The organism is Dactylosporangium sp. NPDC051541 (assembly GCF_044454505.1).
Classification (GTDB): domain Bacteria; phylum Actinomycetota; class Actinomycetes; order Mycobacteriales; family Micromonosporaceae; genus Dactylosporangium.
Window position 1 is genome coordinate 85,243 of the sequence record NZ_JBITDU010000020.1, and the last position, 57,671, is coordinate 142,913.

At 69.6% G+C, this 57,671-nt stretch carries 52 protein-coding genes and 1 pseudogene (1 of these 53 running past the window's edge); 35 read left to right on the top strand and 18 right to left on the bottom strand.

Translation table 11 applies throughout. The features are described 5' to 3' along the window. Positions 1–258: 258 nt before the first annotated feature. From ACIA8L_RS48895 to ACIA8L_RS48915, 5 genes are all read right to left on the bottom strand, one after another. Positions 259–1,209, bottom strand: a complete 951-nt coding sequence (locus ACIA8L_RS48895) for an SCO2522 family protein (RefSeq protein WP_395915978.1) — start codon at positions 1,207–1,209, stop codon at positions 259–261. Further along, a complete protein-coding gene (locus tag ACIA8L_RS48900) occupies positions 1,206–2,123 on the bottom strand; it encodes an SCO2523 family variant P-loop protein (protein WP_395915980.1) in 918 nt (305 codons plus the stop codon). Before ACIA8L_RS48900 ends, ACIA8L_RS48895 begins: the two co-directional genes overlap by 4 nt. A 2-nt stretch (positions 2,124–2,125) precedes the next feature. Further along, entirely contained in the window at positions 2,126–3,955 is a 1,830-nt protein-coding gene (locus ACIA8L_RS48905) for an SCO2524 family protein (RefSeq protein ID WP_395915981.1), read from the bottom strand. An 18-nt stretch (positions 3,956–3,973) separates the two neighbouring features. Continuing rightward, complete coding sequence (locus tag ACIA8L_RS48910) at positions 3,974–4,765, bottom strand: SCO2525 family SAM-dependent methyltransferase (RefSeq protein WP_395915983.1); 792 nt, start codon at positions 4,763–4,765, stop codon at positions 3,974–3,976. A 404-nt stretch (positions 4,766–5,169) separates the two neighbouring features. Beyond that, positions 5,170–6,111 (bottom strand): hypothetical protein, encoded by a 942-nt coding sequence (locus ACIA8L_RS48915; RefSeq protein ID WP_395915984.1) that lies wholly within the window; start codon positions 6,109–6,111, stop codon positions 5,170–5,172. A 94-nt stretch (positions 6,112–6,205) separates the two neighbouring features. On the opposite strand from ACIA8L_RS48915, the gene ACIA8L_RS48920 reads away from it, so the two are divergent. Both ACIA8L_RS48920 and ACIA8L_RS48925 read left to right on the top strand, forming a co-directional pair. Continuing rightward, positions 6,206–6,487: a DUF4229 domain-containing protein gene (locus ACIA8L_RS48920; protein ID WP_395915986.1), complete on the top strand. Its 282-nt coding sequence runs from the start codon at positions 6,206–6,208 to the stop codon at positions 6,485–6,487. Positions 6,488–6,534: 47 nt separating this feature from the next. Beyond that, entirely contained in the window at positions 6,535–7,824 is a 1,290-nt protein-coding gene (locus ACIA8L_RS48925; RefSeq protein WP_395915988.1) for a M14 family metallopeptidase, read from the top strand. Here the strand turns inward: ACIA8L_RS48925 and ACIA8L_RS48930 are convergent. The 6 genes from ACIA8L_RS48930 to ACIA8L_RS48955 form a co-directional block, all read right to left on the bottom strand. Then, the gene (locus ACIA8L_RS48930; protein WP_395915990.1) at positions 7,802–8,554 is read right to left on the bottom strand and encodes a VOC family protein; all 753 of its coding nucleotides are present in this window, start codon (positions 8,552–8,554) and stop codon (positions 7,802–7,804) included. The two genes, ACIA8L_RS48925 and ACIA8L_RS48930, sit on opposite strands and share 23 nt — an antisense overlap. A 106-nt stretch (positions 8,555–8,660) precedes the next feature. Continuing rightward, positions 8,661–10,625 carry a HelD family protein gene (locus tag ACIA8L_RS48935; protein WP_395916103.1) on the bottom strand — a complete coding sequence of 655 codons (1,965 nt, stop codon included), beginning with the start codon at positions 10,623–10,625 and terminating at the stop codon, positions 8,661–8,663. 163 nt (positions 10,626–10,788) lie between these two features. Beyond that, positions 10,789–11,958 carry a TIGR02679 domain-containing protein gene (locus ACIA8L_RS48940; RefSeq protein WP_395915992.1) on the bottom strand — a complete coding sequence of 390 codons (1,170 nt, stop codon included), beginning with the start codon at positions 11,956–11,958 and terminating at the stop codon, positions 10,789–10,791. Then, the gene (locus ACIA8L_RS48945) at positions 11,951–15,997 is read right to left on the bottom strand and encodes a TIGR02680 family protein (RefSeq protein ID WP_395915994.1); all 4,047 of its coding nucleotides are present in this window, start codon (positions 15,995–15,997) and stop codon (positions 11,951–11,953) included. The genes ACIA8L_RS48940 and ACIA8L_RS48945 overlap by 8 nt, the downstream gene beginning before the upstream one ends. A gap of 10 nt (positions 15,998–16,007) precedes the next feature. Beyond that, positions 16,008–17,336: a DUF2398 family protein gene (locus tag ACIA8L_RS48950; protein WP_395915996.1), complete on the bottom strand. Its 1,329-nt coding sequence runs from the start codon at positions 17,334–17,336 to the stop codon at positions 16,008–16,010. Next, positions 17,333–18,907 (bottom strand): TIGR02677 family protein, encoded by a 1,575-nt coding sequence (locus ACIA8L_RS48955; RefSeq protein ID WP_395915998.1) that lies wholly within the window; start codon positions 18,905–18,907, stop codon positions 17,333–17,335. Before ACIA8L_RS48955 ends, ACIA8L_RS48950 begins: the two co-directional genes overlap by 4 nt. A 266-nt stretch (positions 18,908–19,173) precedes the next feature. Here ACIA8L_RS48955 and ACIA8L_RS48960 point away from each other — a divergent pair, with 266 nt between their 5' ends. Next, positions 19,174–19,734, top strand: a complete 561-nt coding sequence (locus ACIA8L_RS48960; RefSeq protein ID WP_395916105.1) for a Uma2 family endonuclease — start codon at positions 19,174–19,176, stop codon at positions 19,732–19,734. A gap of 12 nt (positions 19,735–19,746) precedes the next feature. Here ACIA8L_RS48960 and ACIA8L_RS48965 read toward each other — a convergent pair whose 3' ends face one another. After that, entirely contained in the window at positions 19,747–20,514 is a 768-nt protein-coding gene (locus tag ACIA8L_RS48965) for a VOC family protein (RefSeq protein WP_395916000.1), read from the bottom strand. 55 nt (positions 20,515–20,569) lie between these two features. On the opposite strand from ACIA8L_RS48965, the gene ACIA8L_RS48970 reads away from it, so the two are divergent. After that, positions 20,570–21,142, top strand: coding sequence for an ArsR/SmtB family transcription factor (locus ACIA8L_RS48970; RefSeq protein WP_395916002.1), 573 nt, complete (start codon positions 20,570–20,572; stop codon positions 21,140–21,142). A gap of 59 nt (positions 21,143–21,201) precedes the next feature. Beyond that, entirely contained in the window at positions 21,202–22,425 is a 1,224-nt protein-coding gene (locus ACIA8L_RS48975) for an MFS transporter (RefSeq protein WP_395916003.1), read from the top strand. On the opposite strand, the gene ACIA8L_RS48980 is transcribed toward ACIA8L_RS48975, so the two are convergent. Further along, complete coding sequence (locus ACIA8L_RS48980) at positions 22,337–23,194, bottom strand: hypothetical protein (protein WP_395916005.1); 858 nt, start codon at positions 23,192–23,194, stop codon at positions 22,337–22,339. The two genes, ACIA8L_RS48975 and ACIA8L_RS48980, sit on opposite strands and share 89 nt — an antisense overlap. A 65-nt stretch (positions 23,195–23,259) precedes the next feature. Between ACIA8L_RS48980 and ACIA8L_RS48985 the strand changes: the two genes are divergently transcribed. Together ACIA8L_RS48985 and ACIA8L_RS48990 are read left to right on the top strand one after the other, a co-directional pair. Continuing rightward, the gene (locus ACIA8L_RS48985; protein ID WP_395916006.1) at positions 23,260–24,117 is read left to right on the top strand and encodes a menaquinone biosynthetic enzyme MqnA/MqnD family protein; all 858 of its coding nucleotides are present in this window, start codon (positions 23,260–23,262) and stop codon (positions 24,115–24,117) included. A gap of 82 nt (positions 24,118–24,199) precedes the next feature. Next, complete coding sequence (locus ACIA8L_RS48990) at positions 24,200–25,594, top strand: ATP-binding protein (protein WP_395916008.1); 1,395 nt, start codon at positions 24,200–24,202, stop codon at positions 25,592–25,594. Here ACIA8L_RS48990 and ACIA8L_RS48995 read toward each other — a convergent pair. Further along, complete coding sequence (locus ACIA8L_RS48995; protein ID WP_395916010.1) at positions 25,583–26,461, bottom strand: hypothetical protein; 879 nt, start codon at positions 26,459–26,461, stop codon at positions 25,583–25,585. The two genes, ACIA8L_RS48990 and ACIA8L_RS48995, sit on opposite strands and share 12 nt — an antisense overlap. 247 nt (positions 26,462–26,708) lie before the next feature. On the opposite strand from ACIA8L_RS48995, the gene paaA reads away from it, so the two are divergent. Genes paaA through ACIA8L_RS49030 form a run of 7 tightly spaced genes read left to right on the top strand, consistent with a single transcriptional unit; the run spans position 26,709 to position 31,614 of the window. Further along, complete coding sequence (paaA, locus tag ACIA8L_RS49000; RefSeq protein ID WP_395916012.1) at positions 26,709–27,716, top strand: 1,2-phenylacetyl-CoA epoxidase subunit PaaA; 1,008 nt, start codon at positions 26,709–26,711, stop codon at positions 27,714–27,716. Then, positions 27,709–27,987, top strand: a complete 279-nt coding sequence (gene paaB / locus ACIA8L_RS49005) for a 1,2-phenylacetyl-CoA epoxidase subunit PaaB (RefSeq protein WP_395916014.1) — start codon at positions 27,709–27,711, stop codon at positions 27,985–27,987. Before paaA ends, paaB begins: the two co-directional genes overlap by 8 nt. Continuing rightward, a complete protein-coding gene (paaC, locus tag ACIA8L_RS49010) occupies positions 27,984–28,673 on the top strand; it encodes a 1,2-phenylacetyl-CoA epoxidase subunit PaaC (protein WP_395916016.1) in 690 nt (229 codons plus the stop codon). The genes paaB and paaC overlap by 4 nt, the downstream gene beginning before the upstream one ends. After that, on the top strand, positions 28,667–29,122 hold the full coding sequence (gene paaD, locus ACIA8L_RS49015; RefSeq protein ID WP_395916018.1) for a 1,2-phenylacetyl-CoA epoxidase subunit PaaD: 456 nt from the start codon (positions 28,667–28,669) through the stop codon (positions 29,120–29,122). The genes paaC and paaD overlap by 7 nt, the downstream gene beginning before the upstream one ends. Further along, complete coding sequence (gene paaE / locus ACIA8L_RS49020; protein ID WP_395916020.1) at positions 29,119–30,234, top strand: 1,2-phenylacetyl-CoA epoxidase subunit PaaE; 1,116 nt, start codon at positions 29,119–29,121, stop codon at positions 30,232–30,234. Before paaD ends, paaE begins: the two co-directional genes overlap by 4 nt. A gap of 58 nt (positions 30,235–30,292) precedes the next feature. After that, the gene (sigK, locus tag ACIA8L_RS49025) at positions 30,293–30,901 is read left to right on the top strand and encodes an ECF RNA polymerase sigma factor SigK (RefSeq protein WP_395916022.1); all 609 of its coding nucleotides are present in this window, start codon (positions 30,293–30,295) and stop codon (positions 30,899–30,901) included. After that, complete coding sequence (locus tag ACIA8L_RS49030) at positions 30,901–31,614, top strand: anti-sigma factor domain-containing protein (RefSeq protein WP_395916023.1); 714 nt, start codon at positions 30,901–30,903, stop codon at positions 31,612–31,614. Before sigK ends, ACIA8L_RS49030 begins: the two co-directional genes overlap by 1 nt. On the opposite strand, the gene ACIA8L_RS49035 is transcribed toward ACIA8L_RS49030, so the two are convergent. Next, complete coding sequence (locus ACIA8L_RS49035) at positions 31,600–32,553, bottom strand: aldo/keto reductase (protein ID WP_395916107.1); 954 nt, start codon at positions 32,551–32,553, stop codon at positions 31,600–31,602. The genes ACIA8L_RS49030 and ACIA8L_RS49035 overlap by 15 nt on opposite strands. 50 nt (positions 32,554–32,603) lie before the next feature. On the opposite strand from ACIA8L_RS49035, the gene mqnC reads away from it, so the two are divergent. Together mqnC and ACIA8L_RS49045 are read left to right on the top strand one after the other, a co-directional pair. Further along, entirely contained in the window at positions 32,604–33,845 is a 1,242-nt protein-coding gene (mqnC, locus tag ACIA8L_RS49040; protein ID WP_395916025.1) for a cyclic dehypoxanthinyl futalosine synthase, read from the top strand. Between the two features lie 121 nt (positions 33,846–33,966). After that, positions 33,967–34,659, top strand: a complete 693-nt coding sequence (locus ACIA8L_RS49045; RefSeq protein ID WP_395916026.1) for a demethylmenaquinone methyltransferase — start codon at positions 33,967–33,969, stop codon at positions 34,657–34,659. Positions 34,660–34,744: 85 nt separating this feature from the next. On the opposite strand, the gene ACIA8L_RS49050 is transcribed toward ACIA8L_RS49045, so the two are convergent. Both ACIA8L_RS49050 and ACIA8L_RS49055 read right to left on the bottom strand, forming a co-directional pair. Next, positions 34,745–35,065, bottom strand: a complete 321-nt coding sequence (locus ACIA8L_RS49050) for a helix-turn-helix domain-containing protein (protein WP_395916028.1) — start codon at positions 35,063–35,065, stop codon at positions 34,745–34,747. Continuing rightward, a pseudogene (locus tag ACIA8L_RS49055) lies at positions 35,058–35,460 on the bottom strand (type II toxin-antitoxin system RelE/ParE family toxin). The gene ACIA8L_RS49050 and the pseudogene ACIA8L_RS49055 overlap by 8 nt, the downstream one beginning before the upstream one ends. A 316-nt stretch (positions 35,461–35,776) precedes the next feature. Between ACIA8L_RS49055 and ACIA8L_RS49060 the strand changes: the two are divergent. The 19 genes from ACIA8L_RS49060 (at position 35,777) to ACIA8L_RS49150 (ending at position 56,798) form a co-directional block, all read left to right on the top strand. After that, complete coding sequence (locus ACIA8L_RS49060) at positions 35,777–37,048, top strand: geranylgeranyl reductase family protein (RefSeq protein WP_395916109.1); 1,272 nt, start codon at positions 35,777–35,779, stop codon at positions 37,046–37,048. A gap of 196 nt (positions 37,049–37,244) precedes the next feature. Next, complete coding sequence (locus tag ACIA8L_RS49065) at positions 37,245–37,610, top strand: NADH-quinone oxidoreductase subunit A (RefSeq protein ID WP_223100475.1); 366 nt, start codon at positions 37,245–37,247, stop codon at positions 37,608–37,610. 3 nt (positions 37,611–37,613) lie between these two features. Further along, the gene (locus tag ACIA8L_RS49070) at positions 37,614–38,297 is read left to right on the top strand and encodes a NuoB/complex I 20 kDa subunit family protein (RefSeq protein ID WP_395916031.1); all 684 of its coding nucleotides are present in this window, start codon (positions 37,614–37,616) and stop codon (positions 38,295–38,297) included. After that, entirely contained in the window at positions 38,294–38,998 is a 705-nt protein-coding gene (locus tag ACIA8L_RS49075; protein WP_395916032.1) for an NADH-quinone oxidoreductase subunit C, read from the top strand. The genes ACIA8L_RS49070 and ACIA8L_RS49075 overlap by 4 nt, the downstream gene beginning before the upstream one ends. Further along, positions 38,995–40,311: an NADH-quinone oxidoreductase subunit D gene (locus ACIA8L_RS49080; protein ID WP_395916034.1), complete on the top strand. Its 1,317-nt coding sequence runs from the start codon at positions 38,995–38,997 to the stop codon at positions 40,309–40,311. Before ACIA8L_RS49075 ends, ACIA8L_RS49080 begins: the two co-directional genes overlap by 4 nt. Continuing rightward, entirely contained in the window at positions 40,311–41,102 is a 792-nt protein-coding gene (gene nuoE / locus ACIA8L_RS49085) for an NADH-quinone oxidoreductase subunit NuoE (RefSeq protein WP_395916037.1), read from the top strand. The genes ACIA8L_RS49080 and nuoE overlap by 1 nt, the downstream gene beginning before the upstream one ends. Then, the gene (gene nuoF / locus ACIA8L_RS49090; protein WP_395916039.1) at positions 41,102–42,427 is read left to right on the top strand and encodes an NADH-quinone oxidoreductase subunit NuoF; all 1,326 of its coding nucleotides are present in this window, start codon (positions 41,102–41,104) and stop codon (positions 42,425–42,427) included. Before nuoE ends, nuoF begins: the two co-directional genes overlap by 1 nt. A gap of 1 nt (position 42,428) precedes the next feature. Beyond that, positions 42,429–44,909: an NADH-quinone oxidoreductase subunit G gene (locus ACIA8L_RS49095; RefSeq protein WP_395916041.1), complete on the top strand. Its 2,481-nt coding sequence runs from the start codon at positions 42,429–42,431 to the stop codon at positions 44,907–44,909. Then, a complete protein-coding gene (gene nuoH / locus ACIA8L_RS49100) occupies positions 44,906–46,249 on the top strand; it encodes an NADH-quinone oxidoreductase subunit NuoH (protein WP_395916043.1) in 1,344 nt (447 codons plus the stop codon). The genes ACIA8L_RS49095 and nuoH overlap by 4 nt, the downstream gene beginning before the upstream one ends. Position 46,250: 1 nt before the next feature. After that, positions 46,251–46,799 (top strand): NADH-quinone oxidoreductase subunit NuoI, encoded by a 549-nt coding sequence (gene nuoI, locus ACIA8L_RS49105; RefSeq protein WP_223100483.1) that lies wholly within the window; start codon positions 46,251–46,253, stop codon positions 46,797–46,799. Next, positions 46,796–47,575 (top strand): NADH-quinone oxidoreductase subunit J, encoded by a 780-nt coding sequence (locus ACIA8L_RS49110; RefSeq protein WP_395916045.1) that lies wholly within the window; start codon positions 46,796–46,798, stop codon positions 47,573–47,575. Before nuoI ends, ACIA8L_RS49110 begins: the two co-directional genes overlap by 4 nt. Further along, on the top strand, positions 47,572–47,871 hold the full coding sequence (gene nuoK / locus ACIA8L_RS49115; protein WP_190254991.1) for an NADH-quinone oxidoreductase subunit NuoK: 300 nt from the start codon (positions 47,572–47,574) through the stop codon (positions 47,869–47,871). The genes ACIA8L_RS49110 and nuoK overlap by 4 nt, the downstream gene beginning before the upstream one ends. Positions 47,872–47,881: 10 nt before the next feature. Then, positions 47,882–49,792, top strand: a complete 1,911-nt coding sequence (gene nuoL / locus ACIA8L_RS49120) for an NADH-quinone oxidoreductase subunit L (protein WP_395916047.1) — start codon at positions 47,882–47,884, stop codon at positions 49,790–49,792. Beyond that, positions 49,789–51,324, top strand: coding sequence for an NADH-quinone oxidoreductase subunit M (locus ACIA8L_RS49125; protein ID WP_395916049.1), 1,536 nt, complete (start codon positions 49,789–49,791; stop codon positions 51,322–51,324). Before nuoL ends, ACIA8L_RS49125 begins: the two co-directional genes overlap by 4 nt. After that, positions 51,321–52,856: an NADH-quinone oxidoreductase subunit NuoN gene (gene nuoN, locus ACIA8L_RS49130; protein ID WP_395916051.1), complete on the top strand. Its 1,536-nt coding sequence runs from the start codon at positions 51,321–51,323 to the stop codon at positions 52,854–52,856. Before ACIA8L_RS49125 ends, nuoN begins: the two co-directional genes overlap by 4 nt. Positions 52,857–52,963: 107 nt before the next feature. Beyond that, positions 52,964–53,986: a polyprenyl synthetase family protein gene (locus tag ACIA8L_RS49135; protein ID WP_395916053.1), complete on the top strand. Its 1,023-nt coding sequence runs from the start codon at positions 52,964–52,966 to the stop codon at positions 53,984–53,986. Between the two features lie 449 nt (positions 53,987–54,435). Then, positions 54,436–55,212, top strand: coding sequence for an IclR family transcriptional regulator (locus ACIA8L_RS49140; protein WP_395916054.1), 777 nt, complete (start codon positions 54,436–54,438; stop codon positions 55,210–55,212). 216 nt (positions 55,213–55,428) lie between these two features. Beyond that, on the top strand, positions 55,429–55,923 hold the full coding sequence (locus ACIA8L_RS49145) for a sigma-70 family RNA polymerase sigma factor (protein WP_395916110.1): 495 nt from the start codon (positions 55,429–55,431) through the stop codon (positions 55,921–55,923). After that, on the top strand, positions 55,920–56,798 hold the full coding sequence (locus ACIA8L_RS49150) for an anti-sigma factor family protein (protein ID WP_395916056.1): 879 nt from the start codon (positions 55,920–55,922) through the stop codon (positions 56,796–56,798). The genes ACIA8L_RS49145 and ACIA8L_RS49150 overlap by 4 nt, the downstream gene beginning before the upstream one ends. Positions 56,799–56,992: 194 nt before the next feature. On the opposite strand, the gene rarD is transcribed toward ACIA8L_RS49150, so the two are convergent. After that, a protein-coding gene (gene rarD / locus ACIA8L_RS49155; protein WP_395916057.1) for an EamA family transporter RarD crosses the window boundary here: on the bottom strand, positions 56,993–57,671 show its 3' portion. 266 nt of this gene lie beyond the right edge of the window; only the last 679 of its 945 coding nucleotides appear in the window; its start codon lies beyond the right edge, outside the window — the gene reads right to left on this strand; it ends in the stop codon at positions 56,993–56,995.

Consider the following 57,671-nt stretch of genomic DNA (forward strand, 5'->3'; position numbering starts at 1 on the left):
AATTCGGGCACTCGACCTTGTCAAACGGCGTTCGAACGTTTGATGGCAGGAGGCCGTCGTTACCGAACGAATACACAGGTCAGACGGCTCAATAACGGTCCTGATCGCGATTGGCGCCGCCTCTTATACACCATGAGCCACCCGACTCAGTATTGCGGCGAGCGGGAGTCAAATATGCCTATAATTACCAATAAATTGTCATGAATAGGACGAACATATAAGTTGGAGCTGTCTAGATGAGGCGCGCTGTGCCGACGTTCAGACGAACAGGTAGCGGATCCGGTCGCGAATCTCGATCGGCAGGTCCAGCTTCTCGGCCGCGGCGCGCTTGATGATCGTCTCGTTGACGAGCGGGTCGACCACGATCTGGCCGAGGATCGTGCGGACGGCGTGCTCGGTGGGCAGGAACCGCCCGCCGAGCACTGACATCGTCCGGTAGGCGCTGAACGGCTGAGCCCGGGGGTTGAGCCGCATGACCGTCGGCAGCTCGGCCCAGTCCTCGGGCCACGGACCCTCCCAGTCCCGCGGCTGAGCGACGGCGGCACCGTCGTGGCGAAGGGCGCCCAGGCGCAGCAGCTGCCAGATCGAGGCCAGGTAGGCGCACGACCACTTGCCCTTGCCGCGCAGCTCGACGTCGACGAAGACTGAGTGCCGCAGCGTCCCGTTCTCGATCGGCGGTTCCCATTGCCGCAGCGAGGCCATCGCCGCCCCCGGCTGCGCCGCGGTGACGCCACTGCGCTGGCCGTTGCTCAGCCAGCCGCTCTCCTTGGCCGGTGGGCGCGAGCCGTTTGTGTCGGGCGGCGGGTCGGCCACGATCCGTTCGTTGACCAGCTCGGCCAGCGCGATGCCGTCCGCCTCCGCGCAGCCCGACTCCCGCGCGAGGTAGTCGATTTCCAGGCCGGCCTCCTCGGCCGCGACCAGCACCGGCGGCAGTACGTCGCGCGGGGAGAGCGTCGGGCCGAAGTAGTCGTCCATGAGGAAGCACGTGCTGATCCGTGGCCGCCGCTCGCCCAGCTCCTCGAGCAGTGCGGCGCGGATCGCCGAAATCCAAGGGGCGATCTGGCGGAAGTACCGCGCGAGCCGTCCCTCGTCACCCTGAAAGTCCTCGAAGTACAGGTGGCCAAGCTCGATGCTCACGTGGGAGAGCGCCACCGAGGCCGGTCGGGGCTCCGCGCTCGCCTCCCGGAACGCCGTGCCGGCGCGGGTCACAGAGCCTCCCAGGCCCGATCATCGTGGAGCTTCGCGGCGAGGTCCTTGAACGCGTCGATGGTCTCCTGGTTGGCGGTGCGGCGCTGCCGGACGTCGTAGTCCGAGATCAGCTGCTCGCGGAACTGCAGCAGCGGCTCCAGCGGCACGCTGCCGAGCAGCGAGGTGCGGCCGAGGCCGAGCCGTCCGGCCAGAGTCTGCAGCGAGTTGTTGCAGTTCTCCAGCCATGCGAGCTGCTCCGGCCGCAGCCCGGACAGCGACGCCGAGCTGGGCTGCACCACGGCGGTGCGGATGAACCGGATCGAGCGGCGCAGCTCGCTCTCATCGTGGTCCTGGGCCTTGCCGGCGGACAGGATGCCCCGGTCACCGAAGACAAGGTTGTGCGCCGCCCGGATGTGCTGGTGGGTCCAGCGATGAAAGACGAGCCAGCGATAGGTGACGTGCTGCAGCTGCTGGGCGGCGGTGGCGGCCAGGACCGTCTCGACCGCGTACGACCGGCCGGCGCTCAGATCGACGAGTACCACATCGAACTGCTCCTCCAACGAGAGGAACAGATCGGCGCAGCGGTCGACGGTGTCGTCCGATGTGGAGAACTCGCCGCCGTCCCGGTCGCCGGGGTAGAGCTCCAGCCGCCCCGACCCGGGTGGCTGCCGGCGCAGCGTGTCACCCTCGGACTCGGCCCACACGTCGACCGAGAAGGGGTTGTCGGTGCGGCCTTGCAGGTAGGAGTGCAGTCCGGTGCCGGGCAGGCCGGTGACCAGCTTCTCGATCTGGAACACGGTGCCGGCGGTCGGCGACCCGAAGTCGAAGTCCAGGTAGCAGACATCACGGCCGTTGAGCGCGGTCCGGTAGACAATATTGCTGCTGGTCACCGAGCGCCCGGTGCCACCTTTGTCGGAGACGGCGAAGACCAGCATGCTCAGAACACCTCGGCGCCATCGAGGCGGGCGGCCGAGATGCGATCGAGCGTCACCAGGACCTGCTCGGCCAACGACTTCGCAGTGCCGGGCCGCCGTGCGACCAGCTCATTGGCCCGCCGCAGTGTCTCCTCGACGTCCTGCAACTCCAGGTGCATCGACGGACCCGCGTCGACAACCCGGATCAGCTCGCGGTCGAAGACGTGGTCGGCCTCGGCCAACAGGTGCTTGGCCTGCTCGATGAGCTCCGGGCTGGGCAGCGGATCGCTGCGGATCAGGGCGATGGCGGAGACCACGCAGTTGACCACGCGTTCGGTGTAGTACCAGGACGGACGCGGATCCGACGCGGACAGGCCGGGGAAGATCGCCTCCGGTCGATCCCACAGGCCGCCCAGGCGCCGCGGGCGCAGATGCTGCTCCCAAACGTTGTCGGCCAGCTCCGTGAGGTCCGCGCGGGTCTGGACGGTGCCGGCGAGCAGGGCCGTGCGCAGGATCTGCCGCAGCAGCTGGGTGGAGAAGTCCGTCAGCAGCCACTGCAGCCGGGGCCCAGCCCCGACCAGCTCGCTGCCCTCGAGCTGGAACGCGTAGCCGGGGCTGTGCAGCCGGATCGCCGGGTCCTGGGCGGTGGTCGGGCGCCGGGTGATCCGGGCCCGCTGGGCCAGCTCCTGCAGCACCGCCGCGACCCGGGCGGTGTCGCCCTCGGACGTCGGGTTATTGGTCAGGTCGAGCGCCACGATCGAGGCGACGAGCAGGCTCAGGTAGTCCGAGGAACTGCCGTCGGTGGTGGTCCAGGGAATGTCCTCCAACGGCCAGCGGCCGTCGCCGAAGCGGGCCAGCCGCGACCAGTACGAAAGCGTCAGGTCGAAACGCACCTGCAGCGCCCGGGCGAGGCGGTTCTGCTCCTCGTCGAGGAGCGTGAGCATGCGGGTGCGGCGGGAGAACAGATGCTGGATGGCGTCCAGGGCCACGACCGTGAAGTACAGGTAGGGGGCCTGCTGCGCGTGTCCCGGCGGCTGCAGGATGGTCGAGTGGACCGGAGTCTCAACCGGCGGCGACTCCACGGTGACACCCCATGACCAGCCACACTCGAAGAGCTTGTTGGTGTTGGCCAACTCGTTGGAGATGGCGATGCCGATGGTCATGTCGCGCAGACCGGCCCGGATGTCCGCGAGGCCGGTGCGGAACGCCTCCCGGATCCGGCTCGGCGGCTGGCTGCCCTGGTTGATGGTCAAGATCAGCAGCTTGCCCTCGTCGACGTCGGCGTCCACGACGTTGATGGCGAAGCCGCGCAGGAGGCCAACCATCGCTGCGGTGAGCCGCCGGTTGGCCTGGGTCTCGACGAACTCGATCTCCTTGAGCACCTCGGCCCGGCCGATCGACCGGCGATAGACCCGGACGAAACCGATGATGGCCAAACTCAACCGGATGGAGATCGCGTAGGAGTCGACCACGTCGATCAGCCGCTGGTCCTCAACGGGCTGCAGGCCATCGACCGCCGTGAAGTAGGAACCGCCGCTGAATGTCGGCCGGCCTTCCTCATCGGAGTAGGTCGTCAGATAGTCCCGCATGATGCGCAGCAGCTTCAGCGGGATCTCGATGTTGTCGCCCAGTTGCCGCAGCGCCTTCGCGAGATCGTCCGCCGTCTGATCAGGCTGGTCAATGCCGAACGCGTCGTCGCTGGTGGCCGGCCCGAGCAGGCACAACAACTGCTCGGCGTCGGAGATCGAATTGCGATCGACGCGTCCGCCCCAGACCCAGCTTTGCTTCGGATAGGAGTACTCAGCGACCGCTCGCCAGGTTTCGATGAGCTGTCGCCTCGGCTGGATCCTCATGGGCCTCCCGCCCTTTGCTCAGCGCTTGGCTTTCCCGGCTCGTCCGAGTGCGAGGATCATGCCTCGGTAGTCGCTGCGGAGGAGCTCACCAGAGAATATCGTTTGAACGTCGACCGCATCAACGTGGCGTTCCAGCGCATGCCGAACATCGGCCTCCGTCACTGGCACGGCGGGGAAGCGGATGCCCCCGTTCAAGTAGCCGCGAGACTCCTTCATGAATGCGGCCGCGAACGGCGCACCGGGGCGCAGGGCTCCCACGAAACGCTCGATCGCAAGGTTGAACTCGCGCTTCTGAGTAGTGATCGACTCCGCGACGTAGAACATCACCCCGAGATTCCACCGCCGGCGCGGGAGCTGGAAGATGTTGCCCATCTTCACGGTCGCCATTTTTGCGACCGCTTCCCGCGGTGAGATGTCCCGGTAGATCGGGTCCTTCGGGGCGAGCTGATGCCAGTAGGGCTCCCACAGCTCGGAGAAGTGCTCCACCTGGGTGTTCAGCCACTCGCGGTTGGATCGGCTCCACTCGTGCAACTCGATCTCGTCACAGAACGGAAGCATCGCCAAGGTCGGGTACAAGTTGGCGCCCGGTCCGACGTCGATGCCAATCCCGCCGACCGGGCCGATCTCAACGAAGAAATCTCGCACCCGCTGTAGGATTATCAAGTCGTCGCGGAAGGGGTGGAGGTAGTTGTCGGCAACGTATTGCTTTGGATCGAATTGATCCCAGGCATACGCGTCGTTACCCCCACCGTCAAGCACTGGATCGATGAAAGATGTGCTTGGACCAGCGGCGAACGACGGCGTGGACATGGCGGAGCTCCTCAAGATCGGCTCCAGCGGCGATCCGTAGGGGTAGCTCGCTTGAGCATAACTCGGCGTGACAAGGTCATGCCGCCCCGTTGTTCGAAAGCCGGCACATGCCCCATCCATGTCCGCAACGATCCTGGCGCGCGGGCGATGCGATCGTAGTGGTGAATCGCGGCATCGGTGTTACCGGGGCTTAAGCCGAGCTTCTGCTTCTGCTGGACTCCACGCACCATCCCTGGCGGAGGACTTGCGCCAAGAAAACTTTTGACCGTTCGGGTGAGCCCGAATGTGCGTCATGTGCAAACTACGGCATACGCCAACCGTCGTGACGGGCCGCCATCAGGGCGTTTACGCTCCGTATATCTTAACACCCGGATGCCGAGATAATCCGGGTTCCGACCAATGTCTTACGGTTGCGAGAGCCATTGCTGATCGACTTCGTGGGCGGACAGCCACCAGCTCTCGAAGTTGTCGAGCCGGCGTTGGACGGCCTCCGGCCTGAGTCGTAGTTGCGGGGTCGGGGACAACGTGGCATCCCCGCTGACCGTTTGCTGCTGCGGAAACTCCGCACACACCTGATCGTCGAAGACGATGAACTCAAGGAGGCCGCTGCTCGGTAGCGCATCGAGGATGCGGACCTCGATCAGGGCGGCGATGTTGCGGCGGACGATTGCGCGAATCTGATCGTCGTTGCGCCAGTCGGCGCCGACGATGAACAGGCGCTGGACCTTCACCTGCCGTCGCTGGATGGCGGCACGCTGCAGCTGAAGGTACGTCTCCGCGAGCTGGCTGCACCAGAATTTGTGGTCCACGGAGAGCTTGCCCACCATCGTGGTGGCCTTGATGCTCGTCTGCGCTTGGAGGGTCAGCAGCAACATCCAGTCCACCTCGTCTCCTGGGTGGTCCGCTACCCGTTGATGCGCGAGTTGCCGCAGTACGTCGGATTGGTGCAGCAGCAAGTCGTCTACGAAGCGGGTGAGGATCGGGCTGCCCAACTCGGCAACCTGGGTAGCGCTCTTCACCAGGTCAATGGCGGTCTCGGTGCGGAGGCCGCCGGACTCGATGCGGCCGAAGAGCTCGGTGGCCTCGTTGATCATGTAGAAACGACGGTCGATCTGGCTGACTCGTCCGTCGAACTCGATGAGGAACTGGACGACCAGGGAGATGCCGCCGATGAAGACGGCCATGGTCAGAGCCCAGATCAGTGGCTGCCGGGCCAGCGACGTGAGTAGGTAGCCGAGGCCGGCGGAAGCGAGCGTGATCAACGATTTTCTGAGTAGATTGCTGCCCATGTGCGCGGTCTCCATCGTCGGCGGGCTTTCATGCTTGCGGACGACGGTTGGGCGCACATAGAGCCTCGTGGGTGCTTGAGTAGTGACTGATCGTACTGGTGGTAACCGCGAACGGTGGAAGGGTTCCGGGCGGGTCTAGGGTGGAAGCACCATGTCACCGTTTTTGAAGTACACGCTCGCCCGGCTGGGGTTGTTTGGGCTGGCCGCGCTGATCATGCTCACGCTGCCCATCGACATCAGCGTGTTGCTCAAGCTCATGATCGCTGTGCTGGTCTCCGCCGTCTTGGCGTTCTTCCTGCTCAAGGGGTTGCGGGACGAGGCTTCCGTGTCGGCCGTGGGGATGGCTGAGCGGCGGGCGGAAAAGCGGGAACGGCTGCGTGCCGCCCTCAACGGGGATGATGATGGGGGCGAGGGCGCCACCAAATCGGACTAGAACCCATTTACACCTTGGATGGCGCTTAACCACCCAGGGGGAATTTTATGGGACGCAAGTTCGGGTCGATGGTGGCGTTCGCGACAGTGGCGGTGGTGACCCTCGGTGTGGTCAGCCAAGCGTCGGCGAGTCCGACAAGTCCGAAATATCAGCAAAAATCGGCGAGCTACACCGTCGACGGCGCGCGCACGCAGGCTGACCGCAACCGGGTCGGCTCGACCGGGGCCAGCATCGACAGCGTCGAAGGGGCGCGGCTCGACGTCACGGCCACGGCGGTCGAGGCCATGAAGATCGAGCGGCTCGGATACAAGGTCACCCAGCAGCGCACCGAAGGGTTCCCGGCCGCCGACTCCGGCTATCACGACTACACCGAAATGCAGGCCGAGCTGGAGAAAGCCGCCAAGGCCTACCCGAAGATCATGCAGAAGCTCAGCCTCGGCAAGTCGTACGAGGGCCGGGACATGCCGCTGATCAAGATCTCGGACAACGTGGCGAAGGACGAGAACGAGCCCGAGATCCTGTACGACGCCCACCAGCACGCCCGCGAACACCTCACCGTCGAGATGGCGCTGTACCTGGTGAAGATGTACACGGAGGGGTACGGCAAGGACCCCCGCATCACCAAGCTCGTCGACAGCCGCGAGATCTGGATCGTGCCGGACATGAACCCGGACGGCGGCGAGTACGACCTCAGCGGCGGCAAGTATCACAACTGGCGCAAGAACCGGCAGCCCGTCGGCAACGGGGGCGTCAAGGGCGTCGACCTGAACCGCAACTGGGGCTACAAGTTCGCCTGCTGCGACGGCTCCTCGCCGGTCACGACGTCGGAGACCTACCACGGCCCGTCGGCGTTCTCCGCGCCCGAGACCCAGCGCCTGCGCGACTTCGTGCTGAGCCGGCGGGTCAACGGCGTCCAGCAGATCAAGGCGAGCATCGACTTCCACACGTACTCCGAGCTGGTCCTCTGGCCGTACGGGTACACAACGCAGACGACCGCCGCCGGGCTCAACGGCGACCAGCAGAAGACGTTCGCCACGCTCGGCAAGACGTTCGCCAAGAGCAACGGCTACACGCCGGAGCAGTCCAGCAGCCTGTACATCACCGACGGCTCGATCATCGACTGGCTGTGGGCGAACCAGGGCGTGTGGGCGTTCACCTTCGAGATGTACCCGACGACACCGGGCAAGGGCGGCTTCTACCCGCCGGCGAGCGTCATCGACCGCGAGACGGCGCGCAACAAGGACGCGAGCCTGACCCTGGCCGAGTACGCCGACTGCGCCTACCGGGCCATCAAGAAAGAGAACCAGTACTGCGCTACATCGCCCAGTCCTCGGTGAACTCGATGACCGCGAAGTGGCCGCCCGTCGGGTCGGCCAGGCGCGCGTAGTACCCGGCCGACGCCGGTTGTGGACCACGGGCCACCGAGCCGCCCAGCTCGGTGGCCCGTTCGCATGCGGCAACGATGTCCGCGACCATGAACGCGACCGTCCAGTGGTCGGGCACGCCGGCCGGGAACCGCTCGTCGATCGGCACCAGGCCGCCGACGGTGTCGTTGTGGTGGTGGAACTCGAAGTACGGCTGGCCCTCGCTGTCGGCCTCGATCGTGTGCCAGCCGAAGACCTCCTTGTAGAAGGCGCCGGTCCGGTCGAGGTCGCGGGTGGCCAGCTCGTACCAGCAGATGGCGCCCGGCTCGTAGGAGACCTGCGCGCCGACGAACCGGCTGCGCAGCCAGGTGCCGAAGAGTGCTCCGCCGGTGTCGGAGAAGACGGCGGTGGTACCGAGGTCACGCACGCTGGTCGGCGCGAGGCGCACGGCGCCACCGGAGCGTTCGACGGTCGCGGCGGTGCCGGCCGGGTCGTCGGTGCTGACCGAGATCAGCCACGCGCCGCTGCTGCCGGCCCGCCCCTCGCGCAGCCCGGCCGCGGCCCGCTCGCCGAGCGTGAAGTGCCCGTCGGCGTTGCGGCCCCAGCCGAACAGCGCGCCGTAGAAGCGTTCGGCCGCGGCCACGTCCGGGCTGACCAGCTCCGCCCAGCACGGCGTGCCCGGTGCGTAACCCCGCACTCGCATTTCGTTACCTCCGGTAATCGCGCAGACGGCGATCCTTCCATCTTCCTGTTCGGGCGACACAGGCCCCCTGGGGCGAGACCTGATCGGCCGGCGGCGGCTTCGGGGGTCAGGACAGTCCCTGGAGCGCGTCTGGCAGAGGGTGCGAATGCAGGACGTCGAGCCGGGAAACGGCCCGGGTCAGCACGACGAACAGCCGGTTGAGACCGCGCGGCTCGGCGGCCACGATGTCGGCCGGCTCGACCACGATCACGTGGTCGTACTCGAGGCCCTTGGCCAGGCTCGCCGGCAGCACGACGATCCGCTCGCCGTCCTCGAGTCCGGCCTCTCGCAGCGCCTCGGTGAGGCGATCGACGGCCGCGTCGGCGGCGATCACACCGACCGAGCCCGGATGGTTCAACGCGGCCCGAGTCTTTTCGACAACTGCAAAAGCGACATCTTCCACGGTACTGACAGTGAGTGCACCATCCGTCCGCAGCGATCGGGCCTCAGGCACGTCCACCCCGAGCGCGGGCAGCAGCCGGTTGGCCAAGGCCACGACGGCCGCGGGCACCCGGAAGCCGGTGGTCAGCGGCACCACCCGGGCCGCGGGCTTGCCGAGGTGGGCCAGCAGCACCCGCCAGTCGCGGGCCGCCCACGGCGCCGTGCCCTGTGCGAGGTCGCCGAGCAGCGTGATCGAGCCGTGCTCGCTGCGCCGCGCGATGACCCGGGCCTGCATCGGCGAGAGGTCCTGGGCCTCGTCCACCACCACGTGCCCGAACGACGTCACCCGGTCGATCAGCCCGGCGGCCTCGTCGATGAGCACCGCGTCGGCCGCGCTCCACTTCGCCGACTTCGCGCTCTTGGGCGGCTTGGCCCAGGCGATCGCCTGCCGCTCGTCGTCGTCGAGCCGCTCACCGGCGGGGTCGCTGAGCACCTCGAACACCAGCTGCTCGGGGGTCATCGCGGGCCACACCCGATCGAGGACCGCGACCACCGGGGCGGCCTTGCCCATCCGCCGCTGCCAGCCCTCGCTCGGCGAGTCGCCGCGCCGGGCCTCCGACTGCAGCATCAGCAGCGACACGATCCGGGCCCGGACCCGCTCCCGCCCGATCCCGTACGGTGGCGCCTCCCGCCGCACGTCGTCGACGATCCGGCGGAGCGCCTCGACCGAGATCCTCCAGCGATACGAGCCGTCCGACACCTGCAGCGGCTCGTCCGGGCGCTCGATCTTGGACAGCAGACGCTGTTGCAGTACCCCCGCCATCTTGTCGTCGTTCTTGACCGCCGCCGCCGCTTCGGAATCGATCGATCTGATCGGCGTGCTCAGGAGGCCCTCGATGGTCGACTGTCGGACCTCGAGCTCGCCGAGGGTCGGCAGCACGCTGGCGATGTACTGCAGGAACGCCGAGTTGGGCCCCACGATGAGCACGCCGGCCCGGCGCAGCCGCTCCCGGTGCAGATACAGCAGGTACGCGGCCCGGTGCAGCCCGACCGCCGTCTTCCCCGTCCCGGGCGCCCCTTGGACACAGATCGACTCGTCGAGCTCGGCCCGCACCAGCGCGTCCTGCTCGGGCTGGATCGTGGCGACGATGTCGCGCATCGGCCCGACGCGCGGCCGCTCGATCTCGTCGAGCAGGATCTGGCTGGTCCCCTGCTCCTCGCCCCGGTTCAGGTGCTCGTCCTCGAAGCTGGTGAGCTCCCCCTTGACGAACCCGAACCGCCGCCGCACCTCCACGTCCTGCGGGTCGACGGCGCTGGCCTGGTAGAACTTCCGGCTCAGCGGCGCCCGCCAGTCGAGCACCATCGGCTCCCCGACGGCGTCCGTGACGTGACGGCGGCCCACGTGATACCGGTGCTCGTCGATGTCCAGGCGCCCGAAGAACAGCGGCGTGTCCGGGTTGTCGGCCAGGTCGGCGATCCGCCGGGCGAGATGCCGGCCGAGGGTCTCGGCCGCGAACGGGTCGCCGGCCACCTGATCGCCGCTGGCGAAAAGGTCCTCGGCGTGCTCCCGCATGCGCTTGAGCGCCAGCCGGGACGCGGTGAGATGCGCTCGCTCTTGGGCGAGCTCGGTTTCGAGTGCGGGCACGGTGATCCTTAGATCGCATTCGGCTCGCTCGCGTATCCGGGCATGGCGTTTTCCAGGCCGCCCGGCGCGTGGAGACGTCCGCTGCGGTGCCTACCTCACCGCGGCCGTCAAGCGGTCGACCATGTTACGCCCGATCCGGCGCCGACCACACTGCATTTCCAGTACAAGGTCAGGACAAGTCCTGCAGCAGCAGCGGGAGGAGCCGCTCCTCCATGACGGCGCGTCCGCTACGGATCATGGCGGCGGCGAGCGAAGGGTCCCACGGTGTTGCCGTCGGCGTGCCGATCAGGGCCAGGCCGTCGGCCGCGTTGGTGGTGTACGTGGCGGTGTCCATGCGCCACGGTACGGCGTTCGGGTAGCGGGTCAGCGCGGCTGCGGTGAGTCGCACACCCGCCCAGTCGAAGTCGTTGCGCCATCGGATCACCGTGTCCGGGGCGGCGGCGCGCAGCAGCGTGTGCAGGGCGGTCGACGGTACGCCCTCGGTGCAGATCAGCGGCCGTGAGGTCCCGGCCGCGGCCGCGCGCAGTACCGCCGGATTCTCGCAGACGAAGAGCTCCCGGGCGGTCAGGGTCAGCGGCTCGAGGCGTAGCTGGTGCAAGGTCACTCGCATCGGCACCCGGGCGGTGGCCGCCTCGGTGAGCCACGAGCCGAGCAGGCCGCCGCCGGCCGGGACGTTGAGCACCAGAACCTGGCTGGCGAGGTCGTCAGGCACGACGCCGACCAGGTCCCACAGCGCCCGCTCCGACTCGGCGCCGGCCGGCACGGGCACCTGGTGCCAGGCCGCGAGGGCGCGCAGCGTCAGACCGCGCACCGGACCGTCGGTCAGCGCCTTGGTGTCGCCGAGCAGCCGTTCGGCGAACGCCGGCATCGGCTCCTCGGCGGCGGGGAGCGCGTCGAGGACGGTGAGGACAGCTCCCAGGTCGATGCCGCCGCGAGCGATCCGGGTGAGCGTCCCGTCGCGACGCATCGCTTCCAGCCATTCCTGGAACCATGGTGACGTGGCGTGGCAGCTGGTGGCCGCCAGCGTCAGCAGCTCAGCGCGCCTGTCGATGATCTCCCGGCGCTCCCCGGGGCGGTCGCGCAATGGGCCGAGGACCGAGGCGAGCCCGGTGCCGCGGACGTCCCTCAGGTGCGCGTCGAGGTCGGCGAGGCGCACGGCGAGCCTGGCCCCGCCGGTCGGGCGGTACACACCCGTGACACCGATGACGACCAGCCGTTCGTCGTCGGTGGGGGCGGTGATCGACACGCTGCCGGCGAGGCTCCCGCCGGTGCGTTCCAGGCTGCGCCGGGCCGCTTCGAGCAGGCGCCGCCAGCCGGGCTCGGCCCAAAGATCAGTCACGGAGCGCGTCGACGGCGAAGGCGGACGCGTGCCGGGTCTCCGGCGAGCCGAGCGCGCGAGCCAGCGTGCCGTCGAAGTCGGCGATGTTCATCGCGCCGTCCCAGACCAGCAGCACGGCCGACACCGTGTGGTCGACCGCGGAGTGCGATAGGTCGTAGTGCGCGGCGCCCCGCACCGCCGGATGGGTTGCCCACAGGTCGTAGCCGGTCATGAACAGGTCCAGATCGAACTGCTTCGCCAGGGACATCAGCTCGCCGCGGCCGTTGTCGTCGACCCCGGCGAACGCCTCGTCGAGACCGAGCAGCCGTGGCGCGTCGGGCCGCGCCGAGCCGAAGAGGGCGTTCGCGGCGGCGAACAGCGGCAGGTGGAGCGAGACGGACTGCTCGCCGCCGGAGAGCTGGCTGTGCCGGGCGCGGGTGAGCGGTTCGGCGATCCCGCCCGGCCTGTGCAGGGTGAACGCGAACTGTCGCCACTGCCGGTAGTCGAGCACCTCGGCCAGCAGCTCGCGGTAGGGCTTCTCCGGCGTGGCGGACCGGGCGGCCTTGATCCGGTTGGCGAAATGTCGCCGCATCGACGTCAGCTGCGCCGGGCCGAGCCGGGCTGGGTCCCGCTCCAGGAGCTTGCAGATCTCGCGCTGCTCGGCGTCGAGGTCGTCGGAGAGCCGCCAGCCGACACCGACGGTGAGACCGGAGGACATCCGCCGGGCGCGCATCTGGGCATCCATCGCGGCGACCAGGTCGCGCGCCTCGATGGTGCGCCGGTGGATCTGACCGGCGAGCTGCCCGAGCAACGCGTCCTCGAAGACCCGCTGCTCGGCGTCGGTGAGCAGCTGCTCCTGATCCCGGCGGTCGGCGGCGATGCGCTCGGCGAAGCGGGCGACCGGGGTGAGGCCCTGCTCGTCGGCCACCCGCACGACGATGACGCCCTCGTCGGTGTCCCACTCCGGCCGGTGATCGAGGCCGGCGGCCGGCAGTTGCGCCTGAAGGTCGGCGAGCGCCGTGGTGAGCCGGGTGGCGCTCTGCTTGAGCGAGGTCTCGGTCGGGGTCAGCTCACGGGTGGCGGCGAGCACCGCCTCGTGCAGTGCGACGACGGCCGGGTCGAGCTGGTCTCCGGTGGTGTCGACGGCGGGCCACAGCAGGCCGGTCGGGCAACGGATCAGGCCGAGGAGGTCGGGCTGGGCATACGGTCGCAGCCGCGACGCGTCCTGCCGGGCTTCGCGCAGCGCGGTGGCGACGGCCTGGCGGCCGAGGTCGACCCGGGCCTGCGCGGCCGAGCGCTGCTGGACGCCCTCGGTGTAGGCGTCGCGGGCCGCGGCCAGGGCCGCCTCGGCGGCGGCGATGTCCTCGCCGGCCGCGGCGACGTCGGCCAGAATCTGTTGTGCCTCGACACCGATGCCGCTGCGCAGAGTGCGAAGCTCCTCGTCTTTCTCCACGTGCCGCCGGTCGGCGGCGGTGGCCGCGCGCCGTGCCCCCGCCAGTCGTTCGACCGCCTCCTGGTGCCGGTCGTGGGCTTCGTCGGACCGCTCGGCGGCGGTGGCCGCCGCCTGGTACGCGGCCTCCAGCCGTAGCCCGCCGCGTTCGAACCGGGTGATCGCGTCGGCCACGGCGTCGAGGTGTGCCACCGGCAGGGAACGCTCGGCAACGGTCCGCTGCAGCGCGGCCGCGGCCGCGGCCCGCACGGCGACGGCCGCGTCGAGCCGCCCGGCGGCGTCGACGGCCGCTTCCCGGCGGACGGCGAGCGTGGCGGAGGTCCGGTCGTGGTCCCGGCGGGTCGACCGCAGCCGGTCGAGCGTCGGCAGTGCCTTGCCCGCCCGGTCGGCCTCATCGATGACGGCGAGCAGCGCGGTCCGTGATTCGTCGAGCCGGGCCAGGTCCGATTCGAGCGCACGGAGCCGGCGGTCGCAGTCGGTGAGGCGGAGCGCGCGGCGGGCGGCGCGGGCGGTGGCGCCGATGTATTCACACCGGTCCTTGCGCAGCAGGCCGGTCCCGTGCGCCTGTGCCCATCGGCCGGCCGTGTCGACGCCCGAGCGGGTGGACAGGTCACCGAGCGCGATCGATGCCAGTACCGCGTCGATCGTCGCGGCGGGAACGAGGTCCTGTGTCTCCGCGACGAGCACGTCGGCCAGGCTCGGGCCGCCGACCGGCCGGCCGGCGCTCAGGTAGGCGTCCTGGACACCGGTGCTGAGCGCGCCGGCGGTGTCGTCGGCGGACGGGTACAGCCAGGCGTCAAGCAACCCCGCAGCGTGCAGTGCGGCCTCGACGCCGGCCGCGTCGGCCTCCGGTACGTGATCGGCGAAACGGACCAGGCGCCACAGCGGCGCGCCCGGGCGACGGTCGCGCTGGGCCGGGCGGGTCGCGGACGGAGGCGGGGCGTCGTCGTGCTCGGCCGCGATCCGCGCGCGCTCGGCGGTGGCGTCGGCGTGCTCCGACTCGACCGCGGCGCGCTCCGCGGCGAGTGCGGCCAGGGTTTCCCGGCGGGCGGCGAGCGGCGCGGCCACCGCCTCGGCGAACACGTCCTTGAGCGGTGCACCGTCGATGGCGTCGACGAGCGTGTCCGTCAGGTCGGGCACGCCCAGCCGCGTGAGCGGCCCGGCCCACCGCGCGCTCCACGCGTGCAGGTCCTCGACCACGGCGGCGTGCGCGGTCTCCACGGCGGCCGCGGCCGCGCTCTCGGCGAGCGCGGCGTCGTCCATCGCCGCGCTCGCGGCGCGGTCGGCCTCGGTGGCGCGCGCATGGTCATCGTCGGCCCGGGCGGTCCTGGCCATGTGGTCGCGCACAGTGCGCAGGTCGTCGCGGCGGGCCGTCGACCGGGCCGCCAGCCGGGCCGGGAGCCCGTCCGCCTCGGCGGCGCCGTCGCCCCAGTCGACTCCGGCGACCTGGGCGTCGGCGGCGACCTCGTCGGCGAGCCTCGCCACCTGCGCCAAGGCGTCGCGCGCCGCGACCTCGGCCCGTTCCCGGTCGCCGCGCCGGCGCTGCTCGGCGGTCTCCTCGACGCGCACGGCCGCCTCGGCGTCACGGGCCGCGCCGACCAAGTCGTCGACGTGCCGTTCCAGGTCGGCGAGCTGCTCGTGGGAACGGTACGCGGCGGAGCTCTTCAACCGGTCGAGGTGCGCCCGCAACCTTCCGGGCTCGGCCTCGGCCGCCTGCAGTGCCAGGTGCGCGCTCCGGGCCGTGTCCTCGGCCACCGCGGCCGCGTTCTCGGCCCGGGCCGCCTCTTCGGTGCGCCGATCCGCGTCGGCGCGCCGTGCGGTAAGCGTGTCGGCGGCGGCACGGGCGTGGGTGCGCAGGTAGGTGGCGTATACGCCGAGGAACGCCGAGGTGGCAATGTCGGCCGCGACCAGGCCCTCCAGGGTGCGGGCGACCGCCTCCATGTCGTCGAACGACCGGGCGGCCTCGGTGAGGAGATGGTCCTCGACGGGCCGCAGCCCCCGCTGCAGGGTGCGCGACAGTTCCGCCGGGTTGAGGTCCTTCGCCAGCTGCGGCTTCCGCAACGTCAGCACCAAGTCGAGCAGTTGCTCGAACCGGGCCGACCCGAGGCCGAACAGCTTCGCGTCGACCAGTTGGCGGTACTCCTCCGTCGAGTCCCGCACCGCGTCGGCGCCGAACTGCTCGACGAGGTCCTTGCGGGACAACGGGCGGTCCTCGGCGTCCAGCAGCGAGAAGTTCACGCCGACGCGGCCGTCGGCAACGAAGTGCCATCGGGTGACCCGGTCGTTGTGCCGGTGCGCGCGCAGCCCGATGCCGATCGTCACGAACGAGGAGCCATTGCCGAACTCCATCCAGACGTAGGCGTGCGCGCCCTCCTGCCCGCGGTACAGCAGATTGGACTTCATCGTGCGGTCCTCGCCGGCGAACGGGTTGAGCCGCCGCGGCTCGATCCGGCCGTCGAGCACGAACGGGAACAACACCTCCAGGGCCTTGGTCTTGCCCGACCCGTTGGGCCCGCGAAGCACCAGCCAGCCGTCGACGAAAATGAACTCCTCGTCGCGGTAGTCCCACAAGTTGATGATCCCGGCGCGGGTCGGGGAGAAGCGGGCCACAGGGACTTCCTTAGAAGAGGGTCCGTTGACGTATCTGAGCAACCGTTCCGCGGTACCGGCCGGCCAATGGCCGCACCAGTACCCCGCCTGGTACGGGCGTCACCGCACCGAATCTGGCCAGCAGTTCGACCGCCTCGGTCCGCAGTCGGTCGGGGTCGGCGTGCCAGGCGGCGCCGAAGGCCGCCCCGTAGCGCTGGAGGATCTCGGCCACCGCCTCGCGCAGGAAACTGTCCGTCACGAACGGCAGCCTGCTCGGCTCCATGTCCGGCTCGCTCGTCGGTTTGGCCGGGGCGTCGCTGATGTCGCCCGGTACGCCGCCGACCGCCGCCGGTAGCGCGGCGTCCACGGCGGCGATGAGTGCGGCCTGCTGCCCGCCCGGGTCCGGTGCCGGCATTCGCCTGACCCGCCGGCCGTCCGGGTCGAGTGCCCGCGCCGCGAGCTGGACCGTCAACAGCACCGCCGCCTGCGCCACGGACCCGGTGCCCGGGAACCGCTCCACCGAGAACCCGAGCGTGTCGGTGAGCAGCACACCCTCCGCACGCCGCTCGACCCGCAAGCCGGTCAGCCGGTACAGGTCGGCGGGCAGCGCCGTGCCGCGCAGATGGTTCGCGACCATGGTGGTGACGTCGCCGAAGTACACGACGGGCGTCTCGATGACGGCCCGGCGCGCGGCCTGCGCGGCCGCGCGCCGCTCGGCGTTGTCGCTGGTGGCCGCCGAGCGTTCCAGAAGGGCCGTGACGCTGTCGAGGTGCTGCAGCACTCGAGGCGGGTGGAACATGGCGACCAGCGCATCACGGGCAATGTCGTAAAGGGCCTCTCCGGCCATGGGATCGCTGGCCCAGGACGCGCTCGAGCCGTCCGCCAGGCGGAGCACCCCGCGCTCCTCCAGCCAGGTCACCGCGTCGACGAACGCGCGACGGTCGGCGCCGGAGTCCGGGTCGAGTCCTAGGCCGCCGATCCGGTTGGCGTCGGCGGACACGACGTCGGCGAGCTCACCGACCGTGGTCTGGATACCGGCCCGGCCCAGCGCGGCGAGGCACAGCGCCAGGTAGGCGTACCGCCGGCGGTCGAACGGCCGGCCGGTGCGGGTGACCGCCGGCCGGTCGGGGTCGAGCCGGTCAGCGGTCCGCACCAGCCGGGCCGTCGAGCCGTGCAGTTCCAGCCGGTAGCCGAACGCCTCCGCGAGATCACGGCGCAACTGCCCGGCGAACCGCCGGACGCGGACCAGCGCCCGCTCGTCGGGGTAGGCGGCGGTGATCAGGGGGTGGCGCAGGACCAGCCGCACCGCACGCTGGTAGTCGGCCAGATCGAGATCGGATACCTCCGCGGCGAACCTCACGGGACCGGCACCAGCGCGGCCGCCGTGTGCTCCGCCGGTGTGACGCTCAACGCGTAGCCGTGCAGATGCAGGCGACCTGTTGTCGTCGCCACGGTGGTGAAACGGTGCGGGGTCGGCGTGAGGGTGAGCCGCACCCCGTAGGCCGCCGCCGCCAAGGGAGCGTCGACGCGCCCGCCCGCCCTGGCTGCGAGCGCCACGTCCAGCAGGCGCCGCAGCACCGCCAGCTGCTGATCGTCGAGCTCGACACCGGCGTCCAAGTCGCCGTCAGCATGATCCTCGATCAGCCGCGTGGCGGCCGCCGTGTTGTGGCGTTCCGCGGCGAGCTGTCGCTCCCGCAGCCGGTCACGCTGTCCGGGGGACCGTTCCAGCCGGGCCGGTCGGCCGTTGCCCTGCCCAGGTGCCCGGCCGGACTGCACGAGCGTGCGGGACAGCTCGACCGGCGGCGCCTCCCACCAGGACAGGCGGGTCGGGATGAGCTCCGGATCGGCGTGGGTGACCCCGAGGTGGCGTGGTGCGCCGAGACCGAAGACCACGTCGAACAAGGCATGGGCGACCTCGACGGAACCGGTCCCGGTGAACCATGCGGCGAGGTGCCGCAGTTGCGACTCGCGGCTCACACCGCCCCGGCGGGCCTCGGTGACCCGTCGCAGCAGGGCCAGGACGTTGCCGATCGCCGCCATCGTCGCGCCGGAGAGTCGGTCGGCCTCGCTGGGCACGCCGTCGTTCGCCGGCGCGAGCCACGAACGCAGACCGGCCCACCGGCGTCGCCAGTCCTCCAGCCGCTCGGCCGGCGTCGCGAACAGCCGCTCATCCGCCGCGGCGGCCGCCTCCACCATGCGGTCCAGGCCGGTGGCCTCCACCTCGAGGACCGCTTCGCGCAGTCGGGGCGTGTATCGCTGCAGCTCATCGTGAAAATCACGCAGGTGCGTCAGCAGCGCGTCCTTGTGCGCCAGGAACGCCTCGGGTCGCACGTCGGGCGTGCGGCTGAGGTCGCCCAGCATGTGGTAGAACCGCGCCGCGCGCTCGGCGATGTCCGCGAGTGCCCGGTCGAGCCGGCTGAGCTTGCGGTAGACCTCTTCGGCATCGCCGCTCGCGTTCGCCGTGGCGAGCGCCTTCAGGTCGGCGAGGAGGTCGGCGAAGACCAGACGGGAGAGCGAACTGTCACCGAGGCCGGCCGCGAGCACGGACTCGACCGCGCGGTGCGCACGGTATCCGGCCTCGGTGAACTGATACACCGAATGCCGATTGCGATACTCGGCCAGTGTCGCCGCGCGGGCGCCGTCCTGCCCGCGGTCCAGCACACCCCACTCGACCAGAGCGTCGAGCAGCCGCGGCAGCTCCAGCCCGGCCGGCTCGGGACAGTCGGGATGGATCGCCGCCAGCCCCGCCATCGCGGCCGCCACCTCGGACGTGTGCAGGACCACCTGATAGCTGGAGCGGGCCGCGTCGAGCGACCGCAGGACCCACAGATACGCCGTCCGGTTGTCGGCCGTGACGTAGCTGAACAACCGCATCCGGTCGTCGAGCCCGAAGTCGTCCAGACCGAAGGACGGCGGGCTCGGCTGCGCCATCGGGACCCCCTCGAATCAACCGACCCAACGTAGTCGACCCATCCGCAAGGGACCAGGTGCCACCCGATCGGGTCGGCCGGGGTGCATCGGCGCCGCCGGCGTGCCGGGCAACGCCGCAAGGCCCCGCACCGGCCATGGACACGGCCGCTGCGGGGCTGTGCGGTTTACGCTTCAGGGCAGCGGCATTTGCCGCGTTTCCCGAGCAGACTAAGATTGACGCCGTGGGGCCATATGGGCCAAACTGAGATGCGGAGGTGAATCCGCTCATGAATGTGGCTTTGGTTCCCCACCCCGGTCCCTGGACCGAGGACGAGTACTTCGCATTGGGTGAGACTCCGATTCGGATCGAACTGTTCGATGGGAGTCTGCTCGTGCACCCGGCGCCGACGTCGACGCATCAGCATGTGCGCAGACTGGTCGCCAATTCGCTCGAGTCCGCGGCGGACGAGGCGGACCTGTGGGTCTTCGAGGGCGTAAATGTCCGGCTGGCCAGCTGCAGAGTCTTCATCCCTGACCTGGCGGTCACTCCGGTCGACGACGCCACCTTCACCGATGCGGCCGACGTGAAGCTGATCGGTGAGGTGGTCTCGCCCGGAAATGCCGGCACCGACCGCGTCTTGAAGATGGCGCTCTACGCGGCGGCGGGAATCGAGTGGTACCTGCTCGTCGAGCCGGAGCGGTCCGGTTCCATCACGTTGCGGCTGCTCCGGCTCGACGGCGAGCATTACGTCGAGCACGCGGTGGCGAAGGACGGTGAGACGCTGAGCGCGGACGGCCCGTTCCCGATCGAGATCGACACCGGCGCGCTGTTGCGTCGCCGTCTCTAGCGGCCCGGCCGCTCAGGGGCGCAGTTCGGGGATCACGTCGATGGCCAGGATCGGGCCGCCGGTGGGGTCCAGGATCTGGCAGGCCTGGCCGATGCCGGCGTCGACCGGGCCGGCGAGGACGCGGCCGCCGAGGTCGGCGGCGCGGGCCATGAAGCCGGTGCAGTCGTCGATCGAGAAGATCGTGCGCCAGTGGTGCGGGGTGTTGGGCGGGTAGCGCTCGTCCATGATGCTCAGGCCGCCGACCACGCGGTTGTGGGAGACCCACTCGTGGTACTCCATGGTCACGCCCGGGGCGGTGCCGGCCTGGTCGACCCAGCCGAAGATCTGGCCGTAGAAGGCGGCGGAGGCGGGGACGTCGCGGGTGACGGTTTCGCTCCAGCAGATGGCGCCGGGTTCGTCGTGGACCTGGGCGCCGGCGAAGCGGACTTTCTGCCAGGCGCCGAAGACCGCGCCGGCCGGGTCGGTGTAGAGGGCGGCGCGGCCGCGGGTCGCCACGTCGGTCGGGGGTTGGACGACCTGGCCGCCGGCCGCTGTGACCTGGGTCGTGGTGGCGTCGAGGTCGTCGGTGGCGATGTACGTCAGCCACGCCGAACGGTCGGCCGGTGACGGGATCAGACCGGCCACGACCAGGTCGCGCAGGAGGAACAGCGTGGTGCCGTCCTCGGCCTCGGTCGTCGTCCAGCCGAACAGGTCGCAGTAGAACGCGGCCGCGGTGGCCGGGTCCGGGCTGGTCAGCACCGACCAGCAGGGAGTCGCGGCGGCATACCCTCGTACTCGCACGGAGGCACTCTAAGCAAAACGTCAGACGTACTGAGATCGTCTGAAGGGGTACACATTGATCGACGAGAGTCGGCGGCAGACTCGGGTTCGCGACGCGGCGACCATGCGGGCGCTGTCGCATCCGGCGCGGATCGCGGTGCTCGACCGGCTCTTCAGCGGCGAGCCGGCCACCGCGACCGAGCTCGCGGAGGTGTGCGGGCTGTCGCCGAGCGCGACCAGCTATCACCTGCGGGCCCTGGCCAAGGCCGGGATGATCGAGGAGGCGCCGAGCCGCGGCGACGGGCGGGAGCGGCTGTGGCGCAGTCAGCACCGCGGGCTCGACGTGGCCACCGGGCCCGAGCGCGGGCCGGCCGAGCAGGCCGCCGACCGGGAGCTGGCGACGGTGTTCCTGGATCTCGAGGAGGCGCGGGCGCGGGAGTGGCTGGCGCGGCGCGACTCGGAGCCCTACGAGTGGTATCTCGCCTCCGCTTCGGCCGGCGTCCGCCTGGTCGCCACGGCTGAGGAGCTGCGGGAGCTCAACGAGCGGGTACTGGCGCTGCTCGAGCCGTACGCGCGCCGCAGCCGCCCGAACCCGCCCCCGGAGGCGCGTGCGGTGGACGTCACATATCGGACATTCCCCCGCGCATAAGGACCGCGTAGCAATCGACGGGCTTGCCGACAGTACATGTGAAGGATTATTTTCGAAGTATGTCTTTCACATCTCCCCGGGATGTGTACCTCCTCGCCGGCGCCCGCGGCGTATCGCTGTTCGGGGACCTCCTCGCGACCACCGCGCTCGTCCTTGCCCTGCAGGAGCGCGGGGCCGGCGGGAGCGCGATCGCCGCCGTGTTCATCGCCGCCGTCCTCCCCGAAGTCGTGTTCGTCGCGGTCGCGGCCCGGATCGTGGACCGGCTCGACAGCCGGCTGCTGCTCACCGCGACCGGACTGGTGCAGGCCGCCGCGTGCGCCGCCATGGCGTTCACCAACGGCACCTGGACCCTGATCGGGCTGGTGGCGGTGCTCGGCGCCGGCCTCGCGATCACCGCGCCGACCTTCAGCGCGCTACTGCCGGAGATGGCCGGCCCGGCCGCGCTCGGCCGGGCCATGGCGATCGGGCATACGGCCAACACCCTGGGCTCGCTCGCCGGCCCCGCCCTCGCCGGGCTACTGGTCGGCGGGTTCGGGCTGCGGGTGCCACTGCTGATCGACGCCGCCACATACCTGGCCGTCGTCGCGGCCGGCCTGCTGTTCCGAACCCACCGCAAAGGCGCCGCCGGCACCCCTCCAAAAGGGCGACTCCGCGGCGATCGGCTGCTCATGACGACCATCGGGCTGCTGGCCGCGCTCGTGCTCACACTCAACATCAACGTGGTCGTCGCCGTGTTCTACATCCGCGGGCCGCTCGGCGGCAGCGCCACCGAATACGGCCTGGTCGACGCGGCCTGGCTGGCCGGCATGCTGGCCGGGGCCTGGCTCGCCACGTCGATCCGCGGGGACGACGCCCGCCTCGCGCGGATCCTGGCGGCCGTGTTCACGGGCACCGCCATCGTGGTTCTGAGCTCTGGTTTCGTGCAAAAGCCTTGGCAGTTGTACTTCCTGTGGCTGCTCGGCGGCGCGCTGAACGGGGTCGACAACACTGTGCTCGGGGTCCTCGCCGCCCGCCGCGTCCCCGAGGCCGTGCGGGGCGCGTTCTACGCCCGCTTCGGGGCGATCATCAACGGGGCCAACCTGATCGGCTACGCGGCCGGCGGAGCGCTCATCGGCCACTTCGAACCGCGCGCCATCGTCATCGGCTGCGGAGTGGCGGGGGTGGCGGCCGCGGTCGTGTTCGCAGTACCCCTGCTCAATGCTGCGTCAGCAGTTGCTTCGTCACCTCCCGGCACGTCTTCACCCCGTAGTCCTTCCCCAGCGAGCTCGGGTAGTGGGCCATGATGCTCAGGCTCCAGCCGTCGCCAAGGGCCATGCAGGCGATGTGCCACTGCCCGTCGTCGCGGGCCAGCCAGCCGTTCTTGATCGCGGTCGACTTCTGCAGCTCGGCCGGCAGGACCTCGATCGGCCCGAACCGGCCCGGCCCGCGGACGTTGCGCATCTCGTTGAGCAGCCAGTTGGTCCACTTCGGGCCGGCCGCGCGGCCATCGCCGATGCACTTGGCCAGGCGGGCCACGTCACGGGCCGACATCTGGGTCAGGCTCCAGGAGTTCTGCGTGCCCTTCGTCTCGGTCAGGCCGCAGGTCGTGATCATCCGCTTGATCGAGGTCAGGTTGCCGTTCTCGACGTGATACTTGAACGTGTTCTCGGTCTCGGAGTCGCGGATCATCCGGCTGAGCTCGTTCAACGCGGTGCTGCTGGGCTGCTTGTTAGCGGCGCCCTGGCGGCGCAGCCAGTCGGCCGCGACCCAGGCCTTGGCCATCGAGGCGGTGTCGCTGGTGGTGTAGGGCGTGGAGCCGAACAGCTGATCGGTCTTCAGGTCGTAATACGCCCACGACCAGAACCCCTTGACGTTCACCGACACCGGCTGCGTCGGCGTGAACAGCGGCCCGCTCTCGCTCTTCGCGGGTGACTCCGCCGGGAGGGGCGACTCCGACGGGGCGGCCGCGGCGGGCACGTGGCTGCTCGCCACCTCGGGCGGGTCCTCCGAGGCGGAGCAGGCGGTCGTCGCGAGCGCGGCGACCAGTGTGAGCACGGCGAAAGGGCGGCGCACCTCACGAGGGTATCCGCTGTGACAATGGCCGCCCCGCCCGTGTGGCGCCGTGACTGTGGGGCACGATGGGTTGTGTGCCAGCACTGCAACGGCCCCGCGTCGGTCACATCCAGTTCCTGAACTGCCTGCCCATCTACTGGGGCCTGATGCGGTCCGGCGCGCTGATCGACGTGGATTTGTTCAAGGACTCGCCGGAGCGGCTCAACGCGGCCCTCGTCGCCGGCGACCTGGACATCGGCCCGATCTCGCTGGTGGAGTACCTCCGCCACGCCGACGAACTCCTCCTGCTGCCCGACCTCGCGGTCGGCAGCGACGGCCCGGTCCTGTCCGTGAACCTGGTGTCCACGGCCCCGCTCACGTCGCTGGACGGCCGCCGGGTCGCGCTCGGCGCCACGTCCCGCACCGGCGTCCTGCTGGCCCAGATGTACCTGGAGTCCGCCGTCGGCGTGCGCCCGCAGTACTTCAACAGCCCACCCGACCTGGCCCGCATGCTGGACGAGGCCGATGCCGCCGTGATCATCGGCGACGTGGCCCTGCGCGCGATGCACGACGCCCCGCAGCAGTCCTGGGACGTCACCGACCTCGGCCAGGCCTGGCGCACCTGGACCGGCCTGCCGATGGTCTTCGCCGCCTGGGCCGTCCGCCGCGACTTCGCCGCCGCCCACCCGGGCCTGGTCAAGGACGTGCACGAGGCGTTCCTGCGCTCGAAGGAGCTGTGCCTCACCGAGCTCGACGAGGTCGCCGCGGCCGCGGCCCGCTGGGAGTCCCTCTCCGCCGACTCGCTCGCCACCTACTTCCGGGCACTGGACTTCTCCCTCGGCGCCCGCCAGGTCGAGGGCCTGCGCGAGTTCGCCCGCCGCGCCGCCGAGCGCGGCGCCGTCCCGCCCCTGCCACCCGGCGGCCCGGCCTTCTTCCAAGGCTGATCCAGTGCCCCGGCCCAGGCGAAGCTTGTTCATAGGACTACAAACAGCTTGTACTACAAACTGTTTGTAGTACGGTGAGTTTGTGGATGTCATAGGCCGCCGGACCGAGTTGGCCGAGCTGACCACCGCCTGGGCTCGGGTCACGTCCGGCCGGCCGGAGCTGGCCGTTGTCTGGGGACGGCGGCGAGTCGGCAAGACCTATCTGCTGACCCACTTCGCCGAAGGTAAGCGCTCGGTTTACTACACCGCGACGCGGCAGGACACCGACGACCGGCAACTCCGGCGGTTTGCCGAAGCGCTCCGTGAGCAACTCGGCGACGAGGTCGCGGACCTGGCCCCGGAGACCTTCCCGAGCTGGGAAGCGGCTCTACGGTTCGCGGCTCGGCTGGCCCGCACCGAACCCCTATTGGTGGTTCTCGACGAAGCGCCCCGTCTGACCGGTGGGCACGCCGACTTCGCCGACACGGTTTCCGCCGTTTGGGAGAACCACATCCGGGACCAACGGCTGCTGCTGGTGCTTTCCGGATCGGCGGTCGCGGTGATGGAACAGATGCTGGGTCCGCAGGGCGGCCTGCACCGCCGAGCCGGCGTCGAGCGACGGATGGACCCGTTTCCGTTCATCGACGCGCGGGCGTTCCTGCCGGATCTGTCGCCGACCGACTTCGTCCAGGCGTATGCCGCCTGCGGTGGCTATCCCCTGCATCTGCGTCGCTGGTCGGCCCTGAAGTCGCCCGAAGAGAACTTGACGGAGCTGGCTTTCACGCCCGGCGGCCTGCTCTTGCGCGACGCGCCCGACATCCTCTCCGAGGACCTTGACTGGCGCGGCGGGTATGAGCGTGTGCTCACGGCCATGTCCGGCGGTGCTCGGCGCCGGTCCAGAATCGCCGGGCGGGCCCAGCAGAGGATTGACTACACGCTCGATCGGTTGCGGCGCGCCGGTTACGTCAGGACGGTTCGCTCCCTTGGCGAGGGCGGTTCGACCGATCCGCTATATGAGATCGCCGACGACTACCTCGCCTACTGGTTTGCTGTGCTGCGTGATGACGCCGATCTGATTGAGGGCGGCCAGGGCGCGGCCGTCCAGGAACGCGTCACCGGGCGCTGGCAGACGCACCTGGCCCGGGTGTTCGAGGCCGGGGCCCGTGATCACGCTCAACGATTGGTGACGTCCGGCACGCTGCCCGGTGACACGGTGATCGGCCGCTGGTGGAAGGACGAAATCGTCGAGATCGACGTGCTCGGCCTTTCGGGGAGCCGGCCGGTCCTCGTCGGCGAGTGTCGATGGCAAGCGAAGCCGCTCACGCAGCGTGACCTTTCCGACCTGCAGCGCCGGGCCGCCCATCTGCCGGCTCCTGATCAGGCCGGGCTCATCTATGCGCTCTGGTCCCGTGGCGAGGCCGATCCGGCGCTGGCCGCCCAACCCGAGGTCCGGACGTTCAGCGCGGCCGACATGCTCGGAGCCCGGTCAGGCCTGTAGCTGTTGGGTGACGCTGGAGCAGATGTCTTCCCCGTAGCCCTGGCCCTTTGCGGCGGGGTAGACGGTCAGGACGCTCAGGACCCAGTCGGTGCCGATGGCCAGGCAGTTGACGTGCCATTTGCCGTCGCTGCGGGCGATCCAGCCGTTCTTCACCGCGGTGCCGGCCTGTTCGGTGGCGGGGAGGGCGGGGGTGATGCCGAACTTCTGGTCCTTGGCGACGTTGCGCATCTCGTTGAGCAGCCAGTCGGTCCATTTCGGGCCGGCCGCGCGGCCGTCGCCGATGCAGGCTCCCATCCTCGCCGCGTCGCGGGCGGAGACCAGGGTGGACGCCCAGTCGATGTACGCCTTCGAGTCCGTCAGGCCGCACGTCTGGATGAGCCTGGTGATGCTCGCGGACTTGCCGTCCAGGCCCCAGAAGTACGATGCCGCGTCGTTGTCGCTGTTGCGGATCATCTGGCTGAGCTCGGACAGGTTCGATTTGCTGGGGTTGGGGGTGCGGCGCAGGTAGTCGGAGGCCAGCCAGGCCTTGATCATGGAGGCGGTGCGCTGGGCCGTGCCGGCGTTGTCGGAGCCGGCGGTCGTGCCGGTGCGGCGGTCCAGGACGGTCCAGGACCAGAAGCCGGTCGCGTTGACCGTGACCGGGGCCGAGTGCAGGAGGGCCTCGGGGAGGGTCGGAGCCGTCGGGGCGGCCGGGGCGGCTTTGCGGGTCGGGGCTTCGCTGGCGGCCGGGCTTTCGACGGCCGGGGCGGCCGGCGCGGCGGCGTCCGAGCTGGCGCCCAGCATGTTGCTGCCCCAGACGAACGGTACGCCGACCAGCAGTGCGGCCACGAGCAGCACGAACGCGGTCAGTCCGACACGCTTGCGCATCAGTGGCGATCCCTCCCTTCCGGCCGGTTACAGGCGATTCCATCGACCGTCGGTCATGAACAGGTGTTCCCTGCGTTAACACCACGTAAGCGAACAGAAGGTTCACCCGGCGTGGGCGATTACCCGGTCAGTCTTTCGTTCAACCCCCGGACCCGCAGCCAGGACGCGCTCAAAAGTCCCTGGTAGTTGGCTCGACGGGTTGTGACACCTTCTTGCCGGATGTGTCGACAGCTGTAACACTGGGAGGGTGTACGGCAACGACTTCGCCCCGCTGCTCGAGCAGGTCGACAGCGCCGAGCGGGACCTGCGGACCAGCGCTGAGCAGGCGCTCGGCGAGAAGGACACCGCGGAGCACTTCGACGCGATCGTGGCGGCCGACCAGAAGGTCGAGCCGCGCGACTGGATGCCGGAGGCCTACCGCAAGACGCTGATCCGGCAGATCGCCCAGCACGCGCACTCCGAGATCATCGGCATGCAGCCGGAGGGCAACTGGATCTCCCGCGCGCCGACGCTCAAGCGCAAGGCGATCCTGCTGGCCAAGGTTCAGGACGAGGCCGGGCACGGGCTGTATCTCTACGCGGCCGCGGAGACGCTCGGCGTCGACCGTGAGGAGCTCGTCGAGATGCTGGTCGACGGGCGGCAGAAGTACAGCTCGATCTTCAACTACCCGACGCTGACCTGGGCCGACATCGGCGCCATCGGCTGGCTCGTGGACGGGGCGGCCATCGTCAACCAGGTGCCGCTGTGCCGCTGCTCCTACGGGCCCTACGCGCGGGCCATGATCCGCATCTGCAAAGAGGAGTCGTTCCACCAGCGGCAGGGCTACGAGATCCTGCACACGCTGTCGCACGGCACCCCGGAGCAGAAGGCGATGGCCCAGGACGCGGTGAACCGGTGGTGGTACCCGTCGCTGGCGATGTTCGGCCCGCCCGACGGCGACTCCACCCACTCGGAGCGCTCGATGGCCTGGAAGATCAAACGGTTCTCCAACGACGAGCTGCGGCAGCGGTTCGTGGACATGTGCGTCCAGCAGGCCGGCGTCCTCGACCTCGAGCTGCCCGACCCGGACCTGCGGTGGAACGAGGAGCGCCAGGCGCACGACTACACCCAGCCCGACTACGACGAGCTGATGCGCGTGATCAAGGGCGAAGGTCCCTGCAACCGCCAGCGCATGGAGCACCGCCGCCGGGCCTATGAAGATGGCGCCTGGGTCAGGGAAGCGGCCCGAGCATATGCGGAGAAGAACCATGTCTGAACCGCTCTGGGAAGTGTTCGTGCGGCCGCGCCGCGGGCTCTCGCACGCGCATGTCGGCTCCCTGCACGCCCCCGACGCCGAGATGGCCCTGCGCAACGCCCGCGACGTCTACACCCGCCGCCAGGAGGGGGTGTCGATCTGGGTCGTCCCGGCCACCGCGATCACCGCGAGCAGCCCCGATGAAAAGGACGCCTTCTTCGCACCGGCGGCCGACAAGGTGTACCGCCACCCGACTTTCTATGCCGTTCCAGAAGGCGCGGAACACATATGAGCACCGCGTTGGAACTTGGCGATGACGCGCTCATCGCGGCGCAGCGGCTGGCCGAATGGTGCTCGCGCGCGCCGGAGATGGAAGAGGACATCGCGCTGGCCAACATCGCGCTGGACCAGCTCGGCGCGGCCCGGCTCTTCCTGACGTACGCCGGCGAACAAGTGCACAAGACCGAGGACGACCTGGCCTATCTGCGCGACGACCGGGAGTTTCGCAACGCGCTGCTGGTCGAGCTGGACAACGGCGACTTCGCGGTGACGATCGGCAAGCTGCTGTTCCTCGCCGTCTATCAGCGGCTGCGCTACGAGCGCCTGGCCGCCGGGGGCGACCCGCGGCTGGCCGAGATCGGGGCCAAGGCGCGCAAGGAGTCGCTGTATCACGTCGAGCACGCGGCCCTGTGGACCGTGCGGCTCGGCGACGGCACCGACGAGTCGCACCGGCGCATGCAGGCCGCGATCGATGCGCTGTGGCCCTACACGCACGAGCTGTTCGAAGGCGACGAAGCCGACCTCCGCCCGCCGTGGCTCGCGGAGATCACCACAACGCTGGCGGAGGCGACGCTGAGCGTGCCCGCCGACGGCTGGGCGCCGAACGGCGGGCGCCGGGGAGTACACACGGAAGCGCTCTCAAAATTGCTCGCCGAAATGCAGGTGCTGCACCGCGCCCACCCCGGAGCGACGTGGTGAGCGCCCGCGCGACGGCGGCCGCCGTGCGTGACCCGGAGCTGCCCGTCGTCACCATCGAAGAGCTCGGCATTCTCCGCGACGTGACCGAGCGGGACGGGCGCGTGACGGTCACGATCACCCCGACCTACTCGGGCTGCCCGGCGATGGACGTCATCCGCGCCGACATCACCGCCGCCCTGCGCGCCGACGGCTACGACGACGTGCGGGTCGACACCACCCTGGCCGAGCCGTGGACCACCGACTGGATCACGCCGGCGGGCCACGCCAAACTTCAGCGCGCCGGGATCGCGCCACCGACCCGGAAAACAACGCTGACCCTGACCGTGCGCTGCCCCCGCTGCGGCTCGCCGGAGACCGAGGAACTGTCCCGCTTCGGCGCCACGGCCTGCAAAGCGCTGTGGCGGTGCCGGTCCTGCCGCGAACCGTTCGAGCGCGTGAAGGCGATATGACCGTCTCCGAGATCCGCCGCCCGGTGAAGCGGCGGCCGCAGTTCCACCGCCTCGCCGTCGTCGACGTGGAGCGGCTCACCGACGACGCCGTCGCGGTGACCTTCGACGTGCCGGCCGGACTGCGGGAGCTGTTCACCTTCCAGGCCGGGCAGCACCTGACGGTCCGGCGGCATTCCGAGAACGGCGAAGAGATCCGGCGGTCGTACTCGATCAGCTCGACCCCGTCCCGCCTGCGTGCCGACGGCGAGCTCCGGATCGGCATCAAGCGGGTCGTCGGCGGCCTGTTCTCGACCTACGCGCTGTCCGGGCTGGCACCGGGCGACGAGGTCGACGTCCTGCCACCGCTCGGGCACTTCACGACCGCGTTCGACCCCGGCCGGGAGCGGCACTACGCGGCCATCGCCGCCGGGTCCGGGATCACGCCGGTGCTGTCGCTGGCCGCCACCGCGCTGGAGCTCGAGTCCAAGAGCAAGGTCTCGCTGGTGTACGGCAACCGCGCGGCCGTGTCCGTGATGTTCGCCGAGGAGCTGGCCGACCTCAAGGACCGCTATCGCGAACGGCTGCACGTGATGCACGTCCTGTCGCGGGAGCAGCAGGAGTCGGCGCTGCTGTCCGGGCGCCTCGACGAGGCCCGCATCGGCGCCATCCTCGACGCGCTCCTGCCGGCCGGGGCGGTCGACGAGTGGTTCCTCTGCGGGCCGCACGGCATGGTGCTGGACGCGAAGATCGCGCTCTCCGGGCGGGGGGTCGCGGATCAGGCAGTACACACGGAGCTGTTTCATGTGGACGACAGTCCGCCGGTGGCCCGCCCGGCCGCGCAGGCCGACCCCGGTGACCAGGCCGAGGTCGCCATCGTGCTCGACGGGCGGGCGACGACGTTCACGATGGCCCACGACGAGCGGGTGCTGGACGCGGCGCTGCGGGCCCGGCCGGAGCTGCCGTACGCGTGCAAGGGCGGCGTCTGCTCGACCTGCCGGGCCAAGGTCGTCGAGGGCCGGGTGGAGATGGCCCGCAATTTCGCGCTGGAGCCCGACGAATTGGCCGCCGGCTATGTACTTACTTGTCAGTCAATGCCGATCACGGACCGTGTGGTGGTTGACTTCGACGCATGACGCGTGTCACAGGCGAGGCCGGACCCATCCGGAATGGGGGCCGCTCCGAATGAGCGACATGAGACCGGAACAGGAGCTGCCAACGCAGCGGCTCGTCGCGCTGCCGCCACCCCAGGTGCAGCCGCCGGACGCCGGCCAGCTGCTGACCGCGGTGGCCCGGGGCGACGAGCGGGCCTTCGCCGCGCTCTACGACCAGGTGTCGGCGCGGGTGTTCGGCCTGATCCGGCGAATCCTGCGGGACCCGGCCCAGGCCGAGGAGGTCGCGCAGGAGGTGATGGTCGAGGTCTGGCGCACGGCCGGCCGCTTCGACGCCACCCGCGGGTCGGCGACCTCCTGGATCTTCACCATCGCCCACCGCCGGGCCGTCGACCGGGTCCGCTCCGAGCAGGCCGGTGTCGAGCGGGTCCGGCGGGCCGCCGCGGCCGGGGCCGAGACCCCCTACGACGACGTGGTCGAGGCCGCGACCGCGCACATCGAGCAGCAGCAGGTCCGCCGCTGCCTCGACACCCTGACCGAGATCCAGCGCGAGGCGATCAAGCTGGCGTATTACGGCGGTCACAGCTACCGGGAGGTCGCCGACCTCCTGCGCACGCCGTTGCCGACGGTCAAGACCCGCATGCGCGACGGGCTCATCCGCATGCGCGACTGCCTGGGGGTGAGCATCTGATGGCCGCGACCGTGGACATTCACGCCCTCGTCGGCGCCTACGCGCTCGACGCGGTCGACGACATCGAACGGGCCGCGTTCGAGCGGCACCTGCGCGACTGCGAGTCGTGCACGGCCGAGGTGGCCGAGCTGCGGGAGACCGCGACCTGGCTGGCCCAGCCGGTGGCCGAGCCGGCACCGCCGCGGATGCGCGACGCGGTGCTGTACCGGATCCACAGCACCCCGCAGGAGCGCCCGAAGGCGGGCGCCACCTCGAGCCGGCCGGTCCGGCGGAGCCTGATGAAGACCTGGATCGTCGGGGCCGCGGCCTCCGTGATCTTCGCGGGGGCGGCGAGTGCCGGCACCTACGCGATCACGCAGCAGCAGTTCGCGCAGAGTGCCAGCATCGACGCCGTGCTCGCGGCCGCCGACGCCCAGCTGGTCACCAAGCAGATGGAGGGCGGCATCGTCACCATGGTCGTCTCTCCGTCCCACGACGCCGGCGTGGCCGTGCTCAACGGGCTGCGGAAGCCCGAGGGTTCCTATCAGCTCTGGATGATCTCCGACAGCACCGCGAGCACGGCCAGCTACCGCTCCGTCGCGGTCACCGACTCCGGGAGCGGCCGGTTCTACATCAAGGGCCTGACCCCGGACTTCGGCCTGAGCCGGGAGAAGAAGGGCGGGACCAAGAACGCGACGCCGACCGACGTCGTCGGAAGCCTAAAGCTGCGCTAGTTCGGCCAGGTCGTCCGCGGTGGGTTCCCAGCCCGCCGCGGCGACGTTGGCCGCGACCTGCTCCGGCTTGGTGGCTCCGGCGATCACGCTGGCCACCGTCGGCTTCGCGGCCAAGCCCCCGATCGCGACCGTCAGCGGGGTGAGTCCGCGCTCGGTCGCGTACCCCTGCAGCCGTTCGATGCGGTCCCAGGGTGCGTCGGCGAGGACGCGCTCCATCCCCTCCCGGGCCAGCCGGGTGTCCGCGGGCGGGGCGTCACCCCGGCGGTACTTGCCGGTCAGCAGCCCCATCTCGAGCGGGAAGAACGGCAGCAGGCCCAGGCCGAAGTGCTCCAGGGCCGGGACGAGATCGGTCTCGACCTCCCGGTTGAGCAGCGAGTAGCGGTTCTGCGCGCTCACGAACGGGGTCAGGTGGCGCGTCTGCGCGACCCAGGCGGCGTCCGCGGCCTGCCAGCCTTTGAAGTTCGAGTGTCCGATGTACCGCACCTTGCCCGACCGCACCAGGTCGTCCAGGGCGGCCAGGGTCTCCTCGATCGGCGTGGCCGGGTCCGGCTGGTGCAGCTGGTAGAGGTCGATGTAGTCGGTGCCGAGGCGGCGCAGGGAGGATTCGGCGGCCCGGACGATGTAGCGGCGGCTGCCCCGGGCGCCCCAGTCGGTGCCGTGCAGGCCGCGGGCGTCCATACCGAACTTGGTGGCGACGACGACCTCGTCGCGGTGCTTACCGAGGGCCGCGCCGAGCGCCTCCTCGGACGAGCCGGGCGTGGCGCCGTAGATGTCGGCGGTGTCGAACAGCGTGACACCGAGGTTGAGGGCGGCGTCGACGACCGCCTGGCTCGCGGTGGCGTCGATCCGGCCGAACTGGTTGCAGCCGATGCCGACCACGGAGACGGTGAGGCCCGAGCGCCCGAGGCGCCGGTAGCGCATGTCAGTCACGCTCGTGATCCTAGGCACGGCCTCTTCATCCGCAGCCGGGCCTGGGTAGGCTCTGGGGTGTGACTGCTCCGGTGATCAGCGAGATTCTGCGGCGTGCGGCCGACGGCGGGCGGATCACGCCCGACGAGGCGCTGCTGCTTTACACGGAAGCGCCGTTCCACGCGCTGGGCGAGGCCGCCGACACCGTGCGCCGCCGCCGCTACCCGGACAACATCGTCACCTACATCATCGACCGCAACATCAACTACACCAACGTGTGCGTCACGGCCTGCAAGTTCTGCGCCTTCTACCGGGCGCCGAAGCACGCCGAGGGCTGGACCCACGGCACCGAGGAGATCCTGCGCCGCTGCGCGGAGGCGGCCGACCTCGGCGCGACCCAGGTGATGCTGCAGGGCGGCCACCACCCGGACTACGGCGTGGAGTATTACGAAGAGCTCTTCTCGGCCGTCCGCGACAACTACCCCGGCCTGGTCATCCACTCGATCGGCCCGTCCGAGGTGCTGCACATGGCCAAGGTCTCCGGCGTGACGATCGAGGAGGCGATCACCCGCATCAAGGCCGCGGGCCTCGCCTCGATCGCCGGCGCCGGGGCCGAGATGCTGCCCGACCGCCCGCGCCAGGCGATCGCCCCGCTCAAGGAGTCCGGCGCCCGCTGGCTCGAGGTCATGACGGTCGCGCACCGGCTCGGCATCTCCTCGACCGCGACGATGATGATGGGCACCGGCGAGACCAACGCCGAGCGCATCGAGCACCTGCGGCTGATCCGCGACGTGCAGGACAAGGCGGTCGCCAACGGCTACTCGGTCGAGGCCGACCTCGCCGGCACGGTCGGCGGCTTCCGCTCCTTCATCCCGTGGACCTACCAGCCGGAGAACAACCACCTCAAGGGCCGCACGCAGGCCACCAGCCTGGAATACCTGCGGCTGGTCGCGGTCGCCCGGCTGTTCTTCGACAACATCGCGCACCTGCAGTCGTCCTGGCTGACGACGGGCAAGGACGTCGGCCAGGTCTCACTGCACCTGGGCGTCGACGACCTGGGTTCGATCATGCTGGAGGAGAACGTCATCTCCTCCGCCGGCGCCCGCCACCGCTCCCGCCTCACCGAGCTGATCGAGATCATCCGCGGCGCCGACCGCATCCCGGCGCAGCGTGACACGCAGTACCGCCACCTGAAGGTCCACCGGACCGCGGCCGACGACCCGACCGACGACCGCGTCCAGTCGCACTTCTCCTCGATCGCCATCCCGGGCGGCGGCACGGGCCGCACCCTGCCCCTGACCCCGGTGAGCTCGAACTCATGACGACCGGTCCGGAGCGCGGCGACGCCCGGCCCGGGTCGATCGCCGCGAAGCGCCATCGTGCCCGGCTGGGCGCAAGGAACGGTCATCGGCATGCCACTGCCGAGCGGAACGAGGAGGCGGCATGACGCGCGCGAACCTGGACAAGGAGCCGCACGAGGTCGCGGCCATGTTCGACGGCGTGGCCAAGCGCTACGACCTGACCAACACCGTCATCTCCGGCGGTCGCGACCGGGTGTGGCGCAAGGAGACCCGCCTGGCCCTCGACCTGAAGCCCGGCGAGCGGGTGCTGGACCTCGGCGCCGGCACCGGTGTGTCGACGCTGGAGCTGGCCCGCTCGGGCGCGCACGCGGTCGGCGCCGACATCTCGGTCGGCATGCTGCAGGCCGGCCGGGCCAAGCGCCCCGAGGTCCCGCTCCTCGCCGCCGACGCCCTGCACCTGCCGTTCGCGGACGCGACGTTCGACGCGGTGACCATCTCCTTCGCCCTGCGCAACATCGCCGACACCACCGCCGCCCTGACCGAGATGGCGCGCGTCACAAAGCCGGGGGGCCGCCTCGTGATCTGCGAGTTCTCCACCCCCACCTGGCGCCCGTTCCGCGCCGTCTACCAGGGCTACCTGGTGGGCGCGATCCCGCCGATCGCCAAGCGCGTGTCGAGCAACCCGGACGCCTACGTCTACCTCGCCGAGTCCATCCGCGCCTGGCCCAACCAGGAGGGCCTGGCCGCGAAGATCGCCGAAACCGGCTGGCGCAAGGTCGCCTGGCGCAACCTCACCGGCGGCGTCGTAGCCCTCCACCGCGGCTTCCGTATTTGATCGGCCGTGAGTGGCTGAGGTCACGGGCCGCGATGCGTGCATCCGGCCGCGCCTCGTTGGCGCGGCCGCGGTCACTGTTCGCGGCCTACGCCACCTTGAGCTGCTCGTCGCCGAAGTCGGCAATCAGTTTCAGGGTGCCGCCGAGCGCCTCGATGTAGCGGGCGAGCACCTCCTGCGTGGAAACGCTGCCCGCCTCGATCTGCGACACCCTCGCCACCGAGACGCCCATCCGGGCCGCCACCTGCTCCTGCGTCATCTCCCGCCGCTTGCGAAGCTCCGAGAGCCGCCAGCCGCGGGCCTCCTCGAGCATCTTCCCGACGGCGCCGTCGAACGCCTCCTGGCCACCGGCGGTCTCAACGGCCCGCTCCAGGTGACCGGTGTCCCGCCACCGCTTGACGTCAGTCATCGCCGATCTCCATCTCGCGCTCCTTCAAGTATGTGGCGTACAACTGCTCCGCCTCCGTGATGGCGCCCGTATACCAACCGCTCCACCGACCCGCCTTGTCTCCGGCAATCAGCAGGATCAATGACTCCACCGTGCTCGCCGCGCTGCTGACGGAGCGCCACGGGTCAAAGGCGAACAGAATCCTGATCTCGCTGCGTCCACGCGATGGCGGCCGCAACTCCTTCATGTTGCTCAGTCGCGAGGCAGTGATGCTGTCGACCAGGGGGCCGACCTTCGCTCGGGCCGTTGCGCTCCAGCACGAGGATCGCCTGGTTGACCAGGCGGTGCGAGTCGCGATCAACGGTGTAGAGCGCATCAAGGAACTCTTCAACCCGATCGGTCAGCAGGATCTCCATTCCACGGCCGGAGGTTAACAATATCCTTAACCATGTGTTGGCGCCAGAACTAAATGGTTACTGCGAATCACCGTGCGGCCACCGGCTGTTGACGTACAAGCTAGGGCAGTGGGACACGAATCGTGCGTCGGGTCATGTGGTCGAGGGTCAGCCCGGACGGGTGAAAAATTAGGGTCACCTTACCGACAGCGGTGCACTTCACGGTTCTAGACTGCTCCACGGACGACTTTGTGAAGACTTTCACGAACGCGGAAGTGACCGCGAAGTAACACGAACTGAGCGCGAAACTGAACGGGTAGGAGGTGTGACGGCTGTGATCGACATCGGGAATGACGCGGATGTCATCGTCGTCGGCGCCGGGCCGGGCGGATCGTCCGCGGCGTTCCACCTCGCCCGGCACGGGCTCAAGGTTCTGCTGCTGGAGAAGACCGAGTTCCCGCGCGAGAAGGTGTGTGGCGACGGGCTCACGCCGCGCGCGGTCAAGCAGCTGATCAACATGGGCATCGACACCACCGAGGAGAAGGGCTGGCTGCGCAACCGCGGCCTGCGCGTCATCGGTGGGGGCGTGCGCCTGGAGCTGGACTGGCCCGAGCTCGCGAGCTTCCCCGACTACGGCCTCACCCGCACCCGCATGGACTTCGACCACATGCTGGCGACCGCCGCGACCGACGCCGGCGCCGAGCTGCGGGTCGGGACCAACGTCACCGGGCCCGTGCTCGACCGCACCGGGCGGGTCGTCGGCGTGACCGCCGTCGGGCCGGACAAGGAGCCGCGGGAATACCGGGCGCCCCTGGTCATCGCGGCCGACGGCGTGTCCGGTCGGCTCGCGCTCGCGCTGGGCATCGCCAAGCGCGACGACCGGCCGATGGGCGTGGCGGTGCGGCAATACTTCCGCAGCCCGTCGCGTCACGACGACGACTACCTCGAGTCCTGGCTGGAGCTGCGCAGCCGCGAGTCCGGCGACAAGCTGCTGCCGGGCTACGGCTGGATCTTCGGTCTCGGCGACGGCCGGGTCAACGTCGGCCTGGGCGTGCTCAACAGCAGCTCCGCGTTCGGCAAGACCAACTACCGGACGCTGCTGTCGGACTGGCTGGACAACACGCCGGCCGAGTGGGGCCTCAACGACCCGGCCAACGCCGACGGCAAGTCGTCGGGGGCGGCGCTGCCGATGGGGTTCAACCGGGTGCCGCATTACACCCGGGGCGTGCTCCTGGTCGGCGACACCGGCGGCATGGTCAACCCCTTCAACGGCGAGGGGATCGCCTACGCCATGGAGTCCGGCGAGCTGGCGGCGGAGATCGCCATCCAGGCGCTGGCCCGCCCGCAGGGCACCGCGCGGGAGCGCGTGCTCGCCAACTACCCGACCGAGCTCAAGGCCCGCTACGGCGGGTATTACCGGCTCGGGAACGTGTTCGTGAAGCTCATCGGCAATCCGCAGGTCATGCGGATCGCCACCAAGCACGGCATGCCCCACCCGACCCTCATGCGGTTCGTGCTGAAGCTCCTCGCCAACCTCACGGACCCGCGAGGTGGAGACGCGATGGACCGCGTGATCAACGCAATGACCCGGCTGGCCCCTGCAGCCTGAGCAAAACCTGTGCAAGACGCGACAAGGCACGTTGCCCTACCCAGAGATCCACACCCCAAACATGCTGGCCAAGGCCACATTTGGGGTGCCCCGGACGAAGTCGTCCAGCCATCACCGAATAGTGTTAAACCGCATACAGCTTGAGTGGTCCCCAGGGCTACGCCCCGCGGGCTCGCCGAAAGGACGGAGCAGCACGATGTCGCTCGCGCCGTACGTACCAATTCTCGGGCTCTTCGCCCTCGCCTTCCTCTTCGCGTTCTTCTCGGTCGCCGTCGCGCCCTTCGTCGGGCCGCGCCGGTTCAACCGCGCGAAGCTGGACGCCTACGAGTGCGGCATCGAGCCGACCCCGCAGCCCGTCGGCGGTGGCCGCTTCCCGGTCAAGTTCTACCTGACCGCGATGCTCTTCATCGTCTTCGACATCGAGATCATCTTCCTGTACCCCTGGGCCGTGAACTTCGACGCGCTCGGCCTGTTCGGGTTCGTGGAGATGGTGCTGTTCATCGTCACCGTGTTCGTCGCCTTCGCCTACGTCTGGCGGCGCGGCGGGCTGGATTGGGACTGAGCCATGGGCATCGAGGAAAAGGTTCCGACCGGCGTCCTGCTGACGACCGTCGAGAAGCTGGTCAACTGGTCACGCAAGGCGAGCTTCTGGCCGGCCACCTTCGGTCTGGCCTGCTGCGCCATCGAGATGATGGCGACCGGCGCCGCCCGCTACGACCTGGCCCGCTTCGGCATGGAGGTCTTCCGGGCCAGCCCCCGCCAGGCTGACCTGATGATCGTGGCCGGCCGGGTGAGCCAGAAGATGGCCCCGGTCCTGCGCCAGATCTACGACCAGATGCCGGAGCCCAAATGGGTGCTCTCCATGGGCGTCTGCGCCTCCAGCGGCGGCATGTTCAACAACTACGCGATCGTCCAGGGCGTCGACCACGTCGTGCCCGTGGACATGTACCTGCCGGGCTGCCCGCCGCGGCCGGAGATGCTCATCGACGCCATCCTGCGCCTGCACGACAAGGTCATGGCCGAGCCGCTGGGTGACCGGCGCCGCCGCATGATCGAGGCCCGGGTCGAGCGCGAGGGCGCGCCGGTGGTGGCACCGGGCGCGATGCCGTCGAGCTACCGCTTCGACAAGGCCAAGCGGGCCGAGTGGACCAAGGCCGTGGCCCAGGGCAACGAGGAGCAGCTGCGCATCCAGAAGTGGATGGAAGAGCGGGCCAGCCTCCTGGCCGACCCCAAGGGTGGTAGCAAGTGACTGAGGCGAATGTAGAGCCGGTCGGCGCCCAGCTCGGCGCCACCGCGCAGACGCCGCCGTCGACGGCGGCGGGCCGCGGCATGTTCGGCGTCCAGGGCAGTGGCGACACGTCGGGCTTCGGTGGCCTGCGCCGCCGCCGCGCCGTCGAGCTCGACTCGCCGCGGCCCTACGGCGGCGACTTCGACGAGGTCGTCGACGCGCTGGAGGAGGCCTACCCGGGCTTCCACGACGCGATCGAGCGGATCGTCGTCGACCGCGGTGAGCTGACGCTGCACATCGTGCCGGAGCGCATCGCCGAGGTGGCCCAGTCGCTGCGCGACGACCCCGCACTGCGCTTCGAGCTGTGCTCGTCGGTCTCCGGCGTCGACTACCTGGGCCAGGACGGCCGCCGCCTGCACGCGGTCTATCACCTGACCTCGATGACGTTCCGCCGGCGGATCCGCCTCGAGGCGGCCGTCACCGCGGAGGACCCGCACCTGCCGAGCGTCACCCAGATCTACCCGACCGCCGACTGGCAGGAGCGGGAGACCTACGACATGTTCGGCATCGTCTTCGACGGCCACCCCAACCTGACCCGGATCCTGATGCCGGACGACTGGGAGGGCTTCCCGCAGCGGAAGGACTACCCGCTCGGCGGCGTGCCGGTCGAGTACAAGGGTGCGGAGATCCCGCCGCCGGACCAGCGGAGGAGTTACCTGTGAGCACCGACTACGCCGCCGCCCGCGAAACCACCGAGGGCAAGGTCTTCACCGTCACCGGCGGGGACTGGGACTCGGTCGTCAACGAGGCCGGCTCCGAAGAGCGCATCGTCGTCAACATGGGCCCCCAGCACCCGTCCACGCACGGCGTGCTGCGGCTGGTGCTGGAGCTCGAGGGCGAAACCGTCACGGAGGCGCGCACCGTCATCGGGTACCTCCACACGGGCATCGAAAAAAATCTGGAGTTCCGCAACTGGACCCAGGGCACCACGTTCGTGACCCGCATGGACTACCTCGCGCCGATGTTCAACGAGACCGGCTACTGCCTGGCGGTCGAGAAGCTGCTCGGCATCGAGGACCAGATCACCCAGCGGGCCAAGACGATCCGCGTCCTCATGATGGAGCTCAACCGGATCTCCTCGCACCTGGTCTGGCTCGCCACGACCGGCATGGAGCTCGGCGCACTGTCGATGATGATCTACGGCTTCCGCGAGCGTGAATACATCCTCGACATCTTCGAGCTCGTCTCCGGCCTGCGGATGAACCACGCCTACATCCGCCCGGGCGGCCTGGCCCAGGACCTGAACGACGAGGCCGTCGTCAAGATCCGCGAGATGCTCGGCTGGATGCCGGACCGCATCGACATGTACGAGGACCTGCTGTCGGGCAACACGATCTGGCGGGAGCGGACGCAGGGCGTCGCCGTGCTGGACGTGACCGGCTGCGTGGCGCTCGGCATCACCGGGCCGGTGCTGCGCTCGGCCGGCCTCGGCTGGGACATCCGCAAGCAGCAGCCCTACGCCGGCTACGAGACCTACGACTTCGAGGTCCCGACCGAGACGACGGCCGACGCGTGGGGCCGCTACAAGGTCCGGCTCAACGAGATGCGCCAGTCGCTGCGGATCGTCCAGCAGGCGATGGACCGGCTGGAGCCCGGCCCGATCATGATCGCCGACAAGAAGATCTCGTGGCCGTCGCAGCTCGCGATCGGCGCCGACGGCCTCGGCAACTCCCTGGAGCACGTCGCGAAGATCATGGGCCAGTCGATGGAGGCCCTGATCCACCACTTCAAGCTGGTGACCGAGGGCTTCCGGGTCCCGCCCGGCCAGGTGTACGTGCCGATCGAGGCGCCCCGCGGCGAGCTCGGCGTGCACGCGATCTCCGACGGCGGCACGCGCCCGTTCCGGGTGCACTACCGCGAGCCCAGCTTCGTCAACCTGCAGGCGATCCCGGCGATGGCGGAGGGCGGCCTGCTGGCCGACGTCATCGTCGGCGGCGCCTCGCTCGACCCCGTCATGGGTGGGTGTGATCGTTAATGGTGTTCAGTGAGCTCACGCGCGAGCGCGCGCGTCAGATCATCGCGCGCTACCCCGAGGGCCGCTCGCGCTCGGCGCTGCTGCCCCTGCTGCACCTGGTGCAGTCGGAGGAGGGCTTCGTCTCCCCGGACGGCGTCGCGTTCTGCGCCGAGGTCCTCGGGATCACGAAGGCCCAGGTCGGCGCGGTCGCGACGTTCTACACCATGTACAAGCGCAAGCCGACCGGCGACTGGCTGGTCAGCGTCTGCACCAACACGATGTGCGGCGTGCTGGGCGGGGACAAAGCGTATGAGGCCCTGAGCGAGTACCTCGGGGTCGGCCACGACGAGACCACCGCCGACGGCAAGATCACCCTGGAGCACGCCGAGTGCCTCGCGGCCTGTGACTACGCGCCGGTGATGACCGTCAACTACGAGTTCTTCGACCAGGTCAACGACGACACCGCGCTGAAGCTGGTCAAGCAGCTGCAGGCCGGCGAGCGCCCGCAGCCCAGCCGCGGCACCCGCCTCTGCACGCTCAAGGAGATGGCGGTGCAGCTGGCCGGCTTCGCCGACGACCGCGGCGACGACGTCATCGCCGACGGGCCGGCCGGGGCGCCGACGCTGGCGGGCAACCGCCTGGCCGAGCGCTTCGCCATCTCGGTGCCGGGCTTCGACCCCGAGACGCCCATCGCCAAGAAAGAAGACGCGGCCAAGAAGAACGACGCCCCGCCCCCATCCGCGCCGAAGGCGGCGTCGGACGGGAAGCCGGCCGGCGATGGGCCGCTGCCGCAGAAGGAGGCGAAGGCCTGATGGGCCTCGACGACTACCAGCCCTCGCGGGAGTCCCTCAACACCCTCACTCCGGTGCTCACCAAGCGCTGGCTCTCGCCGGACGCCTGGAAGATCGGGGTCTACGAGCGGCTCGACGGCTACACCGCACTGCGCAAGGCGCTGAAGGCCCACCCGGACGACCTGATCCAGCTGGTCAAGGACTCCGGTCTGCGCGGCCGCGGCGGCGCCGGCTTCCCGACCGGCATGAAGTGGGGCTTCATCCCGCAGAACGACGGCAAGCCGCACTACCTCGTGGTCAACGCCGACGAGGGCGAGCCGGGCACCTGCAAGGACCTGCCGCTGATGATGGCCGACCCGCACGCGCTGGTCGAGGGCGTCATCATCGCCTCCTACGCGATCCGGGCCAACTTCGCCGCCATCTACATCCGCGGCGAGGCGGTCCACGCGGCCCGGCGGCTGCGGGCGGCGGTCGAGCAGGCCTACGCCAAGGGCTACCTCGGCGCGAACATCCTCGGCAGCGGTTTCTCGCTCGACCTCGTCGTCCACAGTGGCGCCGGGGCCTACATCTGCGGCGAGGAGACGGCGCTGCTGGACTCGCTGGAGGGCTACCGCGGCCAGCCCCGGCTGCGTCCACCGTTCCCGGCGACCCACGGCCTCTACGCGTCCCCGACGGTCGTGAACAACGTGGAGACGATCGCCAGCGTGCCGTACATCGTGCTCGGTGGCTCGGCGTGGTTCCGCAGCATGGGCACCGAGAAGTCCCCGGGCCCGAAGATCTACTCGATCTCGGGCCGGGTCAACCACCCCGGCCAGTTCGAGTGCGGCCTCGGCGTCACGCTGCGGCAGCTCATCGACCTGGCCGGTGGCATGCAGCCCGGCCACTCGCTGAAGTTCTGGACGCCGGGCGGCTCCTCGACGCCGATGCTCACCGACGAGCACCTCGACACGCCGATGGACTTCGAGGGCATGATGAGCGTCGGCACGATGCTCGGCACCACCGCCGTGCAGGTGTTCTCCGACCAGGACGACATCGTCTACGCGACATACCGCTGGATCGCGTTCTACCACCACGAGTCCTGCGGCAAGTGCACGCCCTGCCGCGAGGGCAACTACTGGATGGTCCGCATCCTGCACCGCATCCTGGCCGGCCAGGGCACCCACCAGGACCTCGACACCCTGCTGGACGCCTGCGACAACCTGCTGGGCCGCTCGTTCTGCGCGCTCGGCGACGGCGCGACCAGCCCGGTGACGTCCTCGATCAAGTACTTCAAGCAGGACTACCTGGACTACATCGAGGGTCGCAAGGCACCGATGTTCCACGGTGAGCTGGTAGGAGCGCACTGATATGACCGACGTGGTTCCCAAGGTCGAGACGGTCAAGCTCACGATCGACGGCATCGAGGTCGAGGCGCCGAAGGGCGCGCTCGTCATCCGGGCCGCCGAGCAGATCGGCATCTCGATCCCGCGCTTCTGCGACCACCCGCTGCTCGCCCCGGCCGGCGCCTGCCGCCAGTGTCTGGTCGACGTCGAGGGCCAGCGCAAGCCGGTCGCCTCCTGCACGCAGCCGGTGGCCGAGGGCATGGTCGTGAAGACCCAGATCACCTCCGAAGTGGCCAAGAAGGCCCAGGAGGGGATCATGGAGTTCCTCCTGATCAACCACCCGCTCGACTGCCCGGTCTGCGACAAGGGCGGCGAGTGCCCGCTGCAGAACCAGGCGATGAGCAACGGCCAGTCCGAGTCGCGGTTCGTGGAGCACAAGCGGGAGTACCCGAAGCCGCTGCCGATCAGCACCCAGGTGCTGCTCGACCGCGAGCGGTGCGTGCTCTGCCAGCGCTGCACCCGGTTCTCCGACGAGATCGCCGGCGACAAGTTCATCGACCTGATGGAGCGCTCGTCCAACGAGCAGATCGGCGTCTTCCGCGGCAATCCGGAGACGCCCGAGGACGACGCGCCGTTCAACAGCTACTTCTCGGGCAACACGATCCAGATCTGCCCGGTGGGCGCGCTCACCAGCTCGCAGTACCGATTCCGCGCCCGGCCCTTCGACCTGGTGTCGACGCCCAACACGTGCGAGCACTGCGCCGCCGGCTGCGACCAGCGGGCCGATCACCGGCGGGGCAAGGTCATGCGGCGGCTGGCCGGCGACGACCCGGCGGTCAACGAGGAGTGGAACTGCGACAAGGGCCGGTTCGCTTTCCAGTACGTCACCGCGACCGACCGGCTCACCACCCCGATGGTCCGCGACGGCAAGACCGGTGAGCTGCGCACGGCGAGCTGGCCGGAGGCACTCAGCGTCGCTGCTGCCGGCCTGGCGGCCGCGAAGGACAACGGCGGTGTGGGTGTACTGGCGGGAGGCCGGCTGACGGTCGAGGACGCCTACGCCTACGCGAAGTTCGCCCGCGTCGCCCTCGGCACCAACGACGTGGACTTCCGGGCCCGGCCGCTGTCGGCGGAGGAGACCGAGTTCCTCGGCTCCCACGTCGTCGGGCAGGCCGACGTCACCTACGCCGACATCGAGCGGGCTTCCGCGGTCGCCTTCGTCGGGCTGGAGCCCGAGGAGGAGTGCCCGATCATCTTCCTGCGGGCCCGCAAGACCTACCTCAAGCGGGGCCTGGCCAGCTACGCGGTCGCGCCGTTCGTGAGCCGCGGCTTCGCCAAGCTCGGCTCGACCGTCATCCTCACGGCCCCCGGCGCCGAGGCGGAGGTGCTCGGCCAGTCCGAGCAGCTGCGCACCGCGCTGTCGGCCGAGGGCGCGATCCTCTTCGTCGGCGAGCGCCTGGCGAGCGTCCCCGGCGGTCTGTCCGCTGCGGCCCGCCTGGCCGAGTCCACCGGCGCCCGCCTCGCCTGGGTCCCGCGCCGCGCGGGCGACCGGGGCGCGGTCGAGGCTGGTGTGCTGCCGACCCTGCTGCCCGGCGGCCGTCAGGTCTACGACCCGGCGGCGCGGGCCGAGGTGGCCACCGCGTGGGACCTCGACGCGGGCGTGCTGCCCAGCTCCACCGGCCGCGACACCGACGGCATCATCGCCGCCGCCCGTGAGGGCCGGCTCGGTGCGCTGGTCGTCGGCGGCGTCGACCCGGCCGACCTGGCCGACCCGATCGCCGCGGAGGAGGCCCTGGACCGGGTCGGCTTCGTGGTCAGCCTCGAGCTGCGGATGAGCGCCGTCGCCAAGCGCGCCGACGTGGTCTTCCCGGTCGCCCCGGCGGCCGAGAAGTCCGGCTCCTACGTCAACTGGGAGGGCCGGGTCCGCCCGTTCGGCACGGTGCTCAAGACGCCGGCCATGAGCGACGCCCGCGTGCTCGACACGCTGGGCCGCGAGCTCGGCGTGCAGCTCGGTGTCGGTGACGTTGAGCGGGTCCGCACGCAGCTGGCCGCCCTGGCTCAGCTGCCGCTGCCGGGCACGGTCGCGGTCGGCACCATCGGCGGGGTCTCCGCGGGTGGCAACCCGAGCCTGGTCCGCGGCACCGCGCCGGACGTGGCCGCGGCCGCGCCCGCCAAGCCGGCCAGCGGCCAGGCGATCCTCGCCTCCTGGCACCACCTGATCGACGGCGGCTCGTTGCAGGACGGGGACGGCCACCTGGCCGGGACCGCCCGCCCCGCCGTGGTCCGGATCTCCAAGAGCACCGCGGCCGACCTGGCCGTGGTGGACGGGGACGCGGTGACGGTCGGCACCGAGCGGGGCGCGATCACCCTGCCGGCGCTCATCACCGACATGGTCGACGGGGTCGTGTGGATCCCGACGAACTCACCGGGCTCGACCCTGCGCCGCACGCTCGGCGTGACGGAGGGCGCGCTGGTCGAGATCAGCACTGGGGGTAGCACACGATGACACTCTCCGCCGGAAGCCTTGACCAGTTCGGCAAAGACGTCTGGTGGCTGGTGCTCGCGAAGGTCATCGTGATCTTCGCGTTCCTGGTCGTCATGACGCTCTTCGCCATCTGGTATGAGCGCCGCGTCGTCGCCCGCATGCAGGTGCGGCCGGGCCCGAACCGCAACGGCCCCTTCGGCCTGCTGCAGTCGCTGGCCGACGGCCTGAAGCTGGCGTTCAAGGAAGACATCATGCCGCGCCTGGCGGACAAGGTGGTCTTCTTCTTCGCGCCGGTGATCTCGACCGTCTGCGCGTTCACCGCGTTCTCGGTCATCCCGTTCGGCCCGGTGGTCTCGGTCTTCGGTGAGAAGACGCCACTGCAGCTGACGGACATTCCGGTGGCGGTACTGCTGGTCCTCGCCTGCTCCTCGATGGGTATCTACGGCATCGTGCTGGGTGGCTGGGCCTCCGGCTCGACCTACCCGCTGCTCGGCGGCCTGCGCTCGAGCGCCCAGATGATCTCCTATGAGGTCGCCATGGGCCTGTCGATCGTCTCGGTCTTCCTGGTGTCGGGCTCGATGTCGACCTCGGAGATCGTCGCGGCTCAGGCCGGCAACGGCACCGCGGACGTGTTCGGCATGACCTGGCACCTGCCGGCCTGGTACGCAATCCTGCTCATCCCGAGCTTCCTGATCTACTTCACGGCCGCGGTCGGCGAGACCAACCGGGCCCCGTTCGACCTCCCCGAGGCCGAGTCGGAGCTGGTGGGCGGCTTCCACACCGAATACTCGTCGCTGAAGTTCGCGCTGTTCTTCCTGGCCGAGTACATCAACATGGTCACCGTCTCGGGCCTGTGCACGACGCTGTTCCTCGGCGGCTGGCGCGCCCCGTGGCCGATCTCGATCTGGGACGGCGCAAACACCGGGTGGTGGCCGGTGCTGTGGTTCACCATCAAGGTGCTGCTGCTGCTGTTCGTCTTCGTGTGGCTGCGCGGCACGCTGCCCCGGCTGCGCTACGACCAGTTCATGCGGTTCGGCTGGAAGGTGCTCATCCCGGCCAACCTGGTCTGGATCCTGGCGCTGTCCGGCATCCGGGTGCTGCAGAACGGCGGCATCAGCACGGGCGCCCGCACCGGTGTGATCATCGGCCTCGTCGTCCTGGTGGTACTGGTCCTGGCGCTGGTGGCCCTGCAGCGCAGCCGCAAGGGCGGCGTCGAGCTGCCGAAGGCGCACCCGGGCGGCCGCGTCGGCGGGACGCAGGGCTTCCCGCTGCCGCCGCTGAACCTCGAGGTGCCGCCCAGCCCGCGGGCCAAGCGCGTGATCGTCGAGCGGGAAACCGTCCCGACCGGCAAGGAGAGCTGACGTGTCTATTGGTGGAACCCTCAAGGGGTTCGGGGTCACCTTCTCGCACATGTTCAAGAAGGTCGTCACCGAGGAGTACCCGGAGCAGCGCAAGCCGCCGGCCCCGCGGTACCACGGCCGGCACATCCTCAACCGCTGGCCGGACGGGCTCGAGAAGTGCATCGGCTGTGAGCTGTGCGCGTGGGCCTGCCCGGCGGACGCGATCTTCGTCGAGGGTGCCGACAACACCGAGGACGAGCGCTTCTCGCCCGGTGAGCGCTACGCCCAGACGTATCAGATCAACTACGCCCGCTGCATCTTCTGCGGGCTGTGCATCGAGGCCTGCCCGACCCGCTCGCTGACCATGAGCAACGAGTACGAGCTGGCCCGCGACAACCGCCGCGACCTGATCTTCACCAAGGAGCAGCTGCTCGCGCCGCTGCTGCCGGGGATGGAGCGCCCGCCGCACGACATGCGCCTGGGCGACACCGACAAGGACTACTACGTGGGCGCGTTGGAGAACCCGGGCACCTCCGCCGGTGCGGAGCAGTACAAGGGGGTCCACTCGTGACGACCGAGGTGGCCCTGCACACGCTGGCCGCGGCCGGGGACGTGAAGGGCGGCGAGGCCGTCGCCTTCTGGATCCTCGCGCCCATCGCGGTGCTCGGCGCGTTCGGCATGGTGCTGGCCCGCAACGCCGTGCACTCGGCGCTGTCGCTGGTCATCACGATGCTCTGCCTGGGTGTGTTCTACATCCTGCAGTCCGGCCCGTTCATCGGCATGGTGCAGATCATCGTCTACACCGGCGCCATCATGATGCTGTTCCTGTTCGTGCTGATGCTCGTCGGCCGCGACTCCTCGGACTCGCTGATCGAGACACTGCGCGGGCAACGGATGGCGGCCGGCTTCCTGGGCCTCGGCCTGGCGCTGCTGCTGGGCATCGGGCTCTACCGCGCGCTCGGCGACCCCAACCCGCAGGGCCTGACCGAGGCCAACTCGGCCGGCAACGTGATCGGGATTTCCCGGCTGCTGTTCACCAAGTACGTCTGGGTCTTCGAAATCACGTCCGCCCTGCTGATCACCGCCGCGGTGGGCGCCATGATCCTGGCGCACATCGAGAAGCGCAAGGAAGACAAGATCAGTCAGCCGGAGCGCATGGCGGCCCGCTTCCGCCCGGGCAACTACCCGGCGCCGAAGCCCGGCCCCGGCGTCTTCGCCAGCTCGGACTCGGTGGCGACGCCGGCGCGGCTGCCCGACGGCACGCCGTCCGAACGCAGCATCTCCAAGATCCTCCCGACCCGGGAGCTGACGTCCGCCGACGTCGCACCAAAGGGGACCGAGAAGTGACTCCGACCTATTACATCGTCCTCGCGGCGATCCTGTTCACGATCGGTGCGGTGGGTGTACTCATCCGCCGCAACGCGATCGTCCTGTTCATGTGCATCGAGTTGATGCTGAACGCGGCCAACCTCGCGCTTGTCACGTTCAGCCGGATCAACGGCACGCTCGACGGGCAGATCATGGCGTTCTTCGTCATGGTCGTGGCGGCGGCCGAGGTCGTCGTCGGCTTGGCGATCATCATGTCGATCTTCCGGACTCGGCGCTCGGCCAGCGTCGACGACGCGAACCTGCTGAAGTACTAAGGAGCGGGTGGTGGAACAAATCGCCTACTCGGCGGCGACCGGGTGGCTGGGCTCGTTCTGGCTGCTTCCGACGATTCCGCTGGCGAGCGCGGCAGTGCTGCTGCTGCTCGGCAAGCGGGCCGACCGCTGGGGCCACTGGCTCGGCGTGTTGAGCGTCGCGGCCTCATTCGTGCTCGGCCTGACGTACTTCTTCACCCTGCGCGGGCTGGAGAACCGTTCCGGTGTCGAGATCAAGCTGTGGGACTACATCGGCGTCGGGGACTTCCACGTCGACATGGGTCTCCTGTTCGACCCGCTGTCGGCGATGTTCGTCCTGCTCATCACCGGCGTCGGCTCCCTGATCCACCTCTACGCGGTGGGCTACATGGAGCACGACCCGGGCCGGCGGAAGTTCTTCGGATACTTCAACCTCTTCATCGCGGCGATGCTGTTGCTGGTCCTCGGCAACAACTACGTGATGCTCTACTTCGGCTGGGAAGGCGTGGGTCTCGCCTCCTACCTGCTGATCTCCTTCTGGTATCTGCGCCCGAGCGCGGCGACCGCCGGGAAGAAGGCGTTCCTGATGAACCGCGTCGGTGACGCGGGCTTCGCGATCGCGATCTTCCTGATGTTCGCCTACTTCGGCACCGTGGACTACGACAAGGTCTTCAACAGCGCCGGCAGCCTGGGCCACAACGCGATCCTCTGGATCTGCCTGCTGCTCCTGCTCGGCGCGGCCGGCAAGTCCGGCCAGTTCCCGCTGCAGGCCTGGCTCCCCGACGCGATGGAGGGCCCGACCCCGGTCTCGGCGCTGATCCACGCGGCCACGATGGTGACCGCGGGCGTCTACCTGATCGCCCGCTCCCACCCGCTCTTCAACGCCTCGCCCGACGCCCAGACCGTGGTGGTCGCGGTCGGCGCGCTGACGCTGCTGATCGGCTGCGTCATCGGCTGCGCCAAGGACGACATCAAGCGGGTCCTGGCCTGGTCGACGGTGTCGCAGATCGGCTACATGTTCCTGGGCGTCGGTCTGGGCGGGGCGGCCTACGGGCTGGCCCTGATCCACCTGCTCGCCCACGGCTTCTTCAAGGCCGGCATGTTCCTCGGCGCGGGCTCGGTCATGCACGGCATGCACGACCAGACCGACATCCGCCGCTTCGGCAACCTGCGCAAGTACATGCCGATCACCTGGATCACGTTCGGCCTCGGCTGGCTGGCGATCATCGGCTTCCCTGGCCTGTCCGGCTTCTTCTCCAAAGAGCCGATCATCGTCGCCGCCTTCGAGCGCGAGGGCTGGACGGCCTGGCTCTTCGGCGGGGCGGCGCTGCTCGGTGCGGGCCTGACCGCCTTCTACATGACCCGGCTGTTCTGGCTGACGTTCCACGGCCCGGAGCGCTGGACCGAGGACATCAAGAAGCCGCACGAGTCGCCGGCGGTCATGACGATCCCGCTGATCCTGCTGGCGGTCGGCTCGGTCTTCGCAGGCTGGCTGCTGTCGACGTCGGTCCCGGACTGGCTCACGCCGACCTTCGGCACCGAGCAGGCCGAGGCCGAGCCGGTGCTCTCGCACAGCGTGATCACGATCCTGTCGCTCGTCTTCACCTTCGTCGGTGCGGGCCTGGCGATCGCGCTGTTCAACCGGGGCACCGCGCTCGCGGAGGAGCCGGCCAACCCGCTGGTCACCGCCGCCCGCCGCAACCTCTACACCGACTCGTTCAACGAGATCGTGTTCGAGGCGCCCGGTCGCTACCTGACCCGGGCCCTGGTCTACCTCGACAACCGCGGCATCGACGGGCTGGTCAACGGCCTCGCCGCGGGCGTCGGCGGCGGATCGGGCCGACTGCGCCGGGCCCAGACCGGGTTCGTGCGCTCCTACGCCCTTTCCATCCTCGGAGGTGCGGTGCTCGTGCTGGCCGCCACGCTTGCGGTGAGGTTCGGATGAGCCACTTCCCATACCTGACCGTCCTCACGGCCGCGCCGCTCGTCGGTGCGGTAGGTGTCGCGCTGCTCCCCAAGGACCGGCCGAACCTGGCCAAGCAGGCCGCGCTGGTCTGGTCCGTGGTGATCCTCGCGCTCGGCGTCGGCATGTGGGCGAAGTTCGACTCCAGCCCGGACGCCGAACGGTTCCAGATGAAGGACTCCTGGACCTGGATCCCGCAATGGGGGGCCAAGTTCACCTTCGCCGTCGACGGCATCGCGCTCGTCATGATCGCGCTGATCGTCCTGATGGTGCCGCTGGTCATCCTGGCCTCCTGGCACGACGCGGAGAACAGCAAGCGGTCGGTGCCGGCCTACTTCGCGCTGCTGCTGTCGCTCGAGTGCACGATGATCGGCGTCTTCGCCGCCCAGGACGTGTTCCTGTTCTACGTGTTCTTCGAGGTCATGCTCGTGCCGATGTACTTCCTCATCGGCTCCTACGGCGGGCAGCACAAGCAGTACGCGGCGGTGAAGTTCTTCCTCTACTCGCTGCTCGGCGGCCTGTTCATGCTGGCCGCGCTGGTCGGGCTGTGGGTGCTGGGCGGCCAGACGTTCGACTGGCAGACGCTGGTCAACGCCGACTTCTCCACCAACACCGAGCGCTGGCTGTTCCTCGGGTTCTTCGTCGCCTTCGCGATCAAGGCGCCGTTCTTCCCGTTCCACACCTGGCTGCCCGACGCCGGTGGCGCCGCGCCCGCCGGGTCGGCCGCGTTGCTGGTCGGCGTCCTGGACAAGGTCGGGACCTTCGGGATTCTGCGGTACTGCCTGCCGCTCTTCCCCAACGCCTCCAAGGACTTCGCCTGGCTCGGGCTCACGCTCGCGCTGGTCGGGATCATCTACGGGGCGCTGGTGGCCATCGGCCAGAAGGACCTCAAGCGCCTGGTGTCATACACCTCGATCGCGCACTTCGGCTTCATCGGCGTCGGCATCTTCGCCTTCACGACGCAGGCCGGCACGGGTGCGGTGCTCTACATGGTCAACCACGGCCTCGCGACCGGCCTGCTGTTCCTGGTCGTCGGCATGCTGGTGGCCCGCCGGGGCAGCGCCCTGGTGACCGACTTCGGCGGCGCCGGCAAGCTCATGCCGGTGCTGGCGGGAGTGTTCTTCATCGCCGGCCTCGCCTCCCTGGCGCTGCCCGGCACCTCGCCCTTCGTCTCCGAGTTCCTGGTGCTCATCGGCACGTTCACGGTGAACAAGACGGTCGCGATCATCGCCACCGCCGGCATCATCCTGGCCGCCGGCTACGTGCTGTGGATGATCCAGCGCACCACCCAGGGCACTCCGAACCCGAAGCTGGCCGAGATCAAGGCCATGGGCCGGGACCTGTCCGTCCGTGAGGCCGTCGTCGTCGCACCCCTGATCGCGCTGATCCTGCTGCTGGGCTTCTACCCCAAGCCGCTGACCGACGTGATCAACCCGGCGGTGAAGGCGACGATGCAGGACGTCGGCAAGACCGACCCGAAAGCCACCGTGGGTACCGTGGAGGCCGGCAAGTGAACGACAAACTCCAACTGCCGCATCTGGACTACGCGGCGCTCTCGCCGATGCTGATCCTCTTCGGCGTCGCCTGCGTCGGTGTCCTCGTCGAGGGGTTCGTCCCCCGGCGCATCCGCCACGTGGCGCAGGTCACGCTGGCGCTGGCCGGCCTGGTGGCCGCGCTGGTCATGGTGATCCGGCAGGGCAAGACCGAGGTCATCACCGCGTCCACGGCGGTCGCCATGGACCGGCCCGGCCTGTTCCTGTCCGGTGCCATCATCGTGCTGGGCATTGTGGCGGTACTGCTGATCGGCGAACGGACCCTGGAGTCGGGCGGCGCGTTCGTCGCCCAGGCCGCGGTCACCGCCAACACCGACCGCGACCGTGAGCAGTCCGTGCGCACGAGCGGTGCCACCGAGGTGTTCCCGCTGACCATGTTCGCCCTCGGCGGCATGATCCTGTTCACCACCGCCAACGACCTGCTGACGATGTTCGTGGCGCTCGAGGTCTTCTCCCTGCCGCTCTACCTGCTCTGCGCGCTGGCTCGCCGCCGGCGGCTGCTGTCGCAGGAGGCCGCGATGAAGTACTTCCTGCTCGGCTCGTTCGCCTCGGCGTTCTTCCTGTTCGGCATCGCGCTGGTCTACGGCTACGCGGGCCAGATCGACTTCAAGGCGATCGACGGGGCCATCCAGGCCGGCGGCAAGGACGACATCCTGCTGTACGTCGGGCTGGCCCTGCTCGCCATCGGCCTGCTGTTCAAGGCGGCCGCGGTGCCGTTCCACGTGTGGACGCCGGACGTCTACCAGGGCGCCCCGACGCCGATCACGGCCCTGATGGCGGCCTGCACCAAGGTCGCCGCCTTCGGCGGGCTGCTGCGCCTGGTCTACGTGGGCTTCCACCGGACCGAATGGACGATCCAGCCGGTCCTGGGCACGATCGCGGTGCTGACCATGATCATCGGCGCGATCCTGGCCGTGACCCAGACCGACATCAAGCGGCTGCTCGCCTACTCCTCGATCGCCAACGCCGGCTACGTCCTCATCGGCGTGATCTCGCTCAACGACAAGGGCCTGTCGAGCTCGCTGTTCTACCTCGTGGCCTACGGCTTCACCGTGCTCGCCGCGTTCGGTGTCGTCACCCTGGTGCGCGACGCCGATGGCGAGGCCACGCACCTGTCGCGCTGGGCCGGGCTGGGGCGGCGCTCCCCGCTCTACGCCTCGCTGTTCACCTTCATCCTGTTGGCCTTCGCCGGTCTGCCGCTCACCAGCGGTTTCACCGCCAAGGTCGGCATCTTCGCGGCCGGTATCGACGGCGACCAGACCTGGCTGGTGATCGCGGGTGTGGTGAGTTCCGCCATCCTCGCCTTCCCCTACCTGCGGGTCGTCGTCATGATGTGGCTGTCCGAGCCGGGCGAGACGACGCCGGCCGTGTCCATCCCGGGCGCCATGACGGCGGCCGCGCTGGTCATCGGGACCGTCGCCACGCTGGTCCTGGGCGTGGCGCCGGGGGCACTGCTCGAGGTCACGCAGAGCGCCGGAAAGTTCTTGAGTTAGCCACTCGCTAGTCTGGAAACACCGACGGTGACGTCCCCCGTGGCCTGCCACGTGGGGACGTCCCTGTATCGGGAGTCGGGAGTTCGTATGGCATCGTTGGAGCTGTGGTGAGTACGGGAACCGTGCAGTCGAGTGCCGCGGTCGGCTTGACCCTTGCCGATCCGCAGCTGGAGCGCAACGTAACGGCGATCCTGCGGGACGTCGAGGCGGTGCTGATCGACTCCGTGCACAGCGCCAACCCGCTGGTCACCGAGGCGGCTCGGCACCTGCTGCACGCGGGTGGCAAGCGGATCCGCCCGATGCTGGTGGGCCTGGCCGCGCAGTTCGGCGACCCGACGTCCCGTGATGTCGTCATCGCGGGCGCGGTGGTCGAGCTGACCCATCTGGCCACCCTCTACCACGACGACGTCATGGACGAGGCCCAGGTCCGCCGGGGCGCGCCCAGCGCCAACTCCCGCTGGGGCAACGCGCTGGCCATCCTGGTCGGCGACTACCTGTTCTCCCGCGCCGCCGACCTGGCCGCCGAGCTGGGCGTCGACGCCGTCAAGATCCAGGCGAGCACGTTCTCCCGGCTGGTGCACGGCCAGATCGACGAGACCTCCGGCCCGCTGGACGGCGAGGACGCGATCCAGCACTATCTGCGGGTCCTGGAGCACAAGACCGGCTCCCTGATCTCGACCAGCGCCCGCTTCGGGGCGATGTTCGGCGGCTGCCCGCCGGAGCAGGTCGACGCGCTGGCCCGGTTCGCCGAGACCTTCGGCATCGCCTTCCAGCTCTCCGACGACCTCATCGACATCGCCAGCGACGCCACCGAGTCCGGCAAGACGCCCGGCACCGACCTGCGCGAGGGTGTCCGCACGCTCCCGGTCTTGTACGCGCTGGCGTCCTCGGACGACGACGTGTCCGCGGTGCGGCTGCGTGAGATCCTCGCCGCCGGCCCGGTGACCGATGACGCACTGCACGCCGAGGCTCTGGGCCTGCTGCGCGACTCCGCGGCCCTCAAGCAGGCCCGGGAGACCGTCCGGGGCTATGCGGACGCCGCTCGGGAGGCCCTGGCCGTGCTGCCGGAGGTGCCCGCCCGGGTCGCGCTGGAGTCGCTCTGCGACTTCATCGCCGACCGCACCAACTAGTCCGGCCAACCTGCTCCTAGACCGACGCCGGTCAATGTGATTTTCACCGGCGTCGGTCTTTGCGTGCGGCATGGGCAGCGCAAACAGGGCCGATGAGTGCAAGGTGCACGTTGCTCAATGCCATCTGGCGGGATACCTCTGCCGACGACAAGTCGCAACGGCGCGATGACACGGCGGAGTGACGCATGCGCAGTATTGCTTCAACTACTCACTAGCGTCGCCTTTACTTACTCAGGCATCCTAGGGCCACATGAGGTCATTACTTATGCGGGACGGCGTGTCGCGTGGTGAGTAGCACGATCGGCATGTCCAAAATGGTCCGTTCATCGCTATGTGCAGCCCTCGAATTTCCCCTGACCTCGCGCCATAAATGATCAGATTGTTCCCTCGACCCTCTCTAATTTCATATGGTGTGACTCCAGTTACTGCTGCGGCTGGGGAGGGCGGCGGTGCGGGATCCACAAGCCGAACCCTCGGATCTCATCCGAAGCGTTTCGAGGGCCCTACGAGTCTTGGAGGCGGTTGGTCAGTCGCCCCGTGGTCTGACAGTGAAGCAGATCGCGCGTCGATGTGACTTCACCGTCGCCACCACCTACCACCTGGTCCGGACCCTCGCCTACGAGGGCTACGTGATCCGGCGGGAGAACGGCACCTATGTGGTCGGTCTGGAGATCGCCGACCGCTACCGCGAGCTCGTCCTGGCCTTCCGGGGCCCGGGCGCCGTCATCGACCGGCTGCGCCGCGCGGCCGCCGAGACCGGATACTCGCACTACCTCGGCCGCTTCGTCGGCGGCCGGGTCGCGGTGACCGCCATGGCCGAGGGTCCGCGGACCCCGCCGATGGACGATCTCGTGCCGGGCTATGACGAGGCCGCGCACGCGACCGCGCTGGGCAAGGCGCTCCTCGCGACGATGAGCGCGGACCAGCGGTGGCGGTTCCTGAAGGAGTACGGCATGAAGGCCTACACCTCCGCGACCCTCACCTCACCCGAGGCGCTCGACTCGGACCTGGCCGCCGGCGACCGCCGCGGCATGCAGATCGAGATCGGGCAGTTCCGGCAGGGCCTGGCGTGCGCCGCCGTCATGGTCGTCAACGACCGCGACCAGGACCGCCGGGTGGTGCTGGCGTGCGCGCTGCCGCCGGCCGAGCTGATGTCCTCGGCGAAGGTGGTCCGCACCCGCCTCCTGGCCACCGCTCACCACTTGGCGACGGTCCTCGCCGAGTAACGGTTGGGTCTCACCGCTGTCCTTTTCATCCGATAAGTCGGGCACTCCGTGCCGCGACTTATCGGATTTTTCGTATATGTCCGGGTCCGTTGGCGCGATTGCCGATGTCGCGTGCGCGACAACTCCCATACCCATGAACCTCTGTGCGTATTAGTGCGTAGAAGCTGGTGGAAGGAATCGGAAACATAACGAAGCGTGAGTAGAGACGATGCTGACCTGCTGAAGGCGCTCCACGCGGAGCACGGCGACGCGCTGTTCGCGCACACCTTGCGACTGACCGGCGGCGACCGCCAACGGGCCGAGGACCTCGTGCAGGAAACTCTGCTGCGGGCCTGGCAACACCCGGAGGCGCTCGACCCGGCCCGTGGCTCGGTCCGTGCCTGGCTCTTCACCACCGCCCGGAACCTGGCCATCGACGCTTGGCGAAGACGTTCCGCGCGGGTGGGCGAGGTTTTTACCGACCAAATGCCGGAGACTCCGGTTGTGGTCGATGAAACTGAGCGCGCGGTGGAGTCCTGGGTGATCGCGGAGGCGCTGGCCCGGCTCTCCCGTCCGCACCGAGAGGTGCTGGTGGAGTGCTTCTACGCGGGACGCTCCGTCGCTGAGGCGGCAGAGCGGCTCGGTGTGCCTGCGGGCACGGTGAAGTCGCGGACATACTACGCACTGCGTTCGCTGAAGGTCGTCCTAGAGGAATTGGGGGTGACGCAATGAGGTGTGAGCACCTCCATGACTCGGCCGTCTACGTGCTGGGGGCGTTGTCGCCGCCCGAGCGCGAGGCATACGAGCGGCATCTCGCCGACTGTGCGCAGTGCCGTGCGGAGGTGGCGGAGTTCTCCGACCTGCCAGGCCTGCTGGGCCGGCTCGACCCGGAGATCGCCGCGCAGATCGCCTTGGCGTCCGACGACGACCTCGACGCGGACGGCCCACCTTTTTTGGCCGATGCTCCGGCCGGCCGCACCGCTGGGGGCGCACCGGCCGCAACGGGAACGCGCTGGGCCGGTCCTACCGTCACGCCCGATGACGGCCCCACCGTCAGCCCGACCGACTCCCGCTGGGCCGGCCCGACCGCCGTACCGGCTCCGGCCGCTTCGCGGGTGAACGGCAGCCCCGTCGACCCGCTGCTGCCCCGCGTCCTGGACCGCGCCCAGAACGCCCGCCGCACCGCCCGCCGCCGCCGTCGTTGGCAGACGGCGGGCACCGCGCTGGTGGCCGCGTTCCTGGGCGTCATCGCCGTGGTCGGCATCCGCGCGGCCGGTGTCGGCCAGCCCGACTGGGAGGCCATGCGGGAGGTCGCCTCGGCGGTGCCCGTCTCCGCCTCGCTGGCCCTGTCCGACGATTCGGGCGGCACCGAGGTCCGGATGAAGTGCGGCTACAAGGCCGGCGAGAACGGCGCCGAGTACTCCAAGTGGACCTACACGCTCGTCGTCGTCCCCAAGACCGGCCAGCCCCAGGAGATCTCCACCTGGAGCGCCCGGCCGGGCGACCAGATGGAGCTGTCCGCGCACAGCGACATTCCGGAGTCGAACATCGCCCGCGTCGAGATCCGCAAGGGCGACGGGACGCCGCTGCTGACCCTCGCCACCTGATCTTCCGTCCTCTACTCACTCACACAGGTGCGGCGGCCGACCCCTAGCCAGGGCCGGCCGCCGTGTCGCTTTGTACAGTGCCCGCCTCGCCGACCGCTCCTGGGCCGCCGCACGCGCTGACCGTGCGGTCGCTTTATTCGGCGGCGCCGACGGTGGCGAGCGGTGCGGCCGTCTGTCGCGTCGTTCGGTGGCGTTTATTCGGCGGCGCCGACGGTGGCCGGTTCGTTGGCGGCGGTGGTGGCGGCTGATTCGCGTTCCGCGCGGTTGCGGCGGGCGGTGCGGAAGGCATCCCAGCTGAACAAGGCCAGCGCGCACCACACGATGACGAAGCCGGCGAGCCGCACGGGCGGGAGCGGTTCACTGAAGACGGCGACGCCGATGATGAGCTGCAGGGTTGGCGTCAAATACTGCAAAATGCCCAGCCCGGAGAGCGGCACGCGGTTGGCGGCCTCCGCAAAAAGCAGCAGTGGTACTGCCGTGAGGAGCCCGCTTCCCGCCAGCATCACCGAGTGCCACGCGGAGACCGTGCCGAATGTCGACTGGTGCTGGGAGGTCAGCCACAGGAGGTACACCAGCGCAGGCAGGGTTAAAACGCCGGACTCCAGGAACAGGCCTTCGGCCGCGGGCAACCCGAGCCGCTTCTTGGCCAGCCCATAGCACCCGAACGACGCGGCCAGGGTGAGCGCGATCCATGGCAGCTGTCCGTAGTCCACGCTCAGGATCACCACCGCGACCGCACCGATCCCGAGCGCGACCCACTGCAGGGCACGGAGGCGTTCACGCAGGATGAGCACGCCGAGCAGGATGACGAAGAGGGGGTTGATGAAGTACCCCAGCGACGCCTCGACCACCCGGTCCGTGTTCACGGCGAAG

Excerpts from the sequence above, each read along its gene's own strand:
- ACIA8L_RS48955 (WP_395915998.1), bottom strand. The coding sequence starts at position 18,907 with ATGGCGCAGCCGAGCCCGCCGTCCTTCGGTCTGGACGACTTCGGGCTC.
- ACIA8L_RS48900 (WP_395915980.1), bottom strand. The coding sequence starts at position 2,123 with ATGCTGGTCTTCGCCGTCTCCGACAAAGGTGGCACCGGGCGCTCGGTG.
- ACIA8L_RS48995 (WP_395916010.1), bottom strand. The coding sequence starts at position 26,461 with ATGCGCAAGCGTGTCGGACTGACCGCGTTCGTGCTGCTCGTGGCCGCA.
- ACIA8L_RS49150 (WP_395916056.1), top strand. The coding sequence starts at position 55,920 with ATGAGGTGTGAGCACCTCCATGACTCGGCCGTCTACGTGCTGGGGGCG.
- ACIA8L_RS48985 (WP_395916006.1), top strand. The coding sequence starts at position 23,260 with ATGGGTTGTGTGCCAGCACTGCAACGGCCCCGCGTCGGTCACATCCAG.
- nuoH (WP_395916043.1), top strand. The coding sequence starts at position 44,906 with ATGACACTCTCCGCCGGAAGCCTTGACCAGTTCGGCAAAGACGTCTGG.
- ACIA8L_RS48960 (WP_395916105.1), top strand. The coding sequence starts at position 19,174 with ATGAATGTGGCTTTGGTTCCCCACCCCGGTCCCTGGACCGAGGACGAG.
- ACIA8L_RS48925 (WP_395915988.1), top strand. The coding sequence starts at position 6,535 with ATGGGACGCAAGTTCGGGTCGATGGTGGCGTTCGCGACAGTGGCGGTG.
- nuoE (WP_395916037.1), top strand. The coding sequence starts at position 40,311 with ATGGTGTTCAGTGAGCTCACGCGCGAGCGCGCGCGTCAGATCATCGCG.
- paaE (WP_395916020.1), top strand. The coding sequence starts at position 29,119 with ATGACCGTCTCCGAGATCCGCCGCCCGGTGAAGCGGCGGCCGCAGTTC.
- ACIA8L_RS49125 (WP_395916049.1), top strand. The coding sequence starts at position 49,789 with ATGAGCCACTTCCCATACCTGACCGTCCTCACGGCCGCGCCGCTCGTC.
- ACIA8L_RS49065 (WP_223100475.1), top strand. The coding sequence starts at position 37,245 with ATGTCGCTCGCGCCGTACGTACCAATTCTCGGGCTCTTCGCCCTCGCC.
- ACIA8L_RS49070 (WP_395916031.1), top strand. The coding sequence starts at position 37,614 with ATGGGCATCGAGGAAAAGGTTCCGACCGGCGTCCTGCTGACGACCGTC.
- ACIA8L_RS49030 (WP_395916023.1), top strand. The coding sequence starts at position 30,901 with ATGGCCGCGACCGTGGACATTCACGCCCTCGTCGGCGCCTACGCGCTC.
- ACIA8L_RS48975 (WP_395916003.1), top strand. The coding sequence starts at position 21,202 with ATGTCTTTCACATCTCCCCGGGATGTGTACCTCCTCGCCGGCGCCCGC.
- ACIA8L_RS48920 (WP_395915986.1), top strand. The coding sequence starts at position 6,206 with ATGTCACCGTTTTTGAAGTACACGCTCGCCCGGCTGGGGTTGTTTGGG.
- paaC (WP_395916016.1), top strand. The coding sequence starts at position 27,984 with ATGAGCACCGCGTTGGAACTTGGCGATGACGCGCTCATCGCGGCGCAG.
- paaB (WP_395916014.1), top strand. The coding sequence starts at position 27,709 with ATGTCTGAACCGCTCTGGGAAGTGTTCGTGCGGCCGCGCCGCGGGCTC.
- nuoF (WP_395916039.1), top strand. The coding sequence starts at position 41,102 with ATGGGCCTCGACGACTACCAGCCCTCGCGGGAGTCCCTCAACACCCTC.
- ACIA8L_RS49045 (WP_395916026.1), top strand. The coding sequence starts at position 33,967 with ATGACGCGCGCGAACCTGGACAAGGAGCCGCACGAGGTCGCGGCCATG.
- sigK (WP_395916022.1), top strand. The coding sequence starts at position 30,293 with ATGAGACCGGAACAGGAGCTGCCAACGCAGCGGCTCGTCGCGCTGCCG.
- ACIA8L_RS48910 (WP_395915983.1), bottom strand. The coding sequence starts at position 4,765 with ATGTCCACGCCGTCGTTCGCCGCTGGTCCAAGCACATCTTTCATCGAT.
- ACIA8L_RS49095 (WP_395916041.1), top strand. The coding sequence starts at position 42,429 with ATGACCGACGTGGTTCCCAAGGTCGAGACGGTCAAGCTCACGATCGAC.
- ACIA8L_RS49050 (WP_395916028.1), bottom strand. The coding sequence starts at position 35,065 with ATGACTGACGTCAAGCGGTGGCGGGACACCGGTCACCTGGAGCGGGCC.
- ACIA8L_RS48930 (WP_395915990.1), bottom strand. The coding sequence starts at position 8,554 with ATGCGAGTGCGGGGTTACGCACCGGGCACGCCGTGCTGGGCGGAGCTG.
- ACIA8L_RS48905 (WP_395915981.1), bottom strand. The coding sequence starts at position 3,955 with ATGAGGATCCAGCCGAGGCGACAGCTCATCGAAACCTGGCGAGCGGTC.